General features: G+C 58.5%; 58 protein-coding genes and 1 tRNA gene (2 of these 59 running past the window's edge). 38 read left to right on the top strand and 21 right to left on the bottom strand.

Translation table 11 applies throughout. The features are described from left to right. Window positions 1-865: the 3' portion of an excinuclease ABC subunit UvrA gene (uvrA, locus tag WC184_02295; protein ID MFA7476710.1), read on the top strand. It extends 1,970 nt beyond the left edge of the window; the window shows 865 of its 2,835 coding nt (coding positions 1,971-2,835); the start codon falls outside the window, past its left edge; its stop codon occupies window positions 863-865. Window positions 866-1,002: 137 nt separating this feature from the next. On the opposite strand, the gene nadA is transcribed toward uvrA, so the two are convergent. After that, window positions 1,003-2,229, bottom strand: a complete 1,227-nt coding sequence (nadA, locus tag WC184_02290; protein ID MFA7476709.1) for a quinolinate synthase NadA — start codon at window positions 2,227-2,229, stop codon at window positions 1,003-1,005. Between the two features lie 63 nt (window positions 2,230-2,292). Between nadA and uvrC the strand changes: the two genes are divergently transcribed. Next, window positions 2,293-4,158 carry an excinuclease ABC subunit UvrC gene (gene uvrC / locus WC184_02285; GenBank protein ID MFA7476708.1) on the top strand — a complete coding sequence of 622 codons (1,866 nt, stop codon included), beginning with the start codon at window positions 2,293-2,295 and terminating at the stop codon, window positions 4,156-4,158. A 9-nt stretch (window positions 4,159-4,167) separates the two neighbouring features. Beyond that, window positions 4,168-5,067 carry a class I SAM-dependent methyltransferase gene (locus WC184_02280; GenBank protein ID MFA7476707.1) on the top strand — a complete coding sequence of 300 codons (900 nt, stop codon included), beginning with the start codon at window positions 4,168-4,170 and terminating at the stop codon, window positions 5,065-5,067. 14 nt (window positions 5,068-5,081) lie between these two features. Here WC184_02280 and WC184_02275 read toward each other — a convergent pair whose 3' ends face one another. Then, window positions 5,082-6,839: an ABC transporter substrate-binding protein gene (locus WC184_02275; protein ID MFA7476706.1), complete on the bottom strand. Its 1,758-nt coding sequence runs from the start codon at window positions 6,837-6,839 to the stop codon at window positions 5,082-5,084. 113 nt (window positions 6,840-6,952) lie between these two features. On the opposite strand from WC184_02275, the gene rapZ reads away from it, so the two are divergent. The 11 genes from rapZ (at window position 6,953) to WC184_02220 (ending at window position 16,328) form a co-directional block, all read left to right on the top strand. After that, on the top strand, window positions 6,953-7,807 hold the full coding sequence (gene rapZ, locus WC184_02270) for an RNase adapter RapZ (protein ID MFA7476705.1): 855 nt from the start codon (window positions 6,953-6,955) through the stop codon (window positions 7,805-7,807). 254 nt (window positions 7,808-8,061) lie between these two features. Continuing rightward, on the top strand, window positions 8,062-9,075 hold the full coding sequence (gene gap, locus WC184_02265) for a type I glyceraldehyde-3-phosphate dehydrogenase (protein ID MFA7476704.1): 1,014 nt from the start codon (window positions 8,062-8,064) through the stop codon (window positions 9,073-9,075). Between the two features lie 12 nt (window positions 9,076-9,087). After that, window positions 9,088-10,206, top strand: a complete 1,119-nt coding sequence (locus WC184_02260) for a phosphoglycerate kinase (protein ID MFA7476703.1) — start codon at window positions 9,088-9,090, stop codon at window positions 10,204-10,206. Further along, on the top strand, window positions 10,199-10,981 hold the full coding sequence (gene tpiA, locus WC184_02255; protein ID MFA7476702.1) for a triose-phosphate isomerase: 783 nt from the start codon (window positions 10,199-10,201) through the stop codon (window positions 10,979-10,981). The genes WC184_02260 and tpiA overlap by 8 nt, the downstream gene beginning before the upstream one ends. A 115-nt stretch (window positions 10,982-11,096) precedes the next feature. Continuing rightward, complete coding sequence (gene secG, locus WC184_02250) at window positions 11,097-11,333, top strand: preprotein translocase subunit SecG (protein ID MFA7476701.1); 237 nt, start codon at window positions 11,097-11,099, stop codon at window positions 11,331-11,333. A gap of 294 nt (window positions 11,334-11,627) precedes the next feature. Continuing rightward, a complete protein-coding gene (locus tag WC184_02245; GenBank protein ID MFA7476700.1) occupies window positions 11,628-12,167 on the top strand; it encodes a hypothetical protein in 540 nt (179 codons plus the stop codon). Then, the gene (locus WC184_02240; GenBank protein ID MFA7476699.1) at window positions 12,160-13,719 is read left to right on the top strand and encodes a cbb3-type cytochrome c oxidase subunit I; all 1,560 of its coding nucleotides are present in this window, start codon (window positions 12,160-12,162) and stop codon (window positions 13,717-13,719) included. Before WC184_02245 ends, WC184_02240 begins: the two co-directional genes overlap by 8 nt. Then, window positions 13,716-14,669, top strand: a complete 954-nt coding sequence (locus WC184_02235; protein MFA7476698.1) for a c-type cytochrome — start codon at window positions 13,716-13,718, stop codon at window positions 14,667-14,669. The genes WC184_02240 and WC184_02235 overlap by 4 nt, the downstream gene beginning before the upstream one ends. A 101-nt stretch (window positions 14,670-14,770) precedes the next feature. Then, window positions 14,771-14,857 (top strand) — tRNA-Leu (locus tag WC184_02230). A 333-nt stretch (window positions 14,858-15,190) separates the two neighbouring features. After that, the gene (locus WC184_02225) at window positions 15,191-15,346 is read left to right on the top strand and encodes a hypothetical protein (GenBank protein ID MFA7476697.1); all 156 of its coding nucleotides are present in this window, start codon (window positions 15,191-15,193) and stop codon (window positions 15,344-15,346) included. A 25-nt stretch (window positions 15,347-15,371) separates the two neighbouring features. After that, window positions 15,372-16,328, top strand: coding sequence for a bile acid:sodium symporter (locus WC184_02220; protein MFA7476696.1), 957 nt, complete (start codon window positions 15,372-15,374; stop codon window positions 16,326-16,328). A gap of 82 nt (window positions 16,329-16,410) precedes the next feature. Here WC184_02220 and WC184_02215 read toward each other — a convergent pair whose 3' ends face one another. Together WC184_02215 and WC184_02210 are read right to left on the bottom strand one after the other, a co-directional pair. Then, window positions 16,411-16,638, bottom strand: a complete 228-nt coding sequence (locus WC184_02215) for a hypothetical protein (protein ID MFA7476695.1) — start codon at window positions 16,636-16,638, stop codon at window positions 16,411-16,413. A 206-nt stretch (window positions 16,639-16,844) separates the two neighbouring features. Further along, window positions 16,845-17,279 (bottom strand): heavy metal-responsive transcriptional regulator, encoded by a 435-nt coding sequence (locus WC184_02210; protein ID MFA7476694.1) that lies wholly within the window; start codon window positions 17,277-17,279, stop codon window positions 16,845-16,847. Between the two features lie 179 nt (window positions 17,280-17,458). On the opposite strand from WC184_02210, the gene WC184_02205 reads away from it, so the two are divergent. The 6 genes from WC184_02205 (at window position 17,459) to WC184_02180 (ending at window position 23,311) form a co-directional block, all read left to right on the top strand. After that, a complete protein-coding gene (locus WC184_02205; protein MFA7476693.1) occupies window positions 17,459-17,680 on the top strand; it encodes a heavy-metal-associated domain-containing protein in 222 nt (73 codons plus the stop codon). Next, window positions 17,677-20,127: a cation-translocating P-type ATPase gene (locus tag WC184_02200; GenBank protein MFA7476692.1), complete on the top strand. Its 2,451-nt coding sequence runs from the start codon at window positions 17,677-17,679 to the stop codon at window positions 20,125-20,127. Before WC184_02205 ends, WC184_02200 begins: the two co-directional genes overlap by 4 nt. A gap of 178 nt (window positions 20,128-20,305) precedes the next feature. Next, window positions 20,306-21,181, top strand: coding sequence for an ATP-binding cassette domain-containing protein (locus WC184_02195; protein MFA7476691.1), 876 nt, complete (start codon window positions 20,306-20,308; stop codon window positions 21,179-21,181). Next, entirely contained in the window at window positions 21,178-21,942 is a 765-nt protein-coding gene (locus tag WC184_02190) for an ABC transporter permease (GenBank protein ID MFA7476690.1), read from the top strand. The genes WC184_02195 and WC184_02190 overlap by 4 nt, the downstream gene beginning before the upstream one ends. A 250-nt stretch (window positions 21,943-22,192) precedes the next feature. Further along, complete coding sequence (locus WC184_02185) at window positions 22,193-22,705, top strand: hypothetical protein (protein MFA7476689.1); 513 nt, start codon at window positions 22,193-22,195, stop codon at window positions 22,703-22,705. 213 nt (window positions 22,706-22,918) lie between these two features. Beyond that, window positions 22,919-23,311: a hypothetical protein gene (locus tag WC184_02180; GenBank protein MFA7476688.1), complete on the top strand. Its 393-nt coding sequence runs from the start codon at window positions 22,919-22,921 to the stop codon at window positions 23,309-23,311. A 156-nt stretch (window positions 23,312-23,467) separates the two neighbouring features. On the opposite strand, the gene WC184_02175 is transcribed toward WC184_02180, so the two are convergent. Both WC184_02175 and WC184_02170 read right to left on the bottom strand, forming a co-directional pair. Next, window positions 23,468-24,820, bottom strand: a complete 1,353-nt coding sequence (locus WC184_02175) for an NAD(P)/FAD-dependent oxidoreductase (GenBank protein MFA7476687.1) — start codon at window positions 24,818-24,820, stop codon at window positions 23,468-23,470. Window positions 24,821-25,057: 237 nt separating this feature from the next. Continuing rightward, window positions 25,058-25,351, bottom strand: a complete 294-nt coding sequence (locus WC184_02170; protein ID MFA7476686.1) for a thioredoxin family protein — start codon at window positions 25,349-25,351, stop codon at window positions 25,058-25,060. Between the two features lie 83 nt (window positions 25,352-25,434). Here WC184_02170 and WC184_02165 point away from each other — a divergent pair, with 83 nt between their 5' ends. Then, complete coding sequence (locus WC184_02165) at window positions 25,435-25,881, top strand: heavy metal-responsive transcriptional regulator (GenBank protein MFA7476685.1); 447 nt, start codon at window positions 25,435-25,437, stop codon at window positions 25,879-25,881. Window positions 25,882-26,276: 395 nt separating this feature from the next. Here the strand turns inward: WC184_02165 and WC184_02160 are convergent, their stop codons facing one another. Further along, window positions 26,277-27,755 (bottom strand): glycosyltransferase family 39 protein, encoded by a 1,479-nt coding sequence (locus tag WC184_02160; protein MFA7476684.1) that lies wholly within the window; start codon window positions 27,753-27,755, stop codon window positions 26,277-26,279. Window positions 27,756-27,846: 91 nt separating this feature from the next. On the opposite strand from WC184_02160, the gene WC184_02155 reads away from it, so the two are divergent. Both WC184_02155 and WC184_02150 read left to right on the top strand, forming a co-directional pair. Beyond that, the gene (locus WC184_02155) at window positions 27,847-28,200 is read left to right on the top strand and encodes a hypothetical protein (protein ID MFA7476683.1); all 354 of its coding nucleotides are present in this window, start codon (window positions 27,847-27,849) and stop codon (window positions 28,198-28,200) included. Further along, complete coding sequence (locus WC184_02150; GenBank protein MFA7476682.1) at window positions 28,136-29,551, top strand: ABC transporter permease subunit; 1,416 nt, start codon at window positions 28,136-28,138, stop codon at window positions 29,549-29,551. The genes WC184_02155 and WC184_02150 overlap by 65 nt, the downstream gene beginning before the upstream one ends. Window positions 29,552-29,594: 43 nt before the next feature. Here WC184_02150 and WC184_02145 read toward each other — a convergent pair whose 3' ends face one another. The 3 genes from WC184_02145 to WC184_02135 all read right to left on the bottom strand — a co-directional run bounded on the left by WC184_02145 (window position 29,595) and on the right by WC184_02135 (window position 34,782). Next, a complete protein-coding gene (locus tag WC184_02145; protein MFA7476681.1) occupies window positions 29,595-33,449 on the bottom strand; it encodes a right-handed parallel beta-helix repeat-containing protein in 3,855 nt (1,284 codons plus the stop codon). Window positions 33,450-33,541: 92 nt separating this feature from the next. Further along, window positions 33,542-34,423 carry a M56 family metallopeptidase gene (locus WC184_02140; GenBank protein ID MFA7476680.1) on the bottom strand — a complete coding sequence of 294 codons (882 nt, stop codon included), beginning with the start codon at window positions 34,421-34,423 and terminating at the stop codon, window positions 33,542-33,544. Further along, window positions 34,420-34,782: a BlaI/MecI/CopY family transcriptional regulator gene (locus tag WC184_02135; GenBank protein MFA7476679.1), complete on the bottom strand. Its 363-nt coding sequence runs from the start codon at window positions 34,780-34,782 to the stop codon at window positions 34,420-34,422. Before WC184_02135 ends, WC184_02140 begins: the two co-directional genes overlap by 4 nt. 138 nt (window positions 34,783-34,920) lie before the next feature. Between WC184_02135 and WC184_02130 the strand changes: the two genes are divergently transcribed. From WC184_02130 to WC184_02120, 3 genes are all read left to right on the top strand, one after another. Continuing rightward, window positions 34,921-37,020, top strand: coding sequence for a heavy metal translocating P-type ATPase (locus tag WC184_02130; GenBank protein MFA7476678.1), 2,100 nt, complete (start codon window positions 34,921-34,923; stop codon window positions 37,018-37,020). Next, window positions 37,017-37,448 (top strand): cytochrome c, encoded by a 432-nt coding sequence (locus WC184_02125; GenBank protein ID MFA7476677.1) that lies wholly within the window; start codon window positions 37,017-37,019, stop codon window positions 37,446-37,448. The genes WC184_02130 and WC184_02125 overlap by 4 nt, the downstream gene beginning before the upstream one ends. A 136-nt stretch (window positions 37,449-37,584) precedes the next feature. Next, window positions 37,585-38,049, top strand: a complete 465-nt coding sequence (locus WC184_02120; protein ID MFA7476676.1) for a cupredoxin domain-containing protein — start codon at window positions 37,585-37,587, stop codon at window positions 38,047-38,049. 26 nt (window positions 38,050-38,075) lie between these two features. Here the strand turns inward: WC184_02120 and WC184_02115 are convergent, their stop codons facing one another. Continuing rightward, window positions 38,076-38,288, bottom strand: coding sequence for a hypothetical protein (locus WC184_02115; GenBank protein MFA7476675.1), 213 nt, complete (start codon window positions 38,286-38,288; stop codon window positions 38,076-38,078). Between the two features lie 678 nt (window positions 38,289-38,966). Between WC184_02115 and WC184_02110 the strand changes: the two genes are divergently transcribed. Next, window positions 38,967-39,308, top strand: coding sequence for a hypothetical protein (locus WC184_02110; protein MFA7476674.1), 342 nt, complete (start codon window positions 38,967-38,969; stop codon window positions 39,306-39,308). Between the two features lie 26 nt (window positions 39,309-39,334). On the opposite strand, the gene WC184_02105 is transcribed toward WC184_02110, so the two are convergent. Further along, complete coding sequence (locus WC184_02105) at window positions 39,335-39,616, bottom strand: YnfA family protein (protein MFA7476673.1); 282 nt, start codon at window positions 39,614-39,616, stop codon at window positions 39,335-39,337. Between the two features lie 118 nt (window positions 39,617-39,734). Here WC184_02105 and WC184_02100 point away from each other — a divergent pair, with 118 nt between their 5' ends. The 6 genes from WC184_02100 to WC184_02075 all read left to right on the top strand — a co-directional run bounded on the left by WC184_02100 (window position 39,735) and on the right by WC184_02075 (window position 45,297). Continuing rightward, window positions 39,735-40,082, top strand: a complete 348-nt coding sequence (locus WC184_02100) for a metalloregulator ArsR/SmtB family transcription factor (GenBank protein MFA7476672.1) — start codon at window positions 39,735-39,737, stop codon at window positions 40,080-40,082. Continuing rightward, window positions 40,082-42,034: a cation-translocating P-type ATPase gene (locus WC184_02095; GenBank protein ID MFA7476671.1), complete on the top strand. Its 1,953-nt coding sequence runs from the start codon at window positions 40,082-40,084 to the stop codon at window positions 42,032-42,034. Before WC184_02100 ends, WC184_02095 begins: the two co-directional genes overlap by 1 nt. Continuing rightward, the gene (locus tag WC184_02090) at window positions 41,916-42,368 is read left to right on the top strand and encodes a DUF3703 domain-containing protein (protein MFA7476670.1); all 453 of its coding nucleotides are present in this window, start codon (window positions 41,916-41,918) and stop codon (window positions 42,366-42,368) included. Before WC184_02095 ends, WC184_02090 begins: the two co-directional genes overlap by 119 nt. A 537-nt stretch (window positions 42,369-42,905) precedes the next feature. Then, window positions 42,906-43,718 (top strand): exo-alpha-sialidase, encoded by an 813-nt coding sequence (locus tag WC184_02085; protein MFA7476669.1) that lies wholly within the window; start codon window positions 42,906-42,908, stop codon window positions 43,716-43,718. Between the two features lie 110 nt (window positions 43,719-43,828). After that, window positions 43,829-44,317 (top strand): hypothetical protein, encoded by a 489-nt coding sequence (locus WC184_02080; protein ID MFA7476668.1) that lies wholly within the window; start codon window positions 43,829-43,831, stop codon window positions 44,315-44,317. Beyond that, on the top strand, window positions 44,296-45,297 hold the full coding sequence (locus WC184_02075; protein ID MFA7476667.1) for a hypothetical protein: 1,002 nt from the start codon (window positions 44,296-44,298) through the stop codon (window positions 45,295-45,297). Before WC184_02080 ends, WC184_02075 begins: the two co-directional genes overlap by 22 nt. Window positions 45,298-45,442: 145 nt before the next feature. Here the strand turns inward: WC184_02075 and WC184_02070 are convergent, their stop codons facing one another. Then, the gene (locus tag WC184_02070; protein ID MFA7476666.1) at window positions 45,443-45,652 is read right to left on the bottom strand and encodes a helix-turn-helix domain-containing protein; all 210 of its coding nucleotides are present in this window, start codon (window positions 45,650-45,652) and stop codon (window positions 45,443-45,445) included. Between the two features lie 544 nt (window positions 45,653-46,196). Between WC184_02070 and WC184_02065 the strand changes: the two genes are divergently transcribed. After that, window positions 46,197-46,406, top strand: a complete 210-nt coding sequence (locus WC184_02065; GenBank protein ID MFA7476665.1) for a YlcI/YnfO family protein — start codon at window positions 46,197-46,199, stop codon at window positions 46,404-46,406. 157 nt (window positions 46,407-46,563) lie between these two features. On the opposite strand, the gene WC184_02060 is transcribed toward WC184_02065, so the two are convergent. The 3 genes from WC184_02060 to arsM are packed head-to-tail and all read right to left on the bottom strand — an operon-like array spanning window position 46,564 to window position 48,859. Then, window positions 46,564-46,971, bottom strand: a complete 408-nt coding sequence (locus WC184_02060; protein ID MFA7476664.1) for an arsenate reductase ArsC — start codon at window positions 46,969-46,971, stop codon at window positions 46,564-46,566. Next, window positions 46,968-48,062 carry an ACR3 family arsenite efflux transporter gene (gene arsB / locus WC184_02055; GenBank protein ID MFA7476663.1) on the bottom strand — a complete coding sequence of 365 codons (1,095 nt, stop codon included), beginning with the start codon at window positions 48,060-48,062 and terminating at the stop codon, window positions 46,968-46,970. The genes WC184_02060 and arsB overlap by 4 nt, the downstream gene beginning before the upstream one ends. 14 nt (window positions 48,063-48,076) lie before the next feature. After that, window positions 48,077-48,859, bottom strand: coding sequence for an arsenite methyltransferase (arsM, locus tag WC184_02050; GenBank protein MFA7476662.1), 783 nt, complete (start codon window positions 48,857-48,859; stop codon window positions 48,077-48,079). 90 nt (window positions 48,860-48,949) lie between these two features. Here arsM and WC184_02045 point away from each other — a divergent pair, with 90 nt between their 5' ends. The 3 genes from WC184_02045 to WC184_02035 all read left to right on the top strand — a co-directional run bounded on the left by WC184_02045 (window position 48,950) and on the right by WC184_02035 (window position 50,760). After that, window positions 48,950-49,339 (top strand): metalloregulator ArsR/SmtB family transcription factor, encoded by a 390-nt coding sequence (locus WC184_02045; GenBank protein MFA7476661.1) that lies wholly within the window; start codon window positions 48,950-48,952, stop codon window positions 49,337-49,339. Between the two features lie 346 nt (window positions 49,340-49,685). After that, the gene (locus tag WC184_02040) at window positions 49,686-49,838 is read left to right on the top strand and encodes a hypothetical protein (GenBank protein MFA7476660.1); all 153 of its coding nucleotides are present in this window, start codon (window positions 49,686-49,688) and stop codon (window positions 49,836-49,838) included. 373 nt (window positions 49,839-50,211) lie between these two features. Beyond that, a complete protein-coding gene (locus WC184_02035) occupies window positions 50,212-50,760 on the top strand; it encodes a DUF4234 domain-containing protein (GenBank protein ID MFA7476659.1) in 549 nt (182 codons plus the stop codon). A 149-nt stretch (window positions 50,761-50,909) separates the two neighbouring features. Here the strand turns inward: WC184_02035 and ahpF are convergent, their stop codons facing one another. From ahpF to WC184_02015, 4 genes are all read right to left on the bottom strand, one after another. Further along, window positions 50,910-52,517: an alkyl hydroperoxide reductase subunit F gene (gene ahpF, locus WC184_02030; protein MFA7476658.1), complete on the bottom strand. Its 1,608-nt coding sequence runs from the start codon at window positions 52,515-52,517 to the stop codon at window positions 50,910-50,912. 135 nt (window positions 52,518-52,652) lie between these two features. Next, entirely contained in the window at window positions 52,653-53,216 is a 564-nt protein-coding gene (gene ahpC / locus WC184_02025; GenBank protein ID MFA7476657.1) for an alkyl hydroperoxide reductase subunit C, read from the bottom strand. A 181-nt stretch (window positions 53,217-53,397) separates the two neighbouring features. After that, window positions 53,398-53,877, bottom strand: a complete 480-nt coding sequence (locus WC184_02020; GenBank protein MFA7476656.1) for a hypothetical protein — start codon at window positions 53,875-53,877, stop codon at window positions 53,398-53,400. A 175-nt stretch (window positions 53,878-54,052) separates the two neighbouring features. Continuing rightward, a complete protein-coding gene (locus tag WC184_02015) occupies window positions 54,053-55,429 on the bottom strand; it encodes a DUF4214 domain-containing protein (protein MFA7476655.1) in 1,377 nt (458 codons plus the stop codon). 376 nt (window positions 55,430-55,805) lie between these two features. Here WC184_02015 and WC184_02010 point away from each other — a divergent pair, with 376 nt between their 5' ends. Then, on the top strand, window positions 55,806-56,207 hold the full coding sequence (locus WC184_02010) for a VOC family protein (GenBank protein ID MFA7476654.1): 402 nt from the start codon (window positions 55,806-55,808) through the stop codon (window positions 56,205-56,207). 45 nt (window positions 56,208-56,252) lie between these two features. On the opposite strand, the gene WC184_02005 is transcribed toward WC184_02010, so the two are convergent. Further along, a protein-coding gene (locus tag WC184_02005) for an FtsX-like permease family protein (protein ID MFA7476653.1) crosses the window boundary here: on the bottom strand, window positions 56,253-57,671 show its 3' portion. The gene runs 651 nt beyond the window's last position; the window shows 1,419 of its 2,070 coding nt (coding positions 652-2,070); its start codon lies off the right edge, out of view — the gene reads right to left on this strand; it ends in the stop codon at window positions 56,253-56,255.

The raw sequence follows: 57,671 nt of genomic DNA, 5'->3' as shown, positions 1-57,671 counted from the left end.
ATATCGGGCACTAATGCAGCGAATCTACAAGAGCCGCACCCCGCCTGGTTTGCACAAGTCGGTGGAAGGCATTGAGCACCTCGACAAAGTGATCAACATCGACCAGTCACCAATTGGGCGCACGCCGCGTTCAAACCCGGCCACCTACACCGGTGTCTTCGACCACGTCCGCAAGCTTTTTGCCCAAACCCAAGAAGCCAAGGTACGCGGTTACATGCCGGGCCGCTTCTCGTTCAACGTGTCGGGTGGGCGCTGTGAAGCTTGTTCGGGTGATGGCACCATCAAGATTGAGATGCACTTTTTGCCTGATGTTTATGTGCCCTGTGAAGTGTGTAAGGGCAAGCGTTACAACCGTGACACCTTAGACATCACCTTCAAAGACAAAAACATTTCCGATGTGCTGGAAATGTCGTGCGAAGAAGCTCTCGAGTTCTTCTCCAACCAGCCTGCCATTGCCCGTCACATGCAAACCATTGTTGACGTGGGTCTGGGCTATATACGATTAGGCCAGCCCGCCACCACGCTATCGGGTGGGGAAGCGCAACGGGTGAAACTAGCCAGTGAACTGGCCAAACGCTCCACTGGCCATACCATTTATATTTTGGATGAACCAACCACCGGTCTTCATTTTGAAGACATCCGCCGGCTGCTAACCGTGCTTAGCCGCTTGGTGGATGCGGGCAACACGGTTTTGGTGATTGAACACAACCTCGACGTGATTAAAACGGCTGACTGGTTGATTGACCTTGGGCCCGAAGGTGGCAGCGGTGGCGGCACTATTGTGGTGGAAGGGACCCCTGAGCTGGTGGCCAAGACTCCGCAGAGCCACACTGGGCGTTTCTTGGGTCCCATGCTTTCCGCCTAAAGGCTCGTACCGGCCCCATACCCGTCGCTCCTTCGTTAAAGTCGACGCTTTCCGCCTAAAAATAAGTTGGGCCCCGCCGATAACCGGCCAGGGCCCAACTTCGTAGTAATTAGGTCGTAGTGCTTAAGTTGTAGTACCTAGGTGAGGGCCAACATACGCTCAAGGGCCACCTTGGCCCAATGCGCAGTTTCATCGTCCACCTTGATCACATTCGGGGTGCGGCCATCGACCAATGCTTCCAGAATCCAAGCCAAATGCGGGCCATCAATGCGGAACATGGTGGAGCACGGACAAACCAGAGGATCAAGCGAAACGATGTGCTTGTCGGGGGTCTCATTCGCCACCCGGTTCACCAGGTGAATTTCGGTACCAATGGCAATATGCGAACCCGCCGGTGCTTCTTGCACAGCGTTGATGATGTAGCTGGTGGAACCAACCTGATCGGCAATCGAGCAGACCTCGTGCGAACATTCTGGATGCGCGATCACAATACCATCGGGGTGCTCAGCACGAAACGCCGCCACATGATCGGCAGTGAAACGCTGGTGCACCGAGCAGTGCCCCTTCCACAACAAGAAAGTGGCTTCTTTAAGGTCGGCTTCTTCCAGTCCACCCATATCTTTACGAGGGTCCCAAATCCGCATGTCGGCTTCGGTGTAACCCATGGCATAGCCAGTGTTTCGACCCAGATGTTGGTCGGGGAAGAAAAGTACCTGGTCGCCCTGGGTGAAAGCCCATTCCAACACGGCCCTAGCGTTAGTAGAGGTGCAAACGGCACCACCATGTTCGCCCACAAAGGCCTTGATGGCGGCCGAAGAGTTCATGTAAGTAATCGGCACCACACGATTGATGTCGACCACGTCTTCAAGGGTTTCCCAAGCCTCGGTAACCCCATCGATGTCGGCCATGTCGGCCATGGAACAGCCAGCGTTCAAGTCGGGCAGAATAACGGTTTGGCGTTCGCTAGTAAGAATGTCAGCCGATTCCGCCATGAAGTGCACACCGCAAAAAACGATGTATTCAGCTTGGGTTCGTTCTTTCGCCAACACCGAGAGACCAAAAGAATCGCCTCTAGCGTCAGCCCATTTCATAACCTCGTCACGTTGATAGTGATGGCCCAAAATAAAGAGCCGTTCGCCAAGCGTTTCTTTAGCCTCGCTAATCCATCGCTCTAGGGTTTCAGGGTCCGCGTCTAGATAGCGGTCCGGCAGACGTGATTGTAGTCGCAGCATTTTTGGGGAAACCTTCCCATCTGGAGCTCCGCTTAAGACCGGTGGGGACAGCCTGGTCGCCACTCCACGGGGATGTCGGTCACGGAACTGATTTGCCGGATACCAGGCCGGCTCAAGTGTGATTGTAGCCACATATTCATAGCGAGTGGTAGATCATTTGGTGGGGAAATTGCAGGTTTCATTAGCCTTGGGGGTGTGGTTGAGCGTCCGCCGGCTGGCACAATTCCCGATACTCCTGGTTCTTACCAGTTCAAAGACCGTGATGGTCGGGTTATTTACGTGGGTAAAGCCAAGTCGCTGCGCCAACGATTAGCCAACTATTTTCAAAGCCCCGAAAGTTTGCCGCCACGAACAGCGGCCATGGTGGCCGCCGCCGAAACGGTGGAATGGATTCAGGTTCGAAACGATGTGGAAGCACTCATGTTGGAGTTCAACCTCATCAAAGAACACCGACCCCGCTACAACGTGCGCCTGGTCGACGACAAAAGCTATCCGTTCCTAGCGGTCACCCTTGATGACCAGTGGCCCCGAGCCATGGTAATGCGGGGCACTAAACGCAAAGGGGTTCGCTATTTCGGCCCCTACGGTCATGCCTATGCCATTCGTGAAACCCTCGATTTGTTGTTGCGAACCTTTCCGATTCGCACCTGTTCTGACGCTAAGTTCCGCCGCCACGAACGCTTAGGCCGTCCTTGTCTGCTGGCCCACATTGAAAAATGTTCGGCCCCTTGTGTGAACGCGATTTCGAAGGCCGACTACGACGAACTGGTAGAACGCTTCTGCGGATTCCTAGACGGCGACACCGATGCCGTGGTGACCCAGCTTGAAACCCAAATGACCGAAGCGGCTTCCGAGCTGGAATTCGAGTTAGCCGCACGGCTACGAGACCGGTTGGGCAGTGTTCGCAAAGCCATTGAACGCCAGCAAATGGTGGCCGAACGCAACGAAGACATCGACCTCATTGGCGTTGCCGATGACGAATTAGAAGCCGCCGTGCAAGTGTTTTTTGTGCGGGGTGGGCGAGTAGTAGGCCGCAAAGGGCTCATTCTCGACAAAGTAGAAGACCTTGACGAAGCGGAATTAGTAAGTCGCATTCTGGAAGGTTTGTACTACGAGTACCCGCCTCTAGGTTTCCCCAAAACCGTGCTGGTGCCTGCTAATTCGGCCGACAACAAACTGTATGAACGCTGGCTAAGCGAGCTGCGAGGCTCGAAAGTAGCCATTCGGGTACCGCAGCGGGGCGACAAGAAAACGCTGTTGGAAACGGTGACCCACAACGCCAAAGAAGAGTTCACTCGGCACCGGTTGCGTAGGGCATCTGATCACAACAGCCGCGCTGAAGCCTTAAACGAGTTACGCAACGTGTTGGGCTTAGAAGAAGCGCCCCTACGGATTGAATGTTTCGATATGAGCCATCTTTCAGGCACCGACTATGTGGGTTCGATGGTGGTGGTGGAAGACGGTTTAGCTAAGAAGAGCGATTATCGGCGTTTCAAAGTGAAGAATGTGGACGGCAACAACGACTACGCTGCTATGGAAGAAGTGCTAACCCGGCGTTTCGAGGCCTACTTGCATGACCGTGAAAAACCGGTATCGGAACGGGGTGGTAAGTTTTCTTACCCTCCTAATCTATTGGTAATTGATGGGGGTTTAGGCCAGCTCAACGTGGCATTGCGGGTGCTGGAAGAGCTCGGTCTCGATGATGAAATTCCGGTGATCGCCCTGGCCGAAGAGTTCGACGACGTCTACTTGCCGGGTGAGGCTGATCCACTTTCAATTCCACGCCAGAGCGAAGCGCTGTATCTGTTGCAGCGCATTCGCGATGAAAGCCACCGCTTCGCCTTGGCCTATCACCGCCAACTTCGCAACAAACGCATGACCAAATCGGTGCTCGATGATGTGGCCGGTTTAGGCCCGGTGCGCAAAGCCCGTTTGGTGAAAGAACTGGGCGGGGTGAACGCTGTGAAGGCGGCCTCGCTAGAAACACTCAAAGGCGTTTCATGGTTACCCGAATCGGTTGCCGAAGCGCTCTATACCAAGCTCCATGGCCAAAGCGCCTAACATCGCCACGTGACCAGCAACAACCCCCACCCCTCAAATTCTGAGCCCAGTAGCTACCGTGACTCGGATTTTGGCCCCACCCCTGGTGAGAACAGCGACGACCCAAGCTCCGACGACGTGATTGAGCTAGTGGGCTCTTTTCGTGATGGCAGCGAACGCAGCGCCCTAGATGACGCCAAGTTGTGGGAAGAACATGCCAGCTGGTGGCAAGAAGGTTTTTCCGAAGGTGCCGATCCAGAATATGAAGAACAAATTCTACCTCTGGCCGCCGAAGGTCTACGTGGCGCGGCTTCGGTACTTGATGTGGGTTGCGGTGAAGGCCAAATTTCGCGGCTCGCTAGCCGTCTTGGGGTGCGCCAAGTAGTAGGTGTAGACCCTACCTGGGCCCAAATTGTAGAAGCTTCCCGGCGGGGTGGCGGGCCCGGCTATGTTCGCAGCGGAGCGGCACAGTTGCCCTTTGTTGACGATAGTTTTCAGGTAGCGGTGGCGTGTTTAGTGTTCGAACACATTCAACAGGTAGACGAAGCTATTGCCGAAGTCGCCCGGGTCTTGCAGCCAGGTGGAAAGTTCCTATTCTTCTTGAACCATCCGTTGCTACAAACCCCAAATAGCGGCTGGATTGACGATCAAATCATCGAACCGCCCGAACAGTATTGGCGCATCGGACCGTATCTGGTGGAAGACGAAACCATTGAAGAAGTGGAAAAGGGTGTGTTCATTCCCTTTATCCATCGGCCGCTAAGTCGCTATGTGAACGCTCTTGCCAATGCCGGATTGTTTATTACCGAGATGGTCGAGCCTTCGCCACCCCCAGGATTTTTGGCTCGGGCGGCTGAATACGATGACGCCGCTACCATCCCACGGCTGTTGTTGTTGCGCTGCCAAAAAGTAGCAGCGCAACAACACTAAGTAACTATTGAGAATTACTGGTCGAGGTAGGCCTGATGCAGATGCATTTCGCCACCTTCAGTGCCGGTACCCTTGTTTCCACTAGGCAACAGCCAGCTAGCAATGCCGTGAATGGCATCGCGGTAGCCCACCGCAGTTGGTGTAGGTGAAACCACAATTACCGGCATTTCATCCGCCAGAATCAAACCAATCTGCTCCACAGCTTCAAATCGCTCGTTGAGATCGGTGCTACTACGCAGCACATCAACCCACCGATCGATTTCTTCGCTCGTAAAGTTGGAATAGTTGGTGGCCGTTGTGGCTACCGGTCCGAACTCGTTCTTAAAAGCCGTGTAAGGGTCGAGGCTACCGGCCCCGGAACGCCAACAACTGATGTTGAAATCGCCGCGGAAAGGCGGGTCGGTATCGGGGGTGCCAATAGTACGTGACACCTGCGCCGCATAGTCGGCCTGAGCTAATGACGCATCAACACCAATTGCGCCCCACATGTTCTGGTACAGCTGGCCTGCCTGCAACAGAGCTGGGTCGGGCATGCAGCGGTATTCAACTGAAATCGGCGAGCCAACTGGTTTATTGTCGGAGCGATCAGGATCGTTTTCGTATTCTTCAATCAGCGCCCGAGCACCTTCGGTATCAGGCTCTTCGGTAATGGGATACGCCTTGGCAACCACTTCTGAATACCAAGGGCTATCGGTACTAAAGAATCCGGTTGCAGGCAGGGTTAGACCATCGTCGCCAATAACTTTCTGTACGGCCAGGGGGTCAATGGCCATGGCCAAACCAACCCGTACCCGCTTGTCGTCAAGGGGTGGCTCGAGGGTGTTTAGTACCATGGCGTGTGAAGTGTTTCCAACATGCACACTTACCTTGTAGCCGCCGTCGCTTTCTAGATCGAGCACTCGTTTCACCATCAAGCCACGCAAGGTTTGAATAACGTCGATGTCTTTGGCGGAGAGGCTTTGTACTCGGCTTTCCTCATCAGGAATCGGGCGAATAACTACCTCGTCTAAATAAGGCAGCTGGTTGCCTTCGGCGTCAACCATCCAGTAGTTGGCGTTTCGGGTCAGCACTAAACGATCGTCGCGGCGCCACTCTTTGAACTCGAAGGGGCCTGTTCCAATGGGGTTGTCACCGAAACCCTCGGGGTCAGCTTCATAGGCCGTGGGGGAAACCATCCATCCGCCACTACCACGCAAAACGTCGGGGAAAGCTGCGTTGGTTCCACTCAGGTGGAACACCACGGTTAAGTCACCGGTAGCTTCTACCGACTCTAAACCGGCACCGCGCAGCGAACCGAGTGTGGTTGAGCCTTCACGCAGCTGCAGATTTTCGTAGTTCCATTCAACCGCTTCGGCATCGAAAGGTGTGCCGTCGTGGAACTGAATGCCCGAGCGAAGCTCAAGGGTCCATTCGGTCAAATCGTCATTAGCGTCGATTGATTCGGCCAAGAAGCCTTCGAATTCACCAGCATCATTCAAGCTAACTAGTGGGTCATACAAGGCGTAGCCGGTGGTGGAACGAATGCTGCCTCCCGACGGAACAAGGGTGCTATTTTCACCTTCGGTGCCAATGGTGATAGAGCCGCCATAGCTGGCTTCGGTGGTGCCATCAGGCTCATCGTCATCACTTGGGCGTTCCTGTAGCAGGGTGGTGCTTGAACCACCGTTACCGCTGCTATTCCCGTTGTCGTCACTAGAACAAGCACTGGCAACAAGCGCCAGAGCGGCAATGAGCAACAACGCCAGACGCGATTTGCGCCATAACCTATCCATAGAACCCCCTATTAATAGATTTGTCGTCACTTAAGCTAGCAGCCACGGCCACGGGTCGTAACCTGGTTTTGCCTCGTATCTAGATTGAGTCAAACCTAGGAGAGGGAGAGACCATGAGCGAATTCATTGTGATCACAGGGCTGTCAGGGGCGGGGCGTTCCAGCGCTGGCGACCACCTTGAAGATTTGGGTTGGTTCGTGATCGACAACCTTCCACCACAGCTCATTCCAAAAGTGGCTGAACTGGCGGTAGCGCCGGGCGCAACCTTTGATCGGGTTGTTTTTGTGGCTGGAACCGGACCTGAATTCGAAGAGCTAGTACCGGTGCTTCGCCAAATTCGAGCTGGGAACTCTACCGTGCGGGTGTTGTTCTTAGAAGCTTCCACCGACGTATTGGTGCGACGCTATGAGGGTTCACGGCGGCGGCACCCATTAGGCGATGACCTGTCGTTGGCCGAAGCGGTTGAGAAAGAACGTAAACAGCTCGAATCGGTCAAAGCCAATGCTGATGTAGTGGTCGACACATCCGATTTGAACGTGCATCAGCTCAGAGACCGAATTGTCGACCTGTTCGCCCCAAGCGCTGACGGTAACGCATTGTTGCGTACCGCCATCACCTCGTTTGGGTTTAAAAACGGCCTTCCCCTAGATGTTGACATGGTGATCGACTGTCGTTTTCTGCCTAACCCATATTGGGAAAGTGAATTGAGGCCACTTTCTGGTCTCGATGAGCCGATTATCGACTATGTGATGTCGCAAGAGGCAACCGCCGACTTCCTTGATCGTTTAGACGCCCTTTTCGAGCTATTGCTGCCAGCCTTTGTGAACGAAGGCAAATCGTACCTAACAGTGGCTTTTGGCTGCACCGGAGGTCGACATCGCTCGGTGGTAATTGCCGAAGCAATGGCGGAACGATTGAGGAAGCATCACCATCACCCTATGGTCACCCATCGCGACATTGATCGCTGAAAGCTCAACTTCAACTTCAAGGTCGCTCTATACGGTGTCGGCGGCACCGGTGATAGCCAATATGCACAACCGTCTTAAGTGTCTCGGGTCACACGGTTACCTTTAGAAGATGGGCCGAATACCATCGAAACATCGGTTTCGCTCTGATTTCGGTTGGATTTCACATGCGTAATACCAACCCAGAGGGGCATTGCTGGCAAGATAGAACCTAATAGCGGCCCAGCGGCCTGAAGACTACGCATGAGGAGATCAGAATGAGCATACGTGTCGGGATCAACGGTTTCGGCCGTATCGGGCGCCACTTCTTTCGGGCAGCAAATATGAGGAACGAAGATATCGAGTTCGTAGCGGTGAACGGGTTGGGCCCTAAAGAAACGATGGCTCATTTGTTGCAGTATGACTCGATGTCAGGCCGTTTCGAAGCCAACGTAGAAGTAAACGACCAGGGGTTCCTAGTCGATGGCCACCAAGTCACCGTCCTATCTGAAAGCAACCCGAAGGATCTCCGCTGGGGCGATATAGGCGTTGATGTTGTGGTCGAAGCGACCGGGCAGTTCAACACTCGGGACGCGGCGGCGGCGCACCTAGACAGCGGGGCACCCTACGTTATCGTTTCGGCGCCAGCAGCCGGGGCCGACGCCACGTTCGTGGTTGGGGTCAACGACGATACTTTCGACCCGGCCCAACATAAGGTGATATCAAACGCCTCGTGTACGACGAACTGTTTCGTACCCATGATCAAAGTGCTAGATGACGCCTTCGGGGTAGAAAAAGGCCTGATGACAACCGTCCATGCCTACACCGGTGACCAAAACCTGGTGGACGGATCACACCGAGATCTCAGGCGAGCTAGAGCCGCGGCAATCAACATCGCACCAACTTCAACCGGGGCGGCTCGCTCTACGGGATTGGTTTTACAATCGATGGAAGGCAAGCTAGACGGCATATCGCTTCGAGTTCCGGTGGCAGCTGGTTCTATAACCGATTTCGTGGGCCACCTCAGTCGCAACGTCACGGTTGAAGAGGTGAACGAAGCGTTCCAACGAGCAGCAACAGAAGGGCCGTTGGCCGGCATCCTTGAATACTCTGAAGCACCTCTAGTTTCATCAGACATTCTGGGTTCAACCGCTTCGTGTGTATACGACGCTCCCCTCACCTTGGCGATGGACAACCTAGTAAAAATATTCGGCTGGTACGATAACGAGGTGGGCTATTCCAACCGTTTGTTAGATCTGGTCCTCATAGTCGGCTCCGCCACCCAAGGTTAGATACTCGTGGACATGCCGCAGCTGGAAGATCTGGGCGATCTTGACGGTCGCCGAGTGTTGTTGCGGGCCGACTTCAACGTGCCACTGCGCCACGGGGAGATAGTTGACGATCTACGAATTCGCGCTGCTCTGCCCACGATTCAATATCTGGTGGATCATGGTGCCAAGGTAACGGCTATTAGCCATCTGGGGCGGCCACCCGAAGCACGTTTTGATCTACGGTTCTCATTGAAACCGGTACTTGATCGCTTAACAGAACTGGCCCCCGGGGTTGAGCTAGCTGAAAACCTACGTTTTGATGCTGGGGAGAAAGCCAACGACCCTGAGTTTGTGCAGCGGTTGATCAAAGACCAAGACGTTTACGTGAACGATGCCTTTGGGGTTTCGCACCGCGCCCATGCCTCTATTGTGGGGCCACCTCAATTCTTACCTAGTGCCGCTGGGCGACTTTTAGCGCGGGAAGTAGAAGTACTGAGTGGTCTTCGTGAGCACCCGAAACGCCCATTCGTGGCGGTGCTTGGTGGGGCCAAGGTTTTCGACAAGATCGGTGTTATCGAAGCATTGATGGATGTGGTAGACACCGTGGTTATCGGCGGGGGAATGTGCTTTACATTCCTGGCGGCTCAAGGTAACTCGGTAGGGGCCTCGCTGCTGGAAGCCGACCAAATCGATAACTGCCGACGCTTATTGGAATCGGGCAAAATACACCTTCCATCTGATATCACGGCTCTTGGACCGGGTGGAAAAATTGGTGACCCGGCGGCCGGCGGTGAAGTACGCCAGGCTGGCACTTCACTACCTGAAGGCTGGATGGGTCTCGACATTGGCCCTGGAACCGCCGCTGAGTTTGGCGATGTGATAGCTGAAGCCCGCACAGTGTTTTGGAACGGGCCGATGGGAGTTTTTGAAGACCCGCGTTTTGCTGCTGGAACCCGCTCGGTGGCGCAATCGGTTGCTGACTGTCGTGGTTTCACCGTGGTCGGCGGCGGCGATTCCGCAGCGGCCGTGGCAGAATTCGGCTTAGCTAGTGAGATCGACCATATTTCTACTGGGGGAGGCGCTTCGCTCGAACTGTTAGAGCAAGGTGACCTGCCCGGGCTAAAAGCACTGAGAGGAGCTCCCAATGCGTAGCGCCCGCAAGCCGCTAATTAGTGGCAACTGGAAGATGCACCACAACCATTTCGAGGCGATTCAGACGGTTCAGAAGCTTTCCTACCGACTGGAACGTGATGATTATGAAGCGGTTGACATATCGGTGCATCCGCCGTTTACCGATATTCGTTCGATTCAGACTCTTATCCAATCGGAGAATATTCCGCTGTTGCTTGGTGCCCAGCACTGTCACTGGGAAGAAAAAGGTGCCTTCACCGGTGAAGTAGCGCCTGCCATGTTGGCCAAGTTAGATGTGACCTATGTAATTGCTGGTCACTCGGAGCGGCGCGAGCTGTTTGGCGAAACCGACGACATGGTGAACAAAAAGGTGAAAGCTATATTGGCAGCTGGCATGACACCTATTTTATGTGTCGGTGAAACCTTGGCGGAACGCGAAGCAGGCCAGGCCGAAGTGAAGGTCGCCGCCCAGGTGCGAGCCGGGTTAATGGGTGTTAGCTCAGAGGCCGTCGGTGGACTGGTTATTGCTTATGAGCCAATTTGGGCCATTGGCACCGGACGAACCGCCACGCCCGCCGATGCCCAGGCCATGTGCTCGCTGGTTCGAGTTACCGTTGCCAGCGCCGCTGGTGATGCCGCCGCTGGGGGAGTGCGAGTTCAATACGGTGGCTCGGTTAAACCCGGCAATGCTAACGAATTGATGTCGCAACCCGATATCGACGGGGCGTTGGTGGGCGGTGCCAGCCTCGACGCCGACGATTTCGCCCGGATTGTTCAATGGCGTAACGGCGCGTAACAGTATTTGTACGTTTCTAAAGCGTGTTTGCCGCCAATGTATGGGTGTAATACCTATGACTTGGCGGCAATGCTGCTAGCATCTAGCCGGTCTCGTTTTACTGCTTGGAGCTTCTGTGCCCATCCTCACCGCACTGATAACTGTTGTTCACGTTCTGGTTAGCTTGTTGCTAGTCGTGCTAATTCTGCTGCACAGCGGTAAAGGCGGCGGCCTCTCCGACATGTTCGGCGGTGGCATCGGCGCATCGGCTGCTGGTTCAACCGTGATGGAAAAGAACCTTGACCGTATGACGGTATTTGCTGCCATAATTTTTGGCATGAGCACTTTCGGTTTGGCACTAGTTATCAACTAGTTTACGCCTGACAAACCGTACCCCCGAGGTATCGCGTTAGGCCACAAAAAGCTTTCTTCAGCTGGTGATTCACGCTGAATGAGCGGCGTAGAAGCCTGATTTTAACCGGTATTGAATTCAGTTAAATTAAGGCCTCACTACATCGTATCCCGCCCTGATCGACAACCTCCAAAAAATATTTCTAGTGAAAACGTGAAATATTGGTGGTATGGTGCCGGCAGTTTGGTAATTCGTCGGATTGCTACCGATGACCATCCAGTCTTGGCCACCGTGTAGCTCAGGGGGGGAGTACCTTTGAACACGCAAGGCTTGGTCTTGGTTACCTTTGCCATTATCGCAATGGCTATTGTGGCGCTTTTCGTAGTCGTGGCGTTGACCTCACGCGGTCCCACTCAACGCCTCGATGAGGTTTCAACCAAAGGTTACGCTCTTCGACGCTGGTGGTTTGCTATTCTTTCCACCACCTTAATATTGGCATTTCTCATCATGATCCCGTTCTACCCATACGGGCGGTCAAAGTCATCAGCAAATGAGAATGCAATTCACTACAACATCATCGCGCGACAGTATTTATTTGAAGGTTTACCACCGCAAATTCCGGTCGACACGCCGATAATCTTCGAGGTTTATGCGGCAGACGTGAACCACGGCTTCGCTATTTATAACCCCGACAACCAATTAATCGGTCAAGTTCAAGCCATGCCTAGTTACCGCAATGAGCTAGTAATGACCTTCACCGAAGTAGGGCAATATAGCGTTCGATGCTTGGAGTTCTGCGGGATCGGGCACCACCTAATGGGCGGCTCGTTCACGGTGGGTGAAGGAAATGACTGAAACCATTAGTGCTCATAGCCGCCAATTTGATTCCTCCGATGGTAGACGAGTCATGGCTGTCTATATAGCTACTGGTCTATCGGTGGCTTTTTTGCTGATGCTGGTGGGATTAACCATGCGCATCACGCAAGCTGGCTGGATCAGCCTTGATCCTGAAATATTTTATTCTTTACTTACCTTGCACGGGGCGGGAATGGTGGTGTCGCTGCTTCTATGCGGCATGGGTGGAATTTGGTACCTCGTTCGGCGCGAGGTCGACATGGACATTCGTTTAGCCTGGTGGGCTTTTGGACTAATTGTGGCTGGGGTAGCAATGGTGATTGCGGCCACCGTTGTCGGAAAGTTCGGGGCCGCATGGACTTTTTTGTATCCGCTGCCGTTTTACAACCCCACTTGGCCTAACTGGTCGATCGGCTCTTTCCTAATCGGTATTATGGTTATCACCGCTGGATGGACGGTTTGGTCGCTACAGATATTAAAAGCCGTCATCCGCCGCTCAGGTAGCCTTCGCGATGCCTTGGGCTGGGACATGGTGTTTCACGCAAAGCAGTTCAAGGCCGCAGGACGTGAACCTTTACCGGCTCAGATGCTACCGGCCATCGTTATTTCTGTTGACGGTATGGTTATGTCGGCTGGCGGCATGGTTATTGGCGTGGCCTTAATCGTTCACTGGATAAACCCCGCTATTCCCTTAGATACTATATGGGCAAAAAACCTTACCTATTTCTTTGGTCATAGCATTGCCAATTTTATTATCTACATGCTTCTAGCGTTTGTATATGTAGGACTACCGCGTTATACAAATCGAAAATGGAACACCAACGCGGTGTTTGTAGTGGCTTGGTGGGGGACCATGATTTTTGTTCTCACCGCCTATTTCCACCACATGTACTTGGATTATGCACAGCCATTGATTCTGCAATACTCCGGTCAGGTATTCTCGTACATGTCAGCGGTGCCGGTGTCGGTAGTAACGGTTTACGGCGGATTAATGCTCATTTGGCGAGCTAAAGTCCGCTGGTCGGTTGGATCGATATTTATGTATGCCGGTATGGCCGGTTGGATCATTGGCGGGGCAGGAGCACTATTAGATGCCAGTGTTCCCTTTAACGTTCATCTGCATAACACACTGTGGGTGCCGGGGCATTTCCACAATTATTTGTTAGGTTCATGCCTCTATTTCGCCTTGGGATGGGTGTTCCTACAGGCCGAAGAGCGACACCATCAACGCTCTAGCCCGGCCATGCGCTGGTTGATAGGCGTGATGGTATTTGGTGGTACCGCACTGTTCTTGACCGGGTTTTATGTAAGTGGGGCCGAAGGTGTTCCACGCCGGTACATGGTGCAGCCCGACCCAGGCCAAGGTTTATCAGCTTTAGCGTCCGTGGGGGCCATTGTGTTGCTGGGCGGCTTGTTGGTCTGTCTTTATGAAGGCGCTCGGTTGTGGAGAAACCAAAGTCAAGATGGCTTGGCTGGGCTCGTCAATGCCGGTTCTGCTGACGGAGCCGGTTCGGCTAACGGTTCACCTGTTTCAACCTTGGAGGCACCGTGAATTCCTCTACCGTAAGTCGCTCGACCGCTTCTCGCCGGTCAGCATCGCGCCGACACACCTACATAATTTTGGTTGTTGGCCTGCTCTTTGTGCTCCAGGGCGTATTCCTTGTCGGTCTTCCACCGCCGGAAACCAGCATTCACGACCACCACATTGAACATCTGTTTTATATGGTCGGAGGTGCGCTGTGGGGAGTGGGGCTGGCGCAATTACTCTTGGGGGACAAAGACCAAATGCCCCGCGACGAAACAGGCCGGCCCCGCATTGGTCACTCAGCGTGGTTAATAGCCGCTATCTTGGCGCCAGCTGCGGTTATGTTTCTTATGTGGCCTTCGATGTATGAATACATTGAAGCACGCCCGTGGATACATGCATGGGTGCATCTTTGGTATGTCATTTTAAGCGTGGTGACCACCTTTGCGGGCTATATGTTTTCAAAGTCAGCAGGCTGGGTGCTGAGCGCGGTGGTGGGCGTGATGGCGTGGGCAGCAGCTTTTGGGTTCGGCGTCGAAAACCGACACGTACACTTGCCCACCCCAGAAGCAGCGCCCATGGTAAACGGCCAGGTGGATGGTGCCGCCGTCTACCAGAACTGTGCATCATGCCATCAACCTAATGGTGAAGGTTTGCCAGGCTCATTTCCACCTTTGGCCGGACACCTATCCGATCTGTTAGGCCATGAAGGTGGCGCGAACTACGTGGCCAATGTGCTGGTTTATGGTCTACAAGGTTCAATCGAGGTGAACGGAGATTCATACAACGGGGTCATGCCGAGCTGGGGGCATCTCAGTGATGCAGAGTTGGCGGCCGTGGTTGACTATGTGGTGACAAGCTGGGGTGGCGATACACCGGCTGGGAAAGCATCGCTTTCTGCAGCGCAGATTGAAGAGGTACGCGGTCAAAATCGGTCTGCGGATGACGTGCATCGGTTGCGTGAAAAACTAGGCTGAACTCGGTTGGATTTTCGGGCCGCAGTTTCCTTGACAGCCACTTTCACATCTCTGTGTGACGGCGCTATGCTAAACGTTCTTGCCTCGACGAGGTAGGCCACGTCGGAGTGGCGGAATCGGTAGACGCGCTAGCTTGAGGGGCTAGTGTCCGAAAGGACGTGGGGGTTCAAGTCCCCCCTCCGACACCACGTGACCAGCGCGAAAGTGCTGGTCATCGCTGGTTTTGGGTAGGGGTTCTGGTGGCGTAAAAGGGTATTTGTCCGCGATTTGTCAGCACTTGTCAGAATACGGGGTGTGTTGTCCCGGTCGGTGGGTGACAGTGGCTCTGGTATCTGGCTGACGGTTTGGTTTCATCGGCGAGCGCCGCCGCGTCCGATTCCTCGATTAACCCGTGGAGCCGGTCTGTGAGGCGCATCGGCCAGTAGCATCGTCTACTTCGGAGCGCCGTCGGGCGTGATGAGATTCCTGGCGGACTGCGGTTCGAGTTCAGCACCTCGACGGATCTGATTGGGGTAGCCGAGTTGGTTGAAGCTGAGCGTGACTGCTGTTTGTTCTTCTCGTTAGCGCTCACGGTCGATTCCGGCGGGATATCGCTTGAGGTCACCGCGCCACCTGAAGGTGCGTCGATGTCGGCCACGGTGTTCGGGGAGGCGTTGTTAACGTGGGAAGCCTCGTGAGTGACGGTGAGGCTGTGGTGGTCGGGTGACGCGGTGGCAGGTGCCCGTGGTGCTCGGCGCTGTCGCCATCGGTCTTACTCTTGGACTGACCACTGAGATCGGAGACCACGCGGAGCGCCTGGTTGTTCCCTCGTTGGTGGGGCTGCTGGCCCTCACGTTCGCTGGTATCCACTCGGGTGCGTTCGCGGAAGCGATCCGCCCGCATCCACGGACGGCGTGGGTGAGTTTGGTCATCAACTTTGTATGGGTGCCGCTGTTTGCTGGTGGGCTCGGTTGGATGTTCCTCGTCAACGACCCGGATCTGCGTATCGGGCTGGTCATGTTGTTGGTAACACCGTGCACCGATTGGTATCTGGTGTTCATCGCTACGGCACGGGGCAACGTCGCACTCGGTGCCGCCTTATTGCCGGTGAACCTGATCCTGCAACTCGCCCTGTTGCCGTTGTTCGTCGTCGCCCTCACCGGCACCGCAGCCGATATTCCCGTCGGCGACCTGTTAGTCAGCGTCGCGGTCGTCCTCGGCATCCCCCTCACGGTCGCCGTCGGCCTCCGCCTGGCGGCGGCGTGGACAGGGAGGGGCGAACGCCTCAATGCGCTCCTCGACCACTCCGAGCCGGTCGGTCTGGCCCTGCTCGCCGTGGCTGTCATCGCGATCTTCGCTACGCATGCTCAGCTGGTCATCGACGAACCGGACGCGCTTTTGCGGCTGCTGGTGCCGCTGCTCGTGTTCTTTGCCGTGGCCTACGGGATCGCCAACGCGATATCGACGTGGCTTGGTCTCGCACCCGCCGAGCGGGTCACCCTCACAATGACGACGATGGCCCGTAACTCGCCCATCGCGCTCGCCATTGCCACCGCGGCGTTCCCCGACCAGCCCCTAATCGCTGTGGCCCTTGTTGTCGGCCCGCTTCTCGAGCTGCCTGTGCTTTCCGGGGCAGCTCACCTCCTCACGCGAGAAGTCGGGTCTCGAATCGTCCGGTGATGCCGTCTGGGTTCTAGTTGGGGATGGCGGCGGGTTCGGTGAGTGGTCCGGCGGCTCTGAACCCGGCACAGCGGTTAACCCGTCAGCGGTTGCGGTCATGGCCTAGGTCGGCATCGACATTGCTCAGGAGTTCCCCAAGCCATGGACTTCCGGGATCGTCCAGGCCGCGGACGTCGTCGTGACCATGGGCTGTGGCCCGTACTTCCCTGGGACCCGGTATGAGGACTGGGAGCTCGAAGACCCCGCCGGCCAAGGCGTCGACGCCTTGGCCGGCCCATCCGCGACGACATCGAGCAGCCCGTCCGTGCACTGCTTGCCAGCCTCGATGTTGAGTTCACTCGTTGACCGAGGCAGCCCGCGTCACCCGCCTGCAAGGAGCCATCCTGGGCGCGACCTATGGACCTGACCACCACTTCGAGTCGATCGCTCGACCCCCACTGAAGTCCACCGACCGGTGGTCGGCCGACGTGGACCCGGACGTGCCCGAGCGGAATGCTCAAGGCTCGAGGGTGTGTTTCAGAGGCGTGTCGCAGTGACGCGTTCGCTGGCTGGCTGGATCTGGCGGACGTGTTCGATTAGTCGGCACTGGCCAGGCCCAGGGTCGGGCAGCTGGTCGGCGATGGCGTCGAGGGTGACGAGTTCGTTGCGGAGTCGGCCGAGCTCGGCAATGCGCTCGTCGATGTCGTCGACCTGCTGGCGGAGAAGATCGCGCACGTAGCTGCAGGGTTGTTGGCCTCGGTCCCGCACAGCGAGGATCTCGCGGATCTCATCGAGGGTGATGCCAAGGCCCTGCGCGGTCCTTATGAAGGTGAGCAGCTCACCGGCCCGTTCGTCGTAGTCCCGGTAGCCGGACGGAGTCCGCGCTGGTTCTGGGAGAAGCCCGATGCTCTCGTAGTAGCGGATGGTCCTGGGGTTCAGGCCGAGCTGGTTGGCCAGTTCTCCAATACGCACGCACACACCTCCAACATTCCTTCTGGCTAGAAGGATAGCTCGGCCGATGCTCAGCTGATCCGGCCTTCTCAAGAAGCGTGTTCTGCGACGCTGGCGCCTTCGAGGTTTCCCTTGACCTTCTAGTCAGATGGAAGGTCTACGGTGCATGCGGAACCACAGATCGACAGGAGTATCCCCCTATGAGCCGTCTTCAAATCACCGTGACTGGCATGAGCTGTACCGGCTGCGAGTCCCGCATCGCCACCTCGCTCAGCCGCCTCGACGGCGTCCGCAAGGTGGATGCCGATCACCGCAGTGGCAGCGTCGTCGTCGACCACGACCCCGCCGAGGCGCCAGAACAGGTGATCCGCCAGCGCCTCAGCGACGCTGGCTACGAGATCCAGGAGTCCCAGCCCCAATGACGACGACCGCATCCGAAACCGAGGCGCTGTGGTTGGAGGAGCCGAGTCACCTGGAGGGCCATGCTCGGATCCGGGCACGGATCGCCGGGCTCCACTGCTCGTTGTGCACCGGAACGATCGAGAAGGCCCTCGGCCGCCAGCCGGGCGTCGAGAAGGTGGCGGTGAGCCTCACCCACGAGCAGGCCCTGGTCGATTACGACCCGAGCCTGGTCCGTCCCGAGGACATCCTGACCACGCTGCGCGACATTGGCTATGACCTCTACGACCCCCGCAAGCTGCGCCCGTTCGAGGAGGAAGAGGCCGACCTCGTCCGCGAAGGCAAACGCCTCCTAGTGGCCGTGGGTGCCAGTCTGACCGCCATCGCGCTCATCGCCAACGTCACCGGCATCTGGTCGGTGCTCGTGCCGCTGTCGGTGTTCGCCCTGATGGTGCCGGTCGCCTACGCCATTCTGCGCCCGGCCGGTCCTGTCCCGGCTGCTGCTGGCGCGCTGGCGCTGATGGGGCCTGCCGCGGCGGCGGTAGCGGGGCGCGCCTCCGGGGTCATCGACGAGTCGGCCGCGGGGTGGATCACGGGCGGGCTGGCGCTGTTCGTCGTCTTCGGCGTGGCGCTGCACATCTTGCGCATGGCGTATCAGTCGGCCCGGCCACGCATCCTCAACCAGCACGTGCTCCTGGAGGTCGGCGCCTTCGCCGGTATGGCCGGCGGGGTCATCGGCCTGACCGGCGTGCTGGATGACTACCCGACCGCGCCGTTCTTCGCTGTGACCGTCCTCGTCGCGAACTACCACATCTTCTCGGAGTGGCTGTCGCTGCTGGTCAAGACCCGCTCCAGCCAAGCGGTCAGGAAGCTTCTCAACCTCCAGCCCGACACGGCCCGGGTCGTGGGCGGCGGTATCGAGCGGGACGTCCCCATCGATCAGGTCCAAGTCGGTGATCTGGTGCGGGTGCGCCCCGGCGAGCGCATCCCCGTCGACGGGCGGGTTGAAAGAGGCCATTCCGCCGTCGACCTGTCCCTGGTCACTGGTGAGCCCGTGCCGGTGGACCGCTCAGTCAACGACGAGGTCATCGGCGGTTCCATCAACGGCGACGGCACCCTGCTGGTCGAGGTCGCCCGGGTCGGTGCAGACAGCTTCTTGGCCCAGGTCGTCCGCCACGTCGAGGACGCCCGGGCTCTCAAGCCCGGCATCTTGCACCTCGTCGACCGGGTGCTCCGGGTTTACACCCCCACCGTGCTATTGGTGGCGGCGGGCGCCCTGGTGGTCTGGCTCATCGCCACGGTCTTGCTCGACGGTGAGCCGGACGTGCGCCGTGCCGTGTTCGCCGGGATCTCGGTGCTGGTCATGGGCTATCCATGTGCAGTCGGCATCGCCGCTCCGCTCGCTATCGTGCGAGGCGCCGGCGAAGCCGCCGACCGCGGCATCATTATGCGCACCGGCGAGGCCTTCCAGACCTTCGGCCAGGTACGTACGGTCCTTCTCGACAAGACCGGGACTATCACTGAGGGCCGCCCCGCGGTGCTCGAGATCATCCCCATCGGGGACGGCATCACCGAAGACGACTTGCTCGCTCTCTCGGCGGCCGCCGAGAGCCACTCGCAGCACCCTCTGGCCCGGGCTGTCATCGACGCCGCCGCATCCCGCGGCCTCGCCGTGGCCGACCCCGACGACTTCGTCTCGGTCACCGGCTTCGGCGTCGAAGCACGGGTCGGGACCCGCCATGTGCTGGTCGGCCGACCCAAGTTCCTCATCGACCGCGGCGTGCCCGCGGACCATCTCGCCAAATCGGTGGAGGCGCTGGAGGCAGCGGGCCGCACCGTGGCGGCGGTCGCCGTGGACGGGACGCTGGTCGGCGTCATGGGACTCGGCAACGAGTTACGCACCGACGCCCTAGACGCGGTGCGCCACATGCGGTCGGCTGGGATGCGCGTGGCGATGGTGACTGGCGATAACGAACACGCCGCCCGGGTGGTCGCCCAGCAGGTCGGCATCGACGAGGTCCACGCTGAGGTACTTCCCGATGGTAAGGCCCACATCGTCCGCCAGATCCAAGCCGACGGCACCCGGGTGGCCATGGTCGGAGACGGGATCAACGACGCGCCCGCCCTCATGCAAGCCGACGTTGGCATCGCTATGGGTGGCGGCACTGACATCGCAGTCGAGTCCGCCGACGTGATCATCCTGCGCGACGACCTATCTGCTGTCCTCACCGCCCAGCAGATCAGCCGCTCTAGCTACCGGAGGGTCCGTCAGAACGTCGCCATCGCCTTCTTGTTCAACGGGATCGGTATTCCGGCCGCCGCCACCGGGCTCGTCTACCCGGTGTGGGCGATGATCGCCATGGCTCTGTCGGTTACGACGATCTTCGTCAACTCACTCGGTGGCAAGCCGTCGTTGCTGTTCGAGGCGATCGGCAGCGTAGGTCGGACCCCCAGCGGAGAACGGTCATGACGCACCAGCGACCAGACGCGGGACTCACGACGGCTGCCAGTAAGGCGCCGGATGAGTCGAATCAACGATCGAGAAACACAGAATGGAGACCAGCCGTGGCTGACATCGTGCTAAAGGTTCGGATCTTTGGAAGGTATTTAGGCTCCCCGGGGGGCGAAAGGTTGAGGCGGTTAGAGGTATCAATTTTGAAGTAAAGCAAGGAGAGATCTTTGGGTTTCTTGGCCCGAACGGGGCTGGAAAAACTACGACAATTAGAATGCTCACGACCCAAGCTCGACCCACGACGGGAGAGATCCTTTTGGGAGGAAGGTCGGTCTGGGATGATCTTGCCGGAGCACGGCGACGTATAGGCGTCGTTCCTCAACACAACAATCTGGATCGAAGTCTAACGGCTCGTGAAAACTTGCTCTTCCACGCTCGGTATTTTGGCCTCCCGCTGGGCGAGAGTGCCCGCAGCACAGATGAGTGGCTACAACGGCTGCACCTCCATGCGAGAGCTGATGATCCGGTCGCCGGGTTCTCCGGGGGTATGGCTCAGCGGCTCAAGATCGCTCGAGCGCTCATGCACGATCCCGAGATTCTTTTTCTCGACGAGCCAACGACGGGGCTTGACCCACAATCTCGCACTTTGCTCTGGGAAGAGATTAAGAGGCTGAATCAAAACGGAACAACGATCTTCTTGACCACCCACTATATGGAAGAACCCGACCAACTGGCTGACCGGGTTGCCATTATCAACCATGGGGAAATCAAGGGACTCGACACTCCGGCGGGGCTTAAGAAGCTCGTGCCAGGCCAGAACGTCGTATCGCTTGAGTTGGACGAGGTAAATGACAGTCTACTCGCCGAAGCGATAGCGCTGCCTGGTGTAGCCGATCTTACGGTGGAGATGAATACCGTGAGACTCTTCATGCGAGGAGCGAGCCCGGATCTCGGCGCGATTGTCGCGTGGGTTCATAGGAGAGGTCGCACGCTAGTTGGACTCAACCTTCAACTCAGCACCCTCAATGATGCCTTTATCCATCTCACCGGGAGAGGATTGGAAGACCGATGAGCGCGTTCTTTGCCATGGTCCAGCGAGACCTGGTGGTCACTAAGCGGAACTTCTGGAATTTTGCTTACCGGGTCGCGATGCTTCCGCTCGTCTTCATCTTCGTCTTTGGTTTCGTACTCCCAAACATTGGGCAGGTCCCGGACACGTTTCCGACGCTTATGTTCGGGGGAGTCCTCGCTATGAGCGTGATGGTGGCCGGCCTGCATGGTGTAGGCATCCCTCTGATTCTTGATTTCGGAGTATCTCGGGAGATCGAGGATCGGCTACTTGCCCCAGCGGGGCCCGCAACCGTTGCCTATGCCAAGATGGTGATCGGCGTCCTCGAAGCGTGGCTGGGCGGCTTGATCGTGCTTCCACTTGCCTGGGCCATCATGGGAGCAGATCTCACAGTCAGGCTGGAGAACCTCGCCTACGCGGTGCCGGTGCTCCTCCTTGCTGGCTTGACGTCCGCATCCCTTGGACTCTTGCTTGGGACGATCTTCAAACCATCGCAGATACCCGCGATGTTTCCAGGGTTCCTCATCCCCATGGTTCTTCTCGGCCCTACCTTCTTCGCTTGGCCGAGCTTGGAGAATCTCCGCTGGGTCCAGATGCTTGTCCTAGTGAACCCTCTCGTCTACGTCAGCGAGGCGTTCCGAGCCATTCTGACTCCCGAAGTTCCGCACATGGCCCTCGGATATAGTTTGCTGGGAACGGCGGTCTCCACGATGGTGATGGCCTGGGTTGGGATTCGTCGATTCATCAGAATGGCCATCCAATAGTTTGGGTGTTTTCACGGGTCGCGTACCTCTACGTTCTTCGGCCTTGACGCCTGCGGTAGCAGATACCGCCTTCTTGTTCAACGGGGTCGGCGTTCCCGTCGCCGCCGGGCTCGTCTACCCGGTGTCAGCCTGAGGCGGGTAGGGACCGGTGGTTAGGGCCGACGGGAGCTTGCCAACACATAACTCAAGACACGGTAGTACTCCAATTTCATGGCTCGCTTCGCAGGTTGTAGATGCCGAACTCGGGTGCATGAGAGGCGAGCCACTGGGAGAAGGCGGCGCCCCGGCTGGAGCGGCGGTCGAAGTCGATGGCGAGGCCCTGCTCATGGTTCGAGGTTCCGGGGCGGGCGGTCGGCGGGCTGCCGTCGGTGTTCAGCCCTCCGCCTCCGCCGAGCGGGTCGTCCAATCCGATGATCCCGGCCATGACGAGAAGCGGCATGCCGGCCGTCATGGTCATCAACGAGATGATGCCAGCGGTTACGCCAGCGCCAATTTTTATGGCAGCCACGAGAACGGCTCCAGCCCGGGCCTTGCAGCTGGAGATCGGTGTTGGTTCCAGGTCGAGGCTGTACCACCCGCCAAGGGGATCCGACCTCGGCCCAATATCTCACGGCACCCCAGGATGGGTTGGACTTCACCAGGTACTTCTTTAATCTACGGAACTATGGAGTATGAGGCCGGGGATGTGTTCGGAGAGGTCGCCCGAACCGCCCGGGTGTTGGGCAACGGCTCGCGGCTGCAGATGCTTCAGCTGTTGGCGTAAGGTTAACGGTCGGTGTTGGACCTAGCGGGTGTCGTTGCCCTCAACGTGACCACGGCGTCTACGCACCTGCAGGCCCTCCGAGGTGTGGGTCCGGTCACGTCGCGCCGGAACGGGAACCAGGTCATCTATCGCCAGGCCGGGCCACCGTGGCGGACATTTTCGAAGCAGCGCTCGAGCTCGCTCGCTCCCGCCTCCCGCGCAGTCGAATGCGACGTGGATCCAGGCGATCTACGCACGCACCTGGGCTCCGCAACAACGGTGGGACGTCTGGCACGACCGAGCGATGCCCAACTTCCTGGCCGACCTGCGCGAGCGGCAGCGCTACGCCACGACCATGCGTCAGGCGGTCGGCATAAGGGGAGGATTCGCATCGGCGATGCTGACATCCTCGCCGAACAGCGCTCGACAGACTGCACACTGGCGTTACGAGCACCGCTATCGCAGTCGGGTTCCTCGGGGCGTACACGACGTTTTCGACCTTCGGGCACGAGACCCATCTTGATGAGGGCAGAGCGGACCGCCGAGGCCGCGGGCTATGTGGCCCTGTCCCTCCTGGCGTTCGTCCTAACCGGCCTCGGCTACCTCGCCGGTCGTGCTCTGGCCTAGGCCAGGCTGAGGCGCACACCTCCAGATGGGCGAGGCGGTTCCCTTGCCCCTCCTCACTCGAGGTAGTGGCGGTGGCGCAGGTCCGGGACGTGGGGTCGCCGTGCACGAGGCCCCCAGGGTGAGATAGATGAACCGATCACCTCGCGTCCCAACTGGTCAGAGCATCGAGCCGAGGTCTGATCCGACGGTGGGATAGGCGGCGGTCATCGACTTCAGCTGCCGGGTCGTGAGGCCGAGCTTGATGGCGAGGCTGAAGACGTTGATCAGCTCGCCGTACTCGGGGCCGAGCATGTGGGCGCCGACGATCGTGTCGTCGGCGGTGTCGACGAGGATCTTGGTGGCTGCGGTTGTCTCGCCGATCCGGTAGTTGGAGTACCAGCCGCTGGTGTCGTTGTAGCGGACGTCCACGTTGATGCCAGCTGCTGTTGCTTCGTGTTCGAGGAGGCCGACGCGAACGAGTTCGGGGATGGTGAACACCGCCGTTGGAACACCGGCGTAGTCCGGGACGGTCGTAGTTCCCTTGAGCATGTTCGATGCGGCGACCTTGCCCTCGAACACCGCCACCGGGGTTAGCGGCGCACCGGGGGTGTCGGCGGAGTCACCCGCTGCGTAGACGGCGGGGTTGGTGGTGCTCTGGAGGTGGCCTGCGACGGTCACGCCTGCGGTGTCGTGGGCGACGTTGGCCGCGTCCAGGTCGAGCGTGGACAGCTGGGGGATGCGTCCGGCGCCGTGGACAACGAGATCGGTCTCGATCTCGGCCGGGTTCCCGGCCGTGTCGAGGGTGACCCGGTAGCCCGATCCGACTGGCTCGATGCCGGTGATCGTCGTCTCGGGGCGCACCTCAATGCCCGCGTCGGAGCCTCGGGCCACCAGGAGGTCGACCAGGTCAGGGTCGAAGCCTTTGAGTGGACGGACGCCGCGGTCGATGATCACCGGCCGGGTCCCGGCCCGGGCTGCGATGTGGGCGAACTCGAACGACACGAACCCGCCGCCGACGAAGAGCACGCGGCGAGGGAGGTCGTCGAGCTCGAGGAAGGCGGTGCTGTCGATCAGGTGCTCATGGCCGGGGAAGTCCAGGGGTCGGGGTCGAGCGCCGGTGGCGATCAGGAAGTGCGCCGACTCGTAGGTCACCTCGTCGATGGCGAGGCGATGCTCGTCCTCGAACCTGGCGGTGCCGTGCAGGGTCTCGACACCGTTGCCAACTAGGCCGGCTTCCATGTTCTCGGGGACCGGATCGGTGAAGCCGCGCTTGTGCTTCATCAGGTCGGTCCAGTTGATGTTCAAACCGTTAGCGTCGATGCCCTTGCCGGCCATGAGCCGGGCGCTGTCGATGATCTCGGCGCCGCGGCGCAAAATCTTCTTCGGGTCACAGCCCCGCAGCGCACAGGTGCCCCCGTAGGGCAGCTCGTCGACGATCGCGACCTTCCACCCCTCGGAGGCACACTTGCTCGCCGCCGCGGCGCCGGCCATGCCCGCTCCGATGACGATCAGGTCGTAGGTGTCGGTCATCGCAGTGATTCCTCGGGATGCGCCGATCTGTTGCCGATGTCGCAAGTTGGGGCGTGAGGGTGCCGACGGCGGTCGAGCCACCACGCGATGGCCACGATGACGCCGAGACCGGCGACAGAAACCGCCGTCAGCCGCCCCGTCGTGGCCAATGCAAACCCGCTGACCAACCCGGCAATGAGCGCCGTCACGCCACAGCACGTGATCGCGTCGGCCAAGGCAACCGGAGCGAGGACCCGGTCACGCATCGAGGATCGCTTCGAGCTGCTCGGTGGTCGGGGACCCGGCCAGCCCGTCGAGGGTTTGGTAGACGCGGCACGCGAGGCCGAACGGCTCGTCCCCCGAAGCGAACGGGTCCTCACCGTCGACCAGGATCGTCGGCGAGCCCCGGAACCGGGCCGCCTCGGCCTCCTCGGGAGTCGTCACGAGACGCCGCTCCACCGTCAGACCACGGTCGCCTGCGACGTCGGCGAGGCGTTCAGCGGCGACCTTCCAGTTTGGGCAGTCGTCGAAGTACAGTAGTTCGATCTTCATGGCGGTCCTTCTCACACTCGGGGTCGCGATCTGCGAGCTACCATAAACCTTCCACCGCAATGGAAGGTCAAGGGGTCGAGAGAATGTTCATCGGGGAACTCGCTGCCCAGAGCGGCGTCACCGCCAAGACCATCCGCTTCTGGGAAGCGGAGGGACTCCTCGCCGACCCGGTTCGCACGCCGTCTGGCTACCGCGACTACGACCCAAACGCCCTGGACCGGCTGAGCTTCATCCGCCACGCGCAGACCGCCGGGCTGACCCTCGCTGAGATCCGACGGGTACTTGCGATCTCCGACACTGGCGAACCCGCCTGCGGACACGTCACCGATCTCATCCACCAACACCTCACCGAGGTCGACCACCGGATACGCGAGCTCAAGGACACCCGGTCTCTGCTTGACCGGCTGGCCAAGCGCGCCGCCGACCAGGACCCGGCCGACTGCGACGGCTACTGCACGATTCTCCGACCGCAGGCCTCCGACTCCTCAGCCCACCCTGAAGTGCCGGTGGGCGATACCGGGCCGGAGTAACACCGAAGCGCGTCCCAGTAGGCGGCGCGATCGGCGAGGTCGCGCTGGCGACAGCAGTGTCCCGTTGGAGCGGAACTGTCAGCGGGTCGAGGTCCCTTGCGGTCAACTCGAAGGTGCCGTGTCGCTCGAGCAGTGCTCGGCCGTTCGCTCCGGGGCCGGAGCCCATCTCAAGTACTTGGCCGCGCAACTCGGTGTCGCCGAGGGCCACGGCAGCACTACCCGGCCGGTGAAGCTTCCCCACGGTGCACTGCGACAGAACGCCCGCTCCACGCTCGACATCGCCGGCATAACCCATCTCCATAAACACGTAGGTGGCGAGGTTGAGGAACTGTTCGCTCTCCCCGCGGCGTCCGGCTCATTCCTCGGGTGAACGGATGGATCGTGCTGTAGTTGCATTAAGACGCCGACATATCCAAATGTTCGGGAAATTTGGTCACCTCATGGATGAACAGTCTGGTGGTTAGGCCGGTGAAGTTGTGGCTATCGACCAGTGCCCAGCCGGCATCAGTCAATGCTGAAGTGGCCAGCGCCATGAAGTTGTCGTCTGGTCCCACGGCCCACACTCGTTCTCTTCCCGCGAGTCCGTCAGCGAAGCGGTCAGCGTCGAGGTAGTAACCAGTGCGTTTCAGCCGGTCGTACTCGTAAGGGGTTTGTGAGAACCATGGACTGGCGGGCAGGGCCGGAGAACCAACGTCCATATATCCTCCATGGTGCCCGTAGTGCTCGGCGGCGACCCGGTAGAAGGTGTTGGGGAAAACCACGGTGTCAGAGGGTTGAACGGACGCGTCTAGAAACGCTGTCGTGGAACGCCAGTTCTGATTTTCTAGACCAGGTTGAGCCTCGAGATTTAGGGAAAAACCGAGAAACAATGATGCAATTAATGTGCTGGCTGTGAGCCATGCAAGCGTGGGTCGAAAGGTAACGACAACGGCTCCTGCCAACATCGCTGCCGCAATGAGGACAGTCACAAGGTAAGGCGGTATGAACAGCGTTTGCTTAGGCAACAAAGCCACCATCACCGCTAATTGAAGAACCACGAACCCGGGCAGGAGCAGGTCGCTTCTCGGATGGCTAATTAGGGTGTCTCCCGAGGCGCTGGGCCGAAACAGGAGCCCGGCTAGCACAAGTACACCGAAAACAAGGCCAGAACGATCGCCAATGATATTGGCGAACACCTGGGGTATATCGCTCTCGGTCAACCAGTTGAGGGTGTTAGTTGGGGCGAGGTACAGCCAGGTCGGAATCATGCCGAGAGCCAACATCACACCGGCCACCACGTGGATTCGATAGAAGCGACGATCGACCAAGACGAGATATCCGACTTGGGCAGCGATAAATAGGATAGCCAGAAGCGATGTGTAAAGGGCTAATACATCGACCACAACAAGCACTAGCCAAGGTGCTAAGGAACTCTGGCCAAGAGCACGAACAAAGCACGCCACCGTCAGCACATACAGCAATCCCAGCATGGCGAAGGGGCGCGCGGTCAGACCAATAGTGAGAAAATAAGGCGACATTCCCACCGCAAGGGCACAGATTAAGCCCGGTAATGGCCCAAACCAGCGAGTCACTAGCCGGGCAGCTATGAAGATGGTCGCGGTCGTCATAAGCAGTGATGGCAGACGCAGAGCCACCTCGCTGTGCCCAAATATCGACGTCCAAGCTTTGAGCATCAGGTAATAGGCCGACATGTTGATGTCGATGTGGGTGACCATTGAGAGCAGCGCACCGAGGGGTAGGTGGACTGTCTGCGCTGAGAAAGCTTCATCGCCCCAGAGGCTCAGACGGTTGATCAGCCACAGCCCGATGCCAAGATGAATCCCTGCGACCACAAACACGCCCCACCGAGCGGCAACGGCTCCAGGGCTGGTCATAGGTTCTTCTTACCCAGAATAGATTACGATTAATTGGCGCTAACGTTATCGACTCCACAGGCTTGGGTCCCCATGGGACACGAACCCTCGGATGGGCGAGGTAGAGCGCCACTGCGATCCTGCATCGGTAGAAGCATCCACCGCTCGATTGGGCCTCAACCGTGCACGACTTTGTCCCAGCGTAGTTTCTGTCGAGATAACCGTTGGTGCTCAACCTTGGCAAAAACAAGTTTCCAACGGGCTCAAGCCGTTGCCCCAGAGCGCGATGACCTCGTGTGCCGTGGCTTTACTGCGCAGCGTTGATCGCTCAGGCAGGGCGGTACGTCCAGTGCCACGGTTCCCTTGGCACATCCTCGACGAACCCGAAGCGATGGGCGTTGGTGCGCATCCACTGCTGCGCCGCTGGGGAGGAAGCCGACGGCACGATAGGGCTGCTGCTAGCTAACCCCCGGTCGCGCCGTCACTTGCTGATGGCTAAAAGCTCCGCCATGTCGGTCCTGGTCGCCAGCGGCGCGGTGTTGACCCTTGGAGGGTCGTATCTCGCCCCGGCAATCCTAAATGTCAACATCGGAGCGTCAAACCTGCTGGCAGTTAGCCTCCATCTGCTGTTTAACGCTGTGATATGGGGTGCGATCGCTACAGCGGTTGGCGCGGCTAGCGGGAACCGTTCCCTTGCCGTCGCGGTTTCTACCGGAGCAATGGTGGTGAGCTATTTTCTAGTTGGGCTACTGCCGTTGGTTAACTCGCTGGCCGATCTGGCCAAGGTGTTGCCGTGGTACTGGTTTGACGGCCACGACCCGCTCAACAACGGAATCAACCTCACCTATCTCACGTTGCAGGCGGGGTTGATCGTTATCTTGTTTGGTGTGGCGTGGTGGGGGATTGAAACCCGCGATCGATCTAGCTCTACTGGCACCCACAACATGATGGTTAACATCGTTGATCGGCTGCGGCGCGATGAACATGCCGCCCGACTTGTGAACCGGTTGTCGGGTAGCGCTCGTGTGGGCAGCATCTGGGCGAAAACAGCCGCCGAGGGGAAGGCGTTGGTGCTGGTTGTTGGGTTTGTAATGTTCACCCTGATGGGGTTGATGATGGGCCCCATGTACACCGCCATGGAAGACACGCTCGCTAGCCTCGCCGCCGACCTGCCCGAGAACCTGCTTGCCATATTCGGCGGCGGCGACATATCGACCCCTCAAGGCTGGTACCAAGTTGAGACCTTCAGCCTAATGGCACCAATCGCGGTCGCACTGGTGGCCTCGGCAGTAGGGGCCCGAGCTCTTGGAGGCGAGGAACATGCCCGCACCATGGGGCTCCTTCTTGCTAACCCCCTAACCCGTCGCCGGGTAGTCCTTGAAAAACTTGTGGCACTGGCCGCCCATACCACAACCGTCGGTATCATCATCTTTGCTGGTGTTGCTGGAGGCTCGCTCCTCGGACAACTCGACATGTCGATAGCCCACATTGGTGCCGCATCCTTGCAGGTCACCCTGCTTGGCCTCATGTTTGGCACTTTGGCCTTGGCTATCGGCGCAGCAACCGGAAGTGTGCATGGCGCCACCATCGGCACCATTGGGGCGTTCAGCGCCGCATATGCGATCAACTCAATCTTGGCGGTGGCTCAAAACCTGGAGGGCTGGAAATGGTTGTCACCGTTTCACTGGTACCTAGGCAACAACCCCCTCAATAATGGTCTCGACTGGGTATCAGTAAGTCTTTTTACCGGTTTTTCCACAGTATTCGTAGTAGCGGCGATCGTGTTGTTCGACCGCCGCGACCTACGACACGGCTAAAACAGTGCGTGGCATCGTTAATACGGCACACGCAGCTCAACTTCTAGCTTCCAAGCCGGTACCAACGGCGGGTGATGGCAGCCGAGGCGAGGCCAGCAATAATGAGGGATACTCCCAAGGCCAGCAACAACCCTGTATTGGAGCCAGTAACAGGCAGGCGGTCTACTTGGGTGGTGGACTCGGTGCCCTTAGCCCCAGGATCATTCTCAGCGGACTTATCAGCAACTTCAATAGCACCGTTGTCAGGGGCCACCGAGTCATCCGAGTCCCCTGAGTTGTCGGGGTCCGCTGCTGGGTCATCGGGCACCGTGGGCGGCACTAGCGGATCGTCGACGACGGTTGAAGGCGGGCTGGGCGGTGGGGGAGCACTTACCGTAATACCCGGACCACCTGGGTCGGTGATGGTGCCGTTAGCAGCCCCGTCGGAGTCGCCGCGGGCACCGTCGGTGAGGTTGAGGTTCCACACCCGGCTGTACCCAACCCCCGGTACGTCGCGTGTTTCGAGGGTGGCTCCAGTACCGGCAACTTCGTCAAAATCAAACCGGTACCAACTGGGTGCGGCTCCGGGGTTGGACGGGCCGTATTTCCAATATGAGTCACCAAGGATGGGTGATTGGCCGTCGAGTGTGAGCATGGCCACCTCGGTGCTGGCACCCGGTTCAAGGTCGCGAACCTCAAAGCCCACGGCACCGTGGGGCAAAGTGAAATCACCGGGGTGTTGACCGGGGGCAGGGTCGTCGACGGCGGCAACATTCCTCAATCGCCCGTCACTGGCTGCCAACAAAAAGAGGTCACCGCTGTCGGTAACTACCACAGCACTCTGCGGATCGCCAGCGGTGCCGACGAGGTCTTCAATGGGGTCGAAGGTACCGTCACCATCGCTATCGGGATAGACCGATCGGGCCTCGCAGTTAGACAGAGCTGAGGTACCTTTCACCGGATGGGTGTAGGTCACGGTGAACGCATCACGGTCCCCACGGTCAACTAAGGGAATCACCACATAGTCACGGCCCGCTTTAACCGGGGCAGTCACCCAAAGGGCGTAGTGCGCTTCGGGATCCGCACAACTGTCGTTGGCGAATACTTCAACGGTTCCACCGTCTGCGGGGAGGTCTGTGACTACCAACACCGTACGGTCGGTGTCCCCGCTGTAGGCACGTATGGCTGCGGTGATTCGGGGCGCCTGGGGTCCAGACCCTGTTTTGATGGGTATTCCGGTGGTGTTGTATATACGGTTGCCTTTGAGCTGCCCAATGGCGTCGGAACCAACAATGATGCCGAAGTTGCCGCTACCAACGATCACGTTGTTGTTAACGGTGGCATCGGCATCTAACGCCAACCCCGCCAGAGGGCTACCGTTGACGGTCCCACTACGGCTAATCCCAATACGGTTCGAGTCGATTGTGGTGCCGGCACCAGTGTTGAGGATCCCTCGTTTAGCGCCCAGGATGGTGTTGGTGGCCACCTTGGTGCCCTCGGATTCTTCGCCGATGATCACCCCGGTATCGCCGCCGGTGGTCGTGTTGTTTTCAACCACAGCACCGGTGGTGGGGCCCATAAGGCTAATAGCAACGCTATCGCCGTCAACCTCGTTCGAGCCGCTACTCATAGCGACTTCGACGGTGTTGCCATCGATGGTCAGATTCGAGGTCGAGGCCGCTCCCGAGGGGTTGCCTTCATCCCCGTCGTCCACAGAGGCTTCGGTACCAATACCAATGTTGGTCGTGACCAGTTCGTTGCCAGCTACCTTTGACCCGCTCGTGTTCCCAGCCAGGTTGACCGCAGCTTCCTTGGCGTGAACCACGTTGGGTTGTCCCGCCGAGCCAATGTTTACGTTGGTGGCGTCTTCAATCCGAATACCGAACGGGGATTGGAAGTTTTCTGATCCCGACGCGTTTGTACCGATGCTGTTACCCAGTACTTGGTGGCCGGATCCGCCTCGGATCACGACTCCGGAGCGTTGTTGGTTGCCGATGATGTTGCCATCGATGCGCACATTCGACGCCCCTGCCCACACAAAGATCCCGTCGACCGACTGCCCGGAGAACCGTGTGTTGCCATCAGAGCGGACCCCGATTCGGTTGTTAGTGATAACCGTACCACCGCCGGTGACCGGCCCCGGTACTTCATCATCGGGGCTCAGCCCATAGATATTCCCGTTATCGAGTTCACTCTGTGGGGAACCGGTCACAGCTATTGCTGGGCCGACATTACTGTTCACGACGTTGTTAGTCACCGTCACTCCGGGTGCGGCATCAACGCGGATGGCCTCTTTGGCACTGAATAGGAGCTGGCCTTGCCGAGAAACCCCAATCAGGTTGGAGTCGATGCTGGAACCGCCCGAGTCTTTACCGATTAGGGTGATTGCTCTGCTGCTGGTGTTGAACACGTTGTTGACGATTTGGGCGTTGGCATTGATGGCAAGGACGCCGAAGTTGGTCCCAGTCAGGCCCACTCCAGTGTCATTAACACCAAAGTTGTTGTCCGCGATTTGCCACCCAGATCCCCCTATCACCTGCAGGCAATCACCCCCGGTGCAGTGAATTATGTTGTTGGCAATACGGGTGTTTGTAGCGTCAATAGCCCCGACCGCGAAGCCCATAGATGTGATGGTCTTAGTTCCGGGGTGCCATCCGAATCGGTTGCCTTCCACCACGTGGTCGGAGCCGCCATCGATAGTAATTCCGTTGCGGTCTCCCTGAAACACCAGGCCTTTAACGGTGGAGGACGCGCCCGCAAGGCGAAGGCCATGAGCAAGTGAACCCCCGTCCAAGCTGACAAACCCGCCGGGCTGGGTGGTTCCATTCACAGTGATCGGCGATGTTAGATCGGGTAAGGCCGTTCCGGGTGTGATCTTGGGCACGCCTCCACCGGTAATATTGAAGGTGATCTCCCCGCCACCTTCGGCGTTGGCCGTCTCGATCGCGGCCCGCAACGTGCATTCCGGTTCACCTTCGACGGTAGCGCCGGTGTCACAACCGCTCACCTCAACATCGGTGGCGGAAGCGTCGCCGATTGAGTTCACCACCAAACTGGTGGGGATTACCACCTCGGTTGTGTAAGCGTCGGTTTGGTCCTGGCTATCGGTCACCACCAGGGTCACTGGGAAGGTGCCAGCCTTAGAGAAAACGTGTTCGGGGTTCTCTAAGGTTGAGGTGGCCCCGTCCTCAAAAGTCCACTGGTAGCTGAGAGGTCGCTCTTCGACGGTGGTTGAGGTGTTAGTGAAGTTCACCAGGCGAGGTGTTGTTTCTGACAACGCCCATGAGAACTCGGCTGTTGGTCCCTCGGCGAGCGTGGTAGTGGTGGTTGTGGTATTAGGATTTTCGATGTAGGTGCGGGTAGCAGCCCCAGTAAATGTCGTGCGGGGGCATATCGTCCCGTATGGCCGTGTCAGGTCCTCGGCACAATCTCGCCGTTCAGCGGTGACGCTCCATTGAACTGTCACCGAATAGCCATCGGGCGCAGGGCAAAACCAGTTGGTCGAGGTTTCACAGCGGACGTGGATGGTGCCGCCCTCGGTGTTAATGGCCGCACCAGGAGGGCCGCTTATTGTTACCTCTCGAGACAAATCGTAAAATTTCACCCAAGTGGTGGTCAGCCCATCGAACGGTTCACGTTTCGGTACTTTTATGTGAAGGACGTGGGGTCTCAGCTGTTTGCCTACCAGCAAAGCAAAGTGGTCGCCGTGGTTATCTTCGGGGTTGGGCGAGATGTGCCACCCGGAATTTTCGTAGAATATTCGGCTGTTCGGGTCGGCCGCCACCGCATCCGGTTCCGGCGGAAAAATATCGAGCAGAGCGCTGAACATGGCCACAACCGCGACCAGGGCCATGGCGAGAGTCACCCGTCGTCGACGTTTCGGTGCCGAGTGCTCATCCGTCATAGGTGTTTGAGGCATTGTTGTAACGTACTACAAGGGGCGCGAACAGAGCGCGAACGGCCAATGGGCAGGTTAGCTGTACCCGTGGTTACCCACGGTTATTTGGGTTGTTATGCGTGGCACAAAAAGAAGACGGCTTGCGTTATGTGACCCAACCCGACGGAAGTACCAACCAGTGTTGCCAAGACTGCGCTTACTACTACTGCAGCGATTGCCAGCCGCCGGTTTGTGCTCGGAGATTCCAGGAGTGCATTCACGCGTGAGCTGGTATTGAAACCGATGAACGTCAAAGCCAGTGTTCGGGGTGCTGTTGGGGACATGAGAGCGACTTTGGCGATGGTTCGAGCGACCAGGGTTCTTGAACCAACTTGTTTGGCAGCTGTCTCATCTGCCCACCGTTCGGTCATGTAACGCACTTGGCGGGCGAGGGGTACCAGCAGCGGAAACATCGCCGCTATAAGCCCGGTAAGGTGAACATAACGGTGGTGGTTCAACCGGAGGTGGGCTTGTTCGTGGGCCAAGAGAGCGGACTGTTCTTCGCAGTTGAGGGCGCGCATGAGTTTCGATCCGATGACCACACCGCCGGGTCGACCGGGAATCGCGATAGCTATTGGTTCGTCGGTGACAATTATTTTAATACCGTTAATACCAGCGAACGTAGCGTGGTGACGGTACATGGAACGGAGATACCGGTACCCACGGAAAACCGAAACTGCCAAGAAAACAGCAGCGATAGTAGCTACTTCAACCGGCACAGCATGCCCAACAGGGTGAGGTGAGGGACACCACCCGACGCGATCAACTAGGTCGTGTAGCTTGGGTAGAGCAATTGTTGCGGTCATCAGAGCCCCACAGGCAGTGGCGATACCGGTGACAACGATAATTCCCGTCATGAACCTGGTCGTGCCAGCTGGTCCCAACACCCTCGGAACCAAAATTCCACTGACGCCACCGGCTACCAGCAGTAGACCAGTGGCCAGGGCGTAGTTCACCGCTCAAGCTCTTTTAGTGCTTTGCGCAGAGCGCTTGTCTCTCGCGGGTCGAGGCCGTCTACAAAACGGCTCATAGCTGCTTGGGGGTCCGTCGCCGCTGCCAACATCGCTTGCATCTTTTTTGCCGTGTAGTCGGCTTCGGCAATGGCGGCGGTGTAGGAAAAAGCGCGCCCCTGTTTCGAGCGTACGGCCAAGCCTTTGCGCCACAGCCGGGTCAGGATTGTCATAACCGTGGTGTAGGCAAGGTTGTCGTCATCAAGCGCCTCTCGCACTTCTCGGGGGTTCATGGGTTTATCGCTTCGCCACAGGCACTCCAGAATCTCAGCTTCTAGTGACCCCATGGGGCGACGCTTCCTCACCTAGACCTCCATCGTGTGATCGCAACCAAGCTTAGCTTATTACGACGGACTGTAGAAGCAGATATGTTACGACAAGGTGTAGCATGTTCTGATCTGGTCAAGAGACGACGCGGCCAGCTGGGTTCGGAGGGTTTCGCTATGGAACATACAGGTTCTAACCATGGAGACCATGGTGGACACGGCGATCACGGTGGCCATGGTGGACACGGTGACCATGCCGAGATGTTTCGTCGGATGTTTTGGTGGAGCTTATTAATTACCGTTCCACTGGTGGTTACCAGCCGCATGGTCATGGACTGGTTCGGCTACGAACTCGACTTTGTTGGGATAGGTCTAGTCGGGCCGGTACTGGGCACATTGTTGTTTATGTGGGGCGGCTGGCCGTTCCTCTCCGGCGGAGCACAGGAAGCCAAAGACCGTCAACCCGGGATGATGCTGTTGATCGCCATGGCGATCACCGTGGCCTACATGGCCTCTATGGCCACGTCTCTAGGTTGGTTTGACCTGGACTTTTGGTGGGAGCTCGGGGCGCTCATCACCGTCATGTTGTTGGGCCATTGGCAAGAAATGAAAGCCCTCGGTGCCGCCCAAGACGCCCTAGGTGCTCTAGCCGAGCTGTTGCCCGATGAGGCGGAGCGGATTGGCCCTGACGGCACGACCGAAACCATCTCGGTAGGAGAGCTACAAGCCGGTGATGTGGTGCTGGTGCGCTCAGGCAGTCGGATTCCTGCTGATGGCAGCATTGTTGAGGGCGAAGCGGAACTAGATGAATCGATGATCACCGGCGAATCGCAGCCGGTGCCCAAATCATCTGGGGATTCGGTGGTGGCTGGTTCGGTATCAACCGACTCTGCCGTGCGGGTCAAGGTAACCGCTATTGGAGAAGACACCGCGCTTGCTGGAATTAGCCGATTGGTGGCTGAGGCCCAGGAATCAAAGTCCCGTACCCAGGCCTTAGCCGATCGGGCGGCGGCCCTGTTGTTTTATGTAGCGCTCGGCGCCGCCATCATCACCGCCATTGTGTGGGTGCTGCTCGGAGAAACTAACGAGGCGGTGGTGCGGGTAGTGACCGTGCTTGTTATCTCCTGTCCTCATGCCTTAGGTCTCGCCATTCCCCTAACCACATCCTTATCGAGCTCTATCGCCGCTAGCAACGGTATTTTGATCAAAGACCGGCTTGCGCTAGAAGCCAGCCGTAGCCTCGACGCCGTACTCTTCGACAAGACGGGCACCCTCACCAAAGGGGAACATGTTGTTGTTGCAGTAGCCGCTGCCGACGGCCATACCGACAGTGAGGTGCTGCGGCTTGCCGGTGGTGTTGAAGCCGACAGTGAACACCCACTAGCGCGGGCCATTGTCAACGCCGCTAATGATCATTCAGGTGTCGCTTCGGCAACCGAATTTCGTTCCCTAACCGGCCGAGGCGTCGAAGCCACCATCGACGGCACTATCTATGCGGTGGGCGGTCCAGCGCTACTCGCCGAACGTGACCTCGCCGTACCCAACGAAATCGCCTCCACTATCGAGGAGTGGAAAGACCGGGGATCATCGGTCCTGTATCTCTCCAACCCCGACACTGTCCTCGGGGCGGTGGCCGTCGAAGACGAGATCCGGCCCGAGGCCCGCCAAGCCGTGGAGCAACTCCACGCCACCGGACACCACGTGGTCATGATCACCGGCGACGCCCACCAAGTCGCCGACGCCGTCGCCGCCGACCTCGGTATCGACGAAGTCTTCTCCGAAGTGCTCCCCGAAGACAAAGCCGCCAAAGTAGCGGAGCTGCAGGGCCGGGGCCTGCGGGTCGCCATGGTTGGTGACGGAGTCAACGACGCCCCCGCTCTCGCCCAAGCCGACGTCGGCATCGCCATCGGGGCCGGTACCGATGTCGCTATCGAATCCGCCGGGCTGATCCTGGTCAGCGACGACCCCCGCAGTGTCACCTCCATCATTCGCCTCTCCCAAGCCGCCTACCGCAAATCACTACAAAACTTGGCCTGGGCTGCGGGCTACAACGTGCTCGCCATCCCCCTCGCCGCGGGCGCTCTGCAATGGGCTGGCATCACCATGCCCCCGGCTCTTGCGGCCATCTTGATGAGTATCTCCACCATCGTGGTCGCCTTAAACGCCCAACTTCTCCGCCGAATTGATCTCCAACCCGACCATGACGACGATCTCAGTACTGCCAGGGATCTTGAGGCGACCAAACCAACCAACCGCGAACGAAAGACGACTCGATGACTACCCCCGTCATTACTGCTGGCACCGTAGGGGCCAAGGGCCGGTTCGGTCCGCACCTACTGGCCATCCTTGCCCTGGTCCTGGGTCTGTTTCTGGCCGGGTGCAGCAGTGACAGTTCAGCGACTTCGAGCGACGGAGTAACCGAGCAAGGCGAAGCGGTCTACCAAGATGCGTGCGCGTCATGCCACGGCACTGACCTGCGCGGCACCAACGACGGGCCTCCCCTTCTGTCCCAAGTGTATGAACCGGGCCACCACCCCGATATCGCGTTTGTCTCGGCGATCAAGAACGGCTCCCCCGCGCACCACTGGGGTTTTGGTGACATGTCGCCGGTGCCGGGACTCGACGACAACGAGATTGACGCCGTGATCTCCTACATCCGCCAACAACAAGAAACCCACGGGTACGAACCCTACCCACCCCAATAACCCACCACCGGGAATCGGCCCCCGCCAATGACATGGGCGACCGAAAGGGGGAATCAGGGCTTTGTTGGGCGCCTTGACCCGTGATGAGTAGCCACCTACTATCTACTACACTGCGTAGTATTTTATGGAGAGATCAATGAACCGCTTCTACCGCCCCTTGATTGCTATTTTGGGTTCCGCACTGTCCCTGAGTCTCGTCCTTACCGCCTGCGGTGATGACGATTCCTCAGCCAGGGACCAACCCGTGGGGGCCATGTCCGAAAACATGGATAGTGACGACATGGAGCACGACCACAGCGAGTCGAGCCCAGTAGTAGACGGGGCCCGGCGGGTCGAGGTGAACGCCACCTCATTCGTATTCGACCCCGACGAGATCACCGTCAACGTTGGTGAAGACGTCGCCATCGTGTTGAGCTCCGACGATCTGCTCCATGACTTCACCATTGATGAGATCAACGTGCACGTCGCCGCCGATCGAGGCGAGATCGCTGAAGGCGGCCTTCGGGCCGAGGCCCCGGGTGAGTACACCTTCTACTGCACCGTTGCTGGTCACCGGGAAGCGGGTATGGAAGGAACCCTGATCGTAGAAGCACCAGAGTAGTCGTTTAGTTCCCTCGGACATCCGAACTACTCAGTGTCTACTTTCGAAGTGGCCCGGACCTCCTTGCCCTCGTCTCCGGCGTGCCCCATATGCTGAATCATCATGGCTGCGCAGACGCCGGCCGCTATGAGGCCAAGGGTTAAGGCGCTGGCCCAGCCGAACGTAACGCCAATTATCGAGGTCATCACCACGATGAGGCCCATGGGCACGATGCAACACAGTGCTATCGCTGCGATCATCTTCCGGTTCACAGTAATCACCAATCTCTGAGCGAGGTACACCTGAAGCATCGATACGAAGTGTAATTAAGCCGAAACGACATACGACAACTTGTAGTTGATCGTAGTGGGTCATCACCTAAACGGGTACCAGTAATGAGTGTCTTTGGAGTTGGGCGTGTACGGTCAACCGACAAGAGCCGCGAGGGATCTCGACAGCCACTGGGTCCTACCGGCAGGAATCGGGCTGCTGCGACGGCTTTCCGGGCGTTGGACGCGATTGACTTGTGAGGGTCATCAGTGATCCCTTGGAGATGGGGCTTGAGCCATCTCCGCAGTTCATCGTCATCATCGACCCAAGCGCCGAGGACGTTCATCGAATTGTTAAGCACGATCTAATCATCATTGGATGATCTCAACGGTCCATGCCTGCGCCTCCTCGCTCAGCAGCGAGCCGGTCCATGAAATCCATCAATAGTTTTGGGGTCCGATCCAGCGAATCGCCATGCGGGCCCGATGGCTCATGGTTTCTTGCCGAACTCGGCGGCGGGTCGTATCAAGGACCCGGACAGCTACCCGCACAAGGGTCTGACTAGCGTTGTTCGGCCGCCAGTCTTGGATCAGCTACAAAATCCCCAATTGTCACTATCAACATGACAACAAAGCCGACGGCCGCCGCGATAGCTGCGTATAGAGCGATTGTGGAAACCACGGACCAACCCCAGGCGTAAAGCAGTAGCCCACGAAGCGTTTCACCTCGAAAAAGGGCTTCGACTTGACCAGCTAACTTCTGGTGGTCCCGTAACCGTCTGCCGTATGGATCTGGAGCTCCAACTCGGTCTCCGAGCGAGCCATCGCGAGCCGATCGGCAAGACCTCACCCCTGTCGAAGGCCATCCACCGGCCCGCACACCATCGCCTGGCCAGGCAGCTCGACCCCGACATCCTGGGCGTCGTCGTGTACGTCCTGCCGCTAGCTAACGGAGCGCTCGGGAAGCTGCCCGACTCGATTCGACCAGGTCACAGTCGATTCGCGTCCTGACCCAGCGTGCCCTGCGCCGCTGTCGATCAGGCTGGAGCGCGCACGGACTCGGGTCGGAACCCGTCCACAGCCGCGCCCCATGCGAGCGAGCCGGCGACGAAGATACCGCCATATGCGGCCAGGATCCGACCGAAGTTGGCGTCGTCCTGCAAGGTGGCGACGAACCCGTAGGTGCCGAGCGCCGCCACACCAGCACCGATCCAGGCGACGCCGCGGTCTTCGCGGATGCCCTGCCAGATCAGCCATGCGCCCCCAATCTCGGCAAGCGCAGCGAGGGCGAACAGGGCGAGGGAACGAGCGACGGGCACGGCTCAACCTTAGGAACGGAGAACCGGTGATGTCCTTTTGCGAGCACGGTCGGCAGCTAACCTGGCCCGGCTGTAAGATCTTAATACGCTGATGTCATCAGTGGACTATGATGATCAAATGAAGACGATGGCTGTCGAGACAAGTGAGGTGGAGGTGGTAGCCCGCCTCTTCCATGGGCTCAGTGATCCCACTCGCCTGTCAATCCTGTTGGCTCTGCTCGATGGTGAGCTCCCGGTGCGCTCGATCGTGGACGTCGTGGGCACGTCCCAGCCCAACGTGTCGAACCACCTTGCTTGTCTGAAGGGCTGCGGGCTGGTGGTCGATCGACCGGGGGAGCGCCGACAGGTCTTCTATTCCATCGCGCAGCCCGAGGTCGTCGAGCTGATTCGGGCGTCTGAGCGCCTACTCGCTGAGAACGGACAGCGGGTGAGTCTGTGCGACGCCCCGATGATGGGTGACCGGTAATGGCCGACGCCTGTTGTGCGGGCCCGCCGTCGTCGGTGTCTGAGGAGGATGGTGCGCTGGCGGTGCAGTGGCGGACGCCAGCTGCGCTCATCGCTGCGCTGGCCTGGCTGGTCGGTGTCATCGCCGGTCTGAACGATCTCGAAGCTTTGGCTGATGGCGCCTTCATCGCGGCTCTCGTGGTAGGCGGCGCCACGTTCGTCCCTGCCGCTCTCGCTGCCCTCGCTCGACGGCGCCTCGGTGTTGGCTTGTTGATGACGGTTGCCGCCATTGGAGCGACTGCGCTCGGCCAGCTCGGTGAAGCCGCCGCCCTGGCGTTCTTGTTCTCGATCTCTGAGGCGCTCGAGGAGTGGGCGGTGGCCAAGTCACGACGGGGACTGCGCGCCGTACTCGCGTTGGTGCCCGACACCGCCACCGTCCGACATGGGCACGACACGGCACAGGTACCGGTGGGCGAGATCGTTTCGGGGGATGTGCTCGTCCTGCGAACGGGGGACCGCCTCCCGACCGACGGCCGGGTGGTGGAGGGCAGCTCCTCTCTCGACGTTTCGGCGGTCACCGGGGAGGCGATCCCTGTCGAGGTGGACATCGGCGATGATGTGCTCGCGGGCAGCGTTAATGGCGGCGGCCTGCTTGTCGTGTCGGCGACGGCACCCGTCGCTGACAGCACCCTGTCGCGCATCGTTCGTGCCGTCGAGGAGGCCCAGGACCGCAAGGGGAACGCACAACGCCTGGCAGATCGGATCGCTGCGCCGCTCGTCCCCGCCATCATCGGCATCGCGGCCGCGGTCGCGATGATCGGCGCGCTGGTGGGTGATCCGGGATTGTGGTTCGAACGTTCACTCGTCGTGCTGGTGGCGGCGTCGCCGTGCGCGTTCGCCATCGCGGTGCCAGTCACCGTGTTCGCTTCAGTGGGCTCCGCCACCAGGGCCGGACTCGTCATCAAAGGCGGCGCCGCCCTCGAAGCGTTGGCGGCCGTGCAGGTCGTCGCGCTCGACAAGACCGGCACCCTGACCCGGAACCAACCAGTCGTCATCGAGACGGTCACCGCCGCCGGATCCAGCCCCGACGACGTCCTCGGGGCTGCGGCCGCTCTTGAAGCGCAGAGCAACCACCCGCTGGCCGCCGCCATCACCACCGCGGCACGAGACGCCAGCGTCACGGTGCCACCGGTATGGGATGTCGTGACAATCGTCGGCCACGGCCTCGAGGGCACGGTCAACGGGGAGCGGGTGCGGGTTGGCAAGCCTGGCTACATTGCTGCGACGACGCTCATCGACGATGTGGCTCGGCTCCAAGCCGCAGGAGCGACTGTCGTGCTCGTTGAAGCTGAGGGCGAGACCATCGGAGCGCTCGCGGTACGCGACGAGCTCCGCCCCGAAGCCACCGCCGTGGTCGCATCACTGCGATCGGCGGGCATGGCCTTGGCGATGCTCACCGGCGACAACGAGACGACCGCATCGGCCATCGCCCGAGAGGCACAGATCGATGACGTCGCTGCCGGTCTCCTCCCGCAAGGCAAGGTCGAACAGATCACGAGGCTCAGCGAACACGGCCCGGTCGCGATGGTCGGAGACGGCATCAACGACGCTCCGGCCCTGGCGTCGGCTGCCGTCGGCATAGCGATGGGTGCCGCAGGGACCGACGTAGCGATCGAAGCCGCCGACGTCGCGATCATGGGCGACAACCTCGGCCACCTGCCGCCGCTGTTCGAACACGCCCGGCGCACCCGGACGATCATGGTGCAGAACCTCGTGTTGTCCGGCTCGATCATCGCCATCCTCATTCCCGTCGCCGCGCTGGGATGGCTCGGGCTCGGAGCGGTGGTCGCCCTCCATGAGGTGGCCGAGATCGCCGTCATTGCCAATGGCCTGCGCGCCCGCCGCCCTGTCGCCGCCCCAACCGCAGGCGAACACCCGGCTTACAGACCCACGATGGAGCATGCCAATGCCTGAACGACCCCGCCGCGCCGACGCTGCGACCCGTACGTGGGTACAGGCCGAGCTCGCGTCTGTTCGAACCTCCACCGATCCGTGGATCGCTCTCGAACGGGCCCACATCGTGTCCCAGCCCTACGCCGTGCTCCACACCCGCGTGCACCTGGCCATGCTCCGTCGAGCTATCGCCGACCGGAACCGACAAGAGACGCTCGGACAAGTGCTCCGCATCGTCTTCGCTGGTCCCGGCTCGCTCACCGGCCGATACCCCCGAGGGAACATCGGCACGACCGCCATGGGACTACGCGAGACCACCGATGTCCCGCCGGACCTGGCCCAGCTGGGGCGCTAGCGCCCAACGTCACCCACCGAAGGACACCCGGAGGTCCGAATGGAAATTTTGTGCGCTGAATGCGGATGCCTCGTGAAGCGAGGCGTAATCACCCGACCATGCCGGACCTACCCGGACTGCTGCTGCCGGGACCTCAAGCTACGCGCTGGCGACCCTTCGAGGTAGCCAATGCGGCCGCGATCCCGCCAACCTTGACGTCGTTTGCTCCGGATGGCGATCTGCCTGTACTGCCCGAGCGCCGGCGTCCCGACCGTCGTCGCCGGCCTTTCTGTCGGCGCGGCCCTTCGCGACTAGGTTGCGAAGCGATCCCCCGTTGGGCGAACGGATCGCCGCGATGGTCACCCGCCGGGGAGCTCGACCAGCTTCGCGCCGAGATCGGCTACCTTGTCATTTTAGACAAGGCCCTACAGGAGGATCCCGATGAGCCCACAGATCCGTCGGCGACCGTCGACCTGGAGCCAGCTACGACGAGAGCGGCTCGCACTCCTAATCGGAGCTGTTGTCCTTGTTCCCGTCGCCGCCTGGGGCGTCACGCAGTTGGCGAACGACGAATCGGATCAGCGAGATGGAGTGACTGTCGACCCTGGTGTTGCCCACGTTCATGGCCTCGGTATCAACCCCGCTGATGGATCGCTCATCGTCGCCACCCACTATGGGTCGTTCCGCATTCCCTCAGACGGCGATGACGCTGAACGGATCGGCAACTCCCTTCAGGACACGATGGGGTTCACCGTCGCTGGCCCCGATCACTTCCTCGGTTCGGGTCATCCCGATTTTGCCGGGATGCAGGCTGGTCAGCCCGGTCAGCTCGGATTGATCGAGTCCACCGACGGGGGTGCTACTTGGGCCAGCATCTCGCTAAGCGGCGAGGTCGACTTCCATGGCCTAGCCTTCGCTCACGACCTGGTATATGGCTGGGACTCCGGCACGGGCCGGTTCATGGTCTCTGCGGATAGCGAGGAATGGGAGACCCGCTCGACGCTGGCCATGTACGACTTTGCCGTCGACCCGAAGGATCCGGACCACCTGGTGGGCGCCACACCGGACGGTTCGGTCGCTTCGACCGACGGCGGACGAACCTGGAACGACACCGACGGGCCGCCGTTTCTCGCTGTCAGCTGGGATGCCCACGCCGGCCTGTGGGGAGCCGACGAGCGTGGCGGCATCTGGAGCCACACCGACGGTCACTGGGAGCGCGTCGGCCTTCTGCCGGGCCAACCCCAAGCCCTGCTTGCCACGCCCGACGGCATGTATGCAGCGGCGCACGACAACGCGCAGGTGACCGGCATCTACCGCTCCACCGACGACGGCCGAAGCTGGGATCTCCGCTACCGGGACGGGCAGCAGTGAGCCTGGCCTCTACCTCCGACGCAGCGCCCCGAATCGACGGCGCAGCGGTTCGGTGACGAGACTCGACGGATGCTGGTCTCAACGGAACCGGGTCGCCGGTGAGAGGGCAGATGAATCATCGCACCTACGTGCAAGCTGACTGGATACCCACGACACAAGGTGGGCGACTGCGCCGCGCTCGAACGTTCCAGGTAGTAGCGATCACCATCGGAGTCCTCGTCGGCGCTTGCGGTATCGGGGACAGCAGCGAGCGGGTCGCGCCTCCGGTCGAGTCGACCGCCACCCAGTCGACGGAACCGGACTATGGGTCGATGTGCGTTGCACTCGACGCGGCCCTTGCTGGCAACGTCGATGTGGCTCGGTCCGCCTTCGATCACGGCCCCCTGCACGTACTCGCTGATGAAGCAGTGCAGATCGACCGCGGCGTCGCAGCCGAGCTACTGCGGGCCAAGGAAGCCGTGGAGAGCGACCTGGCCGACGACTCGACTCCGATCGCGACGATCGCCGAGGACTTGCGGGTTCTCGTCGCGGCCACGGATGCCGCTCGCGCCACTACCGCCGGTTCTTCAACGCCCGTATGCGAACAGGAGACGCCCTGACCTCCACCAAGATCGCCGGTCTGCTCGCCGTGATCGCTATCGCATTGTCCGCGTGCGGAGGCGCCTCCGACGACGAGACCGCCGACACCTCCGCGGCGAACGACCTGTCGGCCGCTTACGGGGCGCAAGTTGCGAGCTACGACGTTGCGGCCGCCGGCCCCCAACGATTCCTTGTGGGTCTGATTGGCACCGACGGGGGGACAATCGTAGGTGGCGAGGTGACGCTCGACTTCACGTATTTCGGAGCCGATCCAGGCGAGGCCAGCCCCACCGAAGAGCCTGCGATCGACGACGTCACCGCGTCGTTCGTCCCCGTCGCCGGAGGCACCGCACCACCCGCCGGCGAAGGGCCGAGGTTGCGCACCGGGGATGAGGGCGTCGGTGTCTACGAGGCAACCGAGGTGCGCTTCGACGAGCCCGGGTTCTGGGGCGTTACCGTCCACGCCACGATCAATGACGTTGACGTCGAGTTCGACGCGGCCTTCGAAGTGAGCGCCGAGCACCAGATCGTCAAGGCCGGGGACCCTGCTCCTCGCACTGTGAACCTGCTGCCCGGCGCCCCTGGTGCGCCAGCTACGGCAGTCGACTCGCGTGCCGAGGACGACGGGACAGTGCCCGATCCCGAGCTGCACCGCCTGACCGTCGCCGACGCCATCGCAACCGGCAGACCAACGCTCATAGTCGTCTCGACGCCCGTGTTCTGCGTCAGCCGGTTCTGCGGACCCATTACAGACAGCGTGCAAGCCCTTGCCGACGAGTTCGGCGACCAGGCCAACTTCGTGCACATCGAGGTCTGGAAGGACTTCGAGGGCAACGTCCTGAACGCTAGCGCCGCCGAGTGGATCTATCCCGAAGAGGGCGTCGGCGCGGCCGAACCGTGGGTCTTTCTCATCGACGGCTCCGGCACCGTGGTCCAGCGGTGGGACAACGTCGCCAACCAGGCCGCCGTCGGTGCGGCGGTGGCCGAGCTCGTCGGCTGAAGAAGCGACCGAACAGCACCACCGACAGAGTGAATATGCTGGCCTGTGCGCCCACTAGCAAGTGACCCGATTGAAGCCCAGTTCCGGGTGACGGCTAAGACGTTCCCGCGTTCATCGAGCAGCCAGAAAGAACTCGGCCTTCTCCTCAAGCTGCTTGTCGTCCGAGCAGTCGGTCGAGGTCGGCGCGTGGGACTCGGAGGGTTCGGCCGATTTCGATGCAGGGGAGACCGGTTTGGCCGTTGGTTGTTCGCCATTGTCGGGCGGCTGCGTAGGCGGCGTTGCGGCTTATTCGCAGGAGTGTTGCTGCTTCTTCGATGGTGAGTACTGCTGGTTCAGTGGTTTCGGTTGGGGACATGGTGATCTCCTGAGCTAAGTGGTTACGTTTAGTGCCACTAGGCCGCCCGGAAGCCTGGATCTTCACTTTTCAGAAGTCGATCACAATTCCCGGTTCTGGACCGTTGAACCGGTTGGTGGGGTGGGCGAGTTCCCAGGCGGTGATTTCGTTGGTGGAGCGTTGAAGGCGTTCGGTCACGGTCTGGTCGGCCGGAGGAGCCGCTAGTTTCGGGAGTGTTTCTCCGTCTAAGGGGTTGGTGGTGGGGGTGAGGTAAAGGTGGTTGGCTTCACGTCCGCGGGTGATGTTTACGTAGGTTTCGGCTCGGGTGGTGGTGGCGTCGATTCGGCTGGTGGATAGGTGGTGGGTGGAGCCTTGGACGGCGTAGCTGGTCAGGGCATAGGCATGATCGATCCCGACTTCGGTGCGGCCGTTGCTTGTGGGGTGGTGGTCGAAGAATGATCGGGGTATGTCGAGTTTGTCGATATCGACGGGATCAGGTCACCTTGCCACCGCCTTTGGTGCTTCCCGGCGCACACAGTTCGCGCTATCGCGGTATCATGTGGTCATGACTAAGCAGACGACGGTGCGGTTGCCGCAAGAACTTGCCGAGGATGCTGAGGCGGTAGCACGGGTAAGGGGCACCAGTGTGAATCGGTTGATTGTTGATTCACTGGAGGCTGAGATTGAGCGTGTGCGGGCTGACGAGGATTTCACTGAGCGGGCGAAGCGTCTCCTGGAGCGGGATAAAGAATTACTGGACCGTTTGGCTCGGTGACGCGCTACCTCGGGTTGGCTGAATATCTTTGGTTGGCAGAACAAGTCACCGGTATTGATACGGCGACTTTGACTAAAGCCAGTCGTATTGATCTGGCCGATAGTGCACTGCATACGCCTGGACTTTTCGTTGGTTGCGTAGCGGATTGCGGGTTGGGTCAGGTGAGTTGGGCGATGAGCTCGCGAACGCGGCGCTCGATTTCGTCCCGGATCGGTCGGACAGCCTCAATGCCCTGGCCAGCGGGGTCATCGAGCTGCCAGTCTTCGTAGCGTTTGCCGGGGAAGATAGGGCAGGTATCGCCGCAACCCATCGTGATTACAACATCAGCGGCCTTCACTGCGTCGGTGGTGAGCAGCTTGGGGAACTCGGCGGTGATGTCGATGCCGACCTCGTGCATCACGTTTACGACGGCTGGGTTGAGCTGGTTGGCGGGCTCAGACCCGGCAGATCGCACGTCGATCCGATCACCTGCCAGGTGAGCGAGCAGCCCGGCGGCCATTTGTGAGCGGCCCGCGTTGTGGACACAAACAAATAGGACAGTCGGTTTCGGTTTGGAAGTGGTCATGGTGGTGTAGTTTCAGGTTGGTAGGGATCGATGTGGAACCAGCGGCGGGCAGCCCAGAGTGAGACGTAGACCAAGGCCACGAGGACAGGCACTTCAATTAGCGGACCAACCACACCGGCCAGGGCCTGGCCTGAGGTAGCGCCGAAGGTCCCAATCGCCACGGCGATGGCAAGCTCGAAGTTATTGCCAGCTGCAGTAAACGCCAACGTCGTGGAGCGGGCGTAGCTGAGGCCGAGGCCTTTACCGAGGAGCAAGCCGGTGAACCACACGAGTGTGAAGTAGACCAGCAGCGGCAGCGCGATCCGAGCCACATCGAGAGGTCGGCTGATGATCTGGTCTCCTTGGAGGGCGAACAACAGCACGATGGTGAAAAGCAGTCCGTAGAGCGCCCACGGACCGATTAGCGGGAGGAAGCTATCTTCATACCAAGCCCGGTCGCGCCGGTGCTCGCCAAGCCAGCGCGATGCGAAACCAGCGACCAGCGGGATTCCGAGGAAAACCAAGACATTAAGCGTGATTTTAGCGAGGGAGACGTTCAGGTCCTGGGTGTCCAGACCCAGCCAACTGGGAAGGAGGGAAAGGTAGAACCAGCCGAGAAACGAGAACGCGATGACTTGGAATATCGAGTTGATCGCGACGAGCACCGCTGTGGCTTCCCGATCACCGCAGGCGAGGTCGTTCCAAATCACTACCATCGCGATACAGCGGGCCAAGCCCACGATGATAAGACCTGTTCGGTATTCGGGCAGATCAGCCAGGAATACCCAGGCCAGAGTGAACATCACCGCCGGCCCGACCAGCCAGTTAAGCACGAGCGAGGAAGTTAACAGTTTCTTGTCACCGGTGATGGCAGCCACCTTGTCATAGCGCACCTTTGCTAGCACTGGATACATCATCACCAGCAGACCCAGAGCGATCGGCACCGAGATACCGGCGACTTCCATGCGGGTGAGCAGATCAGAAATTGTAGGCACAAACCGGCCGAGCAGGACCCCGGCGACCATTGCGAGCCCGATCCAAGCGGGCAGCCATCGGTCGAGTGTTGACAACCGCCGAGCACTTTCCATGACCGGCGCCACTACCGTGCTCATCTCGTTCGCTCTGGTCACGCGGCAGGCTTCACAGCACGAATGATGGCGGAATGAATACCATCAGCAGCTTCGTGGGTGAACTCTACGGTGGCTTCGGTGAACCCAACCGCGGTCAGACCGTCGAGGAATTCGGATCGGGAGAGCGCACCGGCAATGCAACCTACGTATGAGCCGCGCTCTGCCCGCTGGTCAGGAGTGAGATGGTCCTCGGCTACGACATCGGAGACCCCGATACGTCCACCGGGGGACAGAACACGGAACATTTCGGCGAGGACGGCAGCTTTGTCGGTGGAGAGGTTGATGACACAGTTGGAAATCACCACGTCCACGGAGCCATCGGGCAGAGGCACGTCTTCGATGGTGCCTTTCAAGAACTCGACATTGGTGGCTTCGGCTTTGGCGGCATTCTCGCGGGCGAGGTTCAGCATTTCGTCGGTCATGTCCACCCCATAGGCGAACCCTGTAGGACCGACGCGCTTGGCGGAAAGCAGCACATCGATGCCACCGCCTGAGCCAAGGTCGAGAACTCGTTCGCCTTCGTGTAGCTCGGCCACCGCGGTCGGGTTACCGCAACCCAAACTTGCCTCTATCGCCTCAATTGGCAGCCCGGCGGTTGTCGCTGCGTCATATAGGCCAGCTCCGAAGGTCCATTCCATTGCGGTTTCGCCGCAACACGATGAATCGTCGGTCGAGTCTTTGATCATCAGCTCAGCATTGCGGGCGCCAGCCTTAACCGCTGTCGCGGCCTCGGCATAGCGAAGGCGAACTTGCTCGCGGAGTTCATTGACTTTGGTCATGGTGTGTTCCGTTCCTGTGGGATGAACTTAATCATATCGATGATTATCGATGCATCGATATTTGTCAATATGTTGAGCTAGAGTGGAATCATGACGACTTCACTCCCTCTACTACCAATGGATGCTGCTGGCCGCTGTACGCCGGTAACCTCGGGCGTGATGGACATCGAGAACGCGCAGCGCCTAGCGCGAGTCTTCAAGGCGTTGGGCGATCCAACCCGTGTGCGGCTGTTGTCGATGATCGCCGCGCATTCTGGCGGGGAGGCGTGTGTGTGCGATCTAACCGAGCCAGTCGGTTTGTCTCAACCCACCGTGTCACATCATATGAAGCAGCTCGTAAATGCCGGCCTGGTTACGCGCGAGCAACGGGGCAAGTGGGCCTACTACGCGATCGTGCCCGAAACCTTGGCAATACTATCTGGTGTGCTCGATCCCAACCTGGGAGGGCTCGTTCGGGCGACGCAGGAACACAGCGCTTGAGCCAGGCCAATGGAACTGATACCGGTATGTCTTGTAGTGGAGATATGTCCACTTGTGGCTGGTTTAGCAGTTGTGGAGAAATCTACACAACTGATGGAATTGTGTTGATGTGTAAATATGACCGCATACGAGTTGGTGCTGCCGGAGGGTGCTGACATTGGCCGCACCATCAGCGAAGCGCGTTGTATCCGGGGTTTCACCCAAGCTGAACTCGCCGATCATGTTGGCATATAACGCACGGCCATTACCCGTCTTGAACTGGGACCAGCAGTCCAACAAATCGAGCGTGCGTTCAAGATTTTACGGTTGCTAGGGGTGTTCGTCACTGCCCGACTTGATGTCAAGGATGAATAAGCGCACTCTTGCGTGTTGGTGGGGTGATTTCCATGTGGCCGATATCACCGCCAAACGCCCGTGGGACTTACGTCTGCGCTACGCCCATGTAGCAGATCGTGGGCGTGGTAAATACGAAAACGGTGGAGGCAGATCACTGCAATAGGTAGTAAATCTGTGAGCAGTTCACACTGCCAAAATCGTGTTTCCACTCGTCCAAGAATTGGTTACCAGATGGAAAGAGACATTCAGGTTGAACAATTCACTCGTCTAACCCACAGTAATAACGAGAGGGTTGAGTTCGTAGCAGCAGTACTTGTTGCCCGCAGAGCTTAGTTCCTAAACGTGCCTACGAATCTCAGAACCCTCTAGCGGTGCTGGAAAAGCAAGCCACGACATACCAGCGGCAAATCAGTAGCAGAAATCCTACTATAGGCTAAGCCGCAAAGAATACCTGGGCTATGATGAGCAAAGTTCAATACTAAGACTTATTTTGTGGACAACAAACTTCACACAGCTTAAGATATGGAGCTCTATTCGTGGGCACAACCAACTATACCTCGAGCCTAAACGGCAAAATTCAATCTGCTTGGGCCCCCTGGCTCCTCAGCATCGTAACTCTTGGCATTTATTTTCTATTCTGGTATTACCGTATTAACCGCGAAATGCGTGATAACGGTATACCAGTGAATCCGGGGCGAGCAGTTTTAGCTATATTCCCTGGTGGGTTAATTATTGTGCCCGCGATAGTAAGCTCGTATAACACTGGTCAGAGAATCAACGCTTTGCAACAACAACGAGGCTTATACCCAAGCGCCAGCGGCTGGATAGGACTATTACTTAACTACGTAATGTCAATTGGTGTTATTTATTATCAGGCAGAAATCAACAAGGCTTGGCAGTCCGCAGGTGGCCAACCAATAGCAACATATAGCAACAACCAAATATCAATGCCATCGACAGGTAGTGGTATAGCTAGCGCTACAAACGTCAAACCAAGTGCCCCCGCCGGTTGGTATCCAGCTCCGGACGGCCTCTCAGCACAACAATACTGGGATGGTGCAAAATGGACCGAACACCGTGCCTAGTCTGACCTACCACGCCACTAGTGCCTGACAACTATCGACCCACAAGAGACTAGGCATAACCTAAGTTGACTATTAAGTCAGCTTAAAACGTCTAGAAATCTAAAGCATGATTCTAGAGGGGGACCATGAGTCTGTTGCTTGAAGTGCGGTTACACCAACGCTGCTTCGGTAGTTTCCACAGTTTCGGCAGTTTCGACTTGTGGTGCCGATGTACGGATGAGATGGTCAAAGGCCGACAGTGCGGCGGTAGACCCGGCACCCATGGCGATCACGATCTGCTTATAAGGCACGGTGGTGCAATCACCAGCTGCGAACACCCCCGGCAACGACGTTTGGCCACGGCTGTCGATCACAATTTCGCCTCGCGGACACAACTCAACGGTGCCAGCTAGCCATTCGGTATTGGGCAAAAGACCAATCTGCACAAACACTCCGTCAAGCTCAACCTGGTTGGCTTGGCCCGAAACACGATCGTTGTAGCGCAGAGCGGTCACACGGTCACCATCGCCCACTACTTCGGTGGTGGCAGCGTTCGTGATGATTTCCACATTCGGCAGGCTTTGCGCCTTGCGCTGTAGAACATCGTCAGCTCGAAGTACTCCTTCAAATTCGAGCACCGTCACATGAGACACCACTCCAGCCAGGTCGATGGCGGCTTCAATACCCGAGTTGCCACCGCCGATCACGGCCACTCGTTTACCTTTAAACAGCGGGCCGTCACAGTGTGGACAGTAGGTAACGCCCTTATTGCGGTATTCGTTTTCGCCCGGCACATTCATTTGTCGCCAGCGAGCACCGGTCGACAAAATAATGGTCTTCGAGCGAAGTGACGCACCCGAAGCCAGTTTCACTTCGGCCAAACCGTCGTCGCCAGCAGGCACCAGCTCGACTGCTTGTTGTAGGTCCATTACATCCACGTCGTATTCTTTGACGTGTTGTTCCATGGCCGCCACTAGCTGGGGGCCTTCGGTGTGGGGCACTGAAATAAAGTTCTCGATCGACATGGTGTCAAGCACTTGTCCGCCAAAGCGTTCGGCCAAAACACCAGTTCGAATACCTTTGCGAGCAGCGTAGATGGAGGCGGTAGCTCCGGCCGGGCCACCACCGATCACCAATACATCGAAGGGGTCTTTGGCGTCGATCTCAGCGGTGGCACGCTCGGCCGCACCAGTGTCTAGTTTGGCCATGATTTGTTCAAGTGTCATGCGGCCCTGATCGAACATTTCCCCGTTTAGAAAAACTGTTGGCACTGCCATCACACCACGGGCGTCTACCTCGTCTTGGAAGACCGCACCGTCGATGGAGGTGTGGCGAATCCGAGGGTTGATAATGCTCATCAGGTTCAGGGCCTGAACTACATCTGGGCAGTTCTGGCACGACAGCGAGAAAAAGGTTTCGAATTCGTAGTCACCGTCTAAGTTTCGGATTTGGTCTAACAGGTCGGGAGAAGCCGTGGATGGGTGGCCTCCTACTTGGAGAAGAGCCAATACCAACGAGGTGAATTCGTGACCTAGGGGGATTCCCGCAAAGCGCACCGAGATCTCTGAATCAGCTCGACGGATCGCAAATGATGGGCGTCGAACGTCAGCGTCGGCCTCTAGTACCGAGATCTTCTCGGAAAGCGAGGCAATTTGATTGAGTAGCTGCATCAATTCCGCTGATTTGGCTCCGTCGTCAAGAGTGGCCACCAGCTCGATCGGTTTCGTGATCTTTTCCAGGTGGGTCTTAAGTTGGGCGGCGAGAGATGAATCGAGCATTAATTACTCCTGCGATCGAGATGGCAAACGTAGGGGAAACGTGGCGGTGGTGACCGGCGGTTGAAAAAACACGGTGTGGGTGAATGCCGTTACAGACACCCACACCGGTGAGGATTGGCTAGTGCGGCTGACTAGTTAGATCTTGCCCACTAGGTCTAGGGAGGGGGACAAAGTGTCGTCGCCTTCTTCCCATTTGGCTGGGCAAACCTCATTCGGGTTTTGGCGCACGTATTGAGCAGCCTTGATCTTGCGGAGCAGCTCAGTGGCGTTTCGACCAATGTCACCAGCGTTGATTTCGATGATCTGGATCTTGCCGTCGGGGTCAACTACGAAGGTGCCTCGGTCGGCTAGGCCCTTTTCTTCGATCATGACTTCGAAGTTTCGGCTGATGGTTCCAGTTGGGTCACCAACCATGGGATAGCGAATTTTGCCGATGGTATCAGAGCTGGCGTGCCAAGCCTTGTGGGTGAAATGGGTGTCGGTTGAAACCGAATAAATTTCGACCCCGAGCCGTTGGAACTCGTCATAGTTGTCGGCTAGGTCGCCTAGTTCGGTGGGGCAGACAAAGGTAAAGTCGGCTGGATAGAAGAAAACCACTGACCATTTTCCGCGGAGGTCGGCGTCGGTTACTTCAACGAATTCGCCGTTGTGGAAAGCTTGGGCGGTGAAATTCTTAATTTCGGTGTTAATCAGAGACATCGATTGACAATCCTCATAGTCGGGAGCAAGTTACGATAGTAAGTCTATATCAATTCAGCATGAACACATAGACATAACCTATTGATTCTGCCCATTAACGAGATAGCCAACATCTATCGACCACGAGTAAATCGTGTGGAATGCCAATCGCGATTAGTCCCAGCTGATACGAAGAACGAGCTCAGTGACGAACCCACGAAAGGGTGAGCCCTACTGGAATGCTCACTAGAACGATCAGGGCCACCGCTCGATAAACCAACCCGGCCCACCTTGGAGCATTGCCAAGGTCTCGGACCCCAACTAGGTACAGAACCAATGCAATGGCCAGTACTATTCCGCCCAGTGTGGTTACAACTGGTGACCCCAATAGCGTGCCCGTGACGACTGCTACACCGGCCAAGTTCCACGTTGCCACCTGTTTCCAGACCAATCGCAGATCGGGAACAGTCTGGCCAATCCAAACTTGTCCAGCCCCGAGTGCAATCTGGGCTACGCCACCAACCAACACCAAATACGCTGCCACCCAAGAGCCAGCATCGAAATCCGTGGGTCCAGCTGCGGCGGCCACCAGACCTCCAACCACAATCCAAACCGAACCCACAACCAAGGCCGGTCGAAGGGCGGGCCAGTGGTTGAGGATCTCTTGAGAGGGCGTGCTCATCACCACATTATAAAGACGCTGCTCGACCAAAACATGTGATAGGCAACCTTCGAAATGTGGCTTGCGCCGCACGCAAAATGTCGCTGGTATCGGTTGAGACTTGGGGTAAAAGTAATAAGGGCGGGGAAGGCCATATTGTGCTCTTCCCCGCCTTCGTTATTTGGTTAGTTGACTGTTATTTGCCGCTAGAGAGCAAGTTGTTTAGTTCGGCTGAGTTAACAAAGAACGCTATTAGGCTTTGGGGGCTTATGCGTTGTCGTTCCAGCATGGTTGTCCAGTAGATGAGACCAGCTTGGTCCGCTTGTCGAGCCAGGACATTGTTGTATAGGAAGCTCACTAGGCGGTGGTTGTCAAGGTTTCCAAGCGCCCTGCGACCTTCTACGGAGTGTAGGAAGCTAGTGATGATTTGTTGTTGAGATGCTCCGCTTTTCTGGACGCTGACCCAGTAGCTGATACCGGTGTGGTCGGCGGCTCGTTGGAAGATGCCAAGGTAGAGACGTTGCAGGAAACCTTCCGGTGTCTGTTCGCCTACTGCGGCGGGTGCTGCTGCCCATTTCGCTTGGGCTTTTTCTATCGCTGCGGTTACCGGATCATCCGATGGCTTATCCGCTGGTTCCTCCGCAGGTTTTGAAGGCTCCCAAGGTGTGACAGGTGTATACGGCGAAGTGCCATCACCTGGGCAGGTGATGTTGGTCACGGTGATTAATTCAGCACTCGAGAGCATCCAGCCAACGGTGGTTGATCCTACGGTACCTTTTTGGGCGGCATATATGGCGAGCTTCCTGCCATCCATAGCGTCGCAGAGGGTTTTAACGGCAACGTCAATGGTTATAGCACCACCTGTGTTGAATTTGGCTAGGCCAAGTGGGTCTTCACTGTCGTCATTGAGGGCTACGTAGAATTCGAGGTCGTCGCCGGTGACTCCACTAAGGGTGATGGTGCCGTCGTCGTATTCAAGCCCAGCGTCTTTGAGAACGCCCTCGCTATCAGGGGCTGTGAGGTCGACTTCGAAGGGTAGTGTTGTGCCGACTGGTACGTAGCCGTCGTCAACGTTGGCTTTGAGTTCGGTGATGGTGATGGTGCCTGTCACACCGGCTTTGACAGTGACGTCGAGGGTTACCGTGCCGGAGTCTTTATCGAAACTGTTGTCGTCCCCTCCTTGACCGTGGTCGGAGAAGTCGAAGGTGTCGACGCCCTTGTCTAGCTCAATTTCGCCGATGGTTGGCTCTGTCTCTTCGTTGTCCGAGATGGTGGCCTTGGTGGGGGTGACGTTGCCTTCATTTTCGAGGCTCAGGCTGCCGTCAACGCTGATTTTGAAGGCGGGGATGCTATCGTCCTCCTCCTCCTTTGTCCACTTCCAGGTGAGGGTGATTGGAACACTGTCTGGCTCGGCTACGTAATAATACGGGGGCGGGGTTGGCTCAGAACTAGGTTCTACTACGACCGGGTTCGATATTTCACCGGAGGCGATATTGGCTATTAAGCCCGAGCCCGCCAAAATAACGCCAGCAGCAATCGCTCCTAGCGCGCGTCTAAAACGGTCATATCTCAAGATAAATTCCTTCCGCCGATCGGACACGTCTTAAGAATCGGTTACTCAACTCAGATGATTAGCCCTTAGGATCGAAAGAATTAAGATAGCTACTGTAGTTATTGATAGCCCAAACACTTGATGGCGTTTCGCCTGGTCACAACCTTACAAGCGAACAAGAGTGCGATTATAACGCTTTTCAGCATTTTGATCGTAGCAAAGTGTAAAATATTTACTATGCATTGAATAATTAATTGCAGACATTCACCAAGGTGAGCCGCAGGCAAACCAACCTGTGGCGACCAGAGCCCAGCAAGACCCACTTTCACGGGAGCACAGGAACGCCAAGACAACAGGCCGACGCTTTACAGGCCCAAACCAAGTGGCATAATTAGGGATGGCAAAACCTACAATGTTCCATTCGTTAACGTTTGAAGATGCCGCTCGAGGCATGGAGTTCATGGAGGCCTTGGGCTTTCGAAAAGTGGCAGTCTACACCGATGAAGCCGACCCAAACATAGTGGTGCATGGCGAATACCACTGGCGTGAAAACGGTGGAGTCATGTTCGGCTCAAAACGTAGCGATAGCCCGTTTGCTAACACGACTGGTCAGTCGAAATGCTACCTTGTAACCGAGTCTGACGCCGACGTAGACCGGATATACGAGACGGCGCTAGGCGCAGGGGCCACATCGATTAGAGAACCTCAAGATCCAGAATATGGAGGCCGTGAAGCTTCCGTGGCTGATCAAGAGGGCAACCTCTGGAGCTTTGGTTCATACCCGGGAGCATCGACCTAGCTCAAAGCTTCTGTTCACTGTGCTCGCAAAAGGTTGTTGTGCAACTCAACTTCTGGGTGCTCTTGTGGACGGTATCGAAAGCAGTGCCAAGACAATTGACGCCGTCAAGGTAAAAGTCACTATGGCAGTGAGTAAGCCCCATTTCAGTTCACCGTTATCGGCGGCAGACCTGTAGGCAGCCGAAGCTAGAATGCCAGAGCAAGCTCCGATGAGACCACCAACAAGAAGCGGAAACAAAATTTCTGCTGTGCTTCTACGGGTCCTCTGCCAAGAGGAAGCACCCAGAATAACGAATCTATAGTCAGCCTCTTGGGTGATGAGTGCCCTCTCGACACTGGTGATGGCGGAACCTAATAGCCCGAGAACCAGTGCGACCATTGCACCGGCCACAATCCAGTGATCTCCGGCGCTGGGAGCGATCTCGAGTAGGTCGAATGAACTTCGCTGAACAATTGCGAACGGGTCGCGACTCGTTTCTTCGGCCGTAAACTGATCAACCGCACTCCGATCGACCACTACATACCACATGATCGGAATGCCCAATTCTGTGTCATTCAAATCAACATGAGCCGGGTCAAATCTACGCAACCCATGCAAACTTAATTCGTCACTATTGGTCAGCTCTAAAGGCTCATCGGCGCTCCCAACCGCCAATGGTAGACCTAGACCGTCGTCCACTATGCGCAGAGTTCGCTCCCTCTCATCACAGCCACGAAGTGGGCCCGCGTTAAGCACCTGGAGCTCTGCACACGACGCGATTATTGTTTGAAACTCGGCGCCTTGCTCGGATAAAAGTGGCACAAACGCATCTACCGCAACCGAACCATCGTTCGGTTGCCAAGACGCTATGTCACGCGAGGGTTGAACAGTTAGCAATGCCTTGCCGTCGCTTCTTCGATACGTATTTGACCACGAAAGGTCAACCCAAAAGCTGGTAAGTACCACCGCACTTACGATCAAGACAAAAGTCGACATACTCAACAAGCGAGCGGGTCGAGAAGCAGAATCCGCCAAGATTGCTACTCGTTTAAGACCTGTATGGCCAGAAACGTTCAGGCGGCGACGCTGGACTATGAAGTTCGTTGCCGCACGTATCAGGAATGGTAGTGAAGCTGTCATCGAGATTCCGAGAATCGGAATGGCTATCTGCAATACAGTGAACTTTGACTCTTTGGTGCCAAGTCCATCTACCCAGGCAGTAACGACCATCGTCAACGCGGCAGCCACCGCAACAACCAGCCAAACATGCGACGGATTCTGTACCGTTCGGCTACGAGGAACCGCCGTTTCAAGCTTCAATTGCAAATGGCTTGAACCAACTCCCAGAGCCGCGGTTGCCGCGGTCATCAGGAAAATCGCAATGATCGTCAGTGTCCACACCTTCACATCGCCGGGGTTGAGGTGGGAACCGTTAATACTGATCTGGCCCAGGTGGGGCAGCACCAAGGCGACCACAAGCCCACC

The organism is Acidimicrobiia bacterium, from assembly GCA_041676705.1.
Lineage (GTDB): Bacteria > Actinomycetota > Acidimicrobiia > Acidimicrobiales > SKKL01 > Actinomarinicola.
The sequence above is the reverse complement of the archived record's forward strand: the minus strand, read 5'-3'. Positions and strand labels throughout refer to the sequence as shown.

Coding starts and splice junctions, on each gene's coding strand:
- WC184_02275 (MFA7476706.1), bottom strand. CDS start 6,839: ATGGATAGGTTATGGCGCAAATCGCGTCTGGCGTTGTTGCTCATTGCC.
- rapZ (MFA7476705.1), top strand. CDS start 6,953: ATGAGCGAATTCATTGTGATCACAGGGCTGTCAGGGGCGGGGCGTTCC.
- gap (MFA7476704.1), top strand. CDS start 8,062: ATGAGCATACGTGTCGGGATCAACGGTTTCGGCCGTATCGGGCGCCAC.
- WC184_02260 (MFA7476703.1), top strand. CDS start 9,088: ATGCCGCAGCTGGAAGATCTGGGCGATCTTGACGGTCGCCGAGTGTTG.
- tpiA (MFA7476702.1), top strand. CDS start 10,199: ATGCGTAGCGCCCGCAAGCCGCTAATTAGTGGCAACTGGAAGATGCAC.
- WC184_02240 (MFA7476699.1), top strand. CDS start 12,160: ATGACTGAAACCATTAGTGCTCATAGCCGCCAATTTGATTCCTCCGAT.
- WC184_02205 (MFA7476693.1), top strand. CDS start 17,459: ATGAGCCGTCTTCAAATCACCGTGACTGGCATGAGCTGTACCGGCTGC.
- WC184_02200 (MFA7476692.1), top strand. CDS start 17,677: ATGACGACGACCGCATCCGAAACCGAGGCGCTGTGGTTGGAGGAGCCG.
- WC184_02190 (MFA7476690.1), top strand. CDS start 21,178: ATGAGCGCGTTCTTTGCCATGGTCCAGCGAGACCTGGTGGTCACTAAG.
- WC184_02185 (MFA7476689.1), top strand. CDS start 22,193: ATGAGAGGCGAGCCACTGGGAGAAGGCGGCGCCCCGGCTGGAGCGGCG.
- WC184_02175 (MFA7476687.1), bottom strand. CDS start 24,820: ATGACCGACACCTACGACCTGATCGTCATCGGAGCGGGCATGGCCGGC.
- WC184_02170 (MFA7476686.1), bottom strand. CDS start 25,351: ATGAAGATCGAACTACTGTACTTCGACGACTGCCCAAACTGGAAGGTC.
- WC184_02165 (MFA7476685.1), top strand. CDS start 25,435: ATGTTCATCGGGGAACTCGCTGCCCAGAGCGGCGTCACCGCCAAGACC.
- WC184_02160 (MFA7476684.1), bottom strand. CDS start 27,755: ATGACCAGCCCTGGAGCCGTTGCCGCTCGGTGGGGCGTGTTTGTGGTC.
- WC184_02155 (MFA7476683.1), top strand. CDS start 27,847: ATGGGCGAGGTAGAGCGCCACTGCGATCCTGCATCGGTAGAAGCATCC.
- WC184_02145 (MFA7476681.1), bottom strand. CDS start 33,449: ATGCCTCAAACACCTATGACGGATGAGCACTCGGCACCGAAACGTCGA.
- WC184_02130 (MFA7476678.1), top strand. CDS start 34,921: ATGGAACATACAGGTTCTAACCATGGAGACCATGGTGGACACGGCGAT.
- WC184_02125 (MFA7476677.1), top strand. CDS start 37,017: ATGACTACCCCCGTCATTACTGCTGGCACCGTAGGGGCCAAGGGCCGG.
- WC184_02120 (MFA7476676.1), top strand. CDS start 37,585: ATGAACCGCTTCTACCGCCCCTTGATTGCTATTTTGGGTTCCGCACTG.
- WC184_02115 (MFA7476675.1), bottom strand. CDS start 38,288: ATGATCGCAGCGATAGCACTGTGTTGCATCGTGCCCATGGGCCTCATC.
- WC184_02100 (MFA7476672.1), top strand. CDS start 39,735: ATGAAGACGATGGCTGTCGAGACAAGTGAGGTGGAGGTGGTAGCCCGC.
- WC184_02095 (MFA7476671.1), top strand. CDS start 40,082: ATGGCCGACGCCTGTTGTGCGGGCCCGCCGTCGTCGGTGTCTGAGGAG.
- WC184_02090 (MFA7476670.1), top strand. CDS start 41,916: ATGAGGTGGCCGAGATCGCCGTCATTGCCAATGGCCTGCGCGCCCGCC.
- WC184_02080 (MFA7476668.1), top strand. CDS start 43,829: ATGAATCATCGCACCTACGTGCAAGCTGACTGGATACCCACGACACAA.
- WC184_02075 (MFA7476667.1), top strand. CDS start 44,296: ATGCGAACAGGAGACGCCCTGACCTCCACCAAGATCGCCGGTCTGCTC.
- WC184_02070 (MFA7476666.1), bottom strand. CDS start 45,652: ATGTCCCCAACCGAAACCACTGAACCAGCAGTACTCACCATCGAAGAA.
- WC184_02065 (MFA7476665.1), top strand. CDS start 46,197: ATGACTAAGCAGACGACGGTGCGGTTGCCGCAAGAACTTGCCGAGGAT.
- WC184_02060 (MFA7476664.1), bottom strand. CDS start 46,971: ATGACCACTTCCAAACCGAAACCGACTGTCCTATTTGTTTGTGTCCAC.
- arsB (MFA7476663.1), bottom strand. CDS start 48,062: ATGAGCACGGTAGTGGCGCCGGTCATGGAAAGTGCTCGGCGGTTGTCA.
- arsM (MFA7476662.1), bottom strand. CDS start 48,859: ATGACCAAAGTCAATGAACTCCGCGAGCAAGTTCGCCTTCGCTATGCC.
- WC184_02045 (MFA7476661.1), top strand. CDS start 48,950: ATGACGACTTCACTCCCTCTACTACCAATGGATGCTGCTGGCCGCTGT.
- WC184_02040 (MFA7476660.1), top strand. CDS start 49,686: ATGAATAAGCGCACTCTTGCGTGTTGGTGGGGTGATTTCCATGTGGCC.
- ahpF (MFA7476658.1), bottom strand. CDS start 52,517: ATGCTCGATTCATCTCTCGCCGCCCAACTTAAGACCCACCTGGAAAAG.
- ahpC (MFA7476657.1), bottom strand. CDS start 53,216: ATGTCTCTGATTAACACCGAAATTAAGAATTTCACCGCCCAAGCTTTC.
- WC184_02020 (MFA7476656.1), bottom strand. CDS start 53,877: ATGAGCACGCCCTCTCAAGAGATCCTCAACCACTGGCCCGCCCTTCGA.
- WC184_02010 (MFA7476654.1), top strand. CDS start 55,806: ATGGCAAAACCTACAATGTTCCATTCGTTAACGTTTGAAGATGCCGCT.